The organism is Thalassovita taeanensis (genome assembly GCF_900110775.1).
In the GTDB taxonomy this organism is placed as follows: domain Bacteria; phylum Pseudomonadota; class Alphaproteobacteria; order Rhodobacterales; family Rhodobacteraceae; genus Litorimicrobium; species Litorimicrobium taeanense.
Map to the genome: position 1 here is coordinate 231412 of NZ_FOEP01000004.1, position 56855 is coordinate 288266.

At 61.5% G+C, this 56855-nt stretch carries 55 protein-coding genes, 1 tRNA gene, 1 pseudogene and 1 riboswitch (1 of these 58 running past the window's edge); of the genes and pseudogenes, 27 read left to right on the top strand and 30 right to left on the bottom strand.

The window, feature by feature from the left end:
* Together BSF79_RS07905 and BSF79_RS07910 are read right to left on the bottom strand one after the other, a co-directional pair.
* Window positions 1–506, bottom strand: partial view of a hypothetical protein gene (locus BSF79_RS07905; protein ID WP_139246401.1) — the 5' portion only. 274 nt of this gene lie to the left of the window's left edge; only the first 506 of its 780 coding nucleotides appear in the window; its start codon is at window positions 504–506; its stop codon lies beyond the left edge, outside the window.
* Complete coding sequence (locus BSF79_RS07910; protein WP_090269318.1) at window positions 487–885, bottom strand: hypothetical protein; 399 nt, start codon at window positions 883–885, stop codon at window positions 487–489. Before BSF79_RS07910 ends, BSF79_RS07905 begins: the two co-directional genes overlap by 20 nt.
* Window positions 886–1045: 160 nt before the next feature.
* Here BSF79_RS07910 and BSF79_RS07915 point away from each other — a divergent pair, with 160 nt between their 5' ends.
* The 4 genes from BSF79_RS07915 (at window position 1046) to BSF79_RS07930 (ending at window position 5151) form a co-directional block, all read left to right on the top strand.
* The gene (locus BSF79_RS07915; RefSeq protein WP_090269319.1) at window positions 1046–1939 is read left to right on the top strand and encodes a CPBP family intramembrane glutamic endopeptidase; all 894 of its coding nucleotides are present in this window, start codon (window positions 1046–1048) and stop codon (window positions 1937–1939) included.
* A 10-nt stretch (window positions 1940–1949) separates the two neighbouring features.
* On the top strand, window positions 1950–2846 hold the full coding sequence (locus tag BSF79_RS07920; protein WP_090269320.1) for a CPBP family intramembrane glutamic endopeptidase: 897 nt from the start codon (window positions 1950–1952) through the stop codon (window positions 2844–2846).
* A 65-nt stretch (window positions 2847–2911) separates the two neighbouring features.
* Window positions 2912–3880, top strand: coding sequence for an acetyl-CoA carboxylase, carboxyltransferase subunit beta (gene accD, locus BSF79_RS07925; RefSeq protein WP_245776346.1), 969 nt, complete (start codon window positions 2912–2914; stop codon window positions 3878–3880).
* Window positions 3877–5151 (top strand): bifunctional folylpolyglutamate synthase/dihydrofolate synthase, encoded by a 1275-nt coding sequence (locus BSF79_RS07930; protein ID WP_090269321.1) that lies wholly within the window; start codon window positions 3877–3879, stop codon window positions 5149–5151. The genes accD and BSF79_RS07930 overlap by 4 nt, the downstream gene beginning before the upstream one ends.
* 274 nt (window positions 5152–5425) lie before the next feature.
* On the opposite strand, the gene zapE is transcribed toward BSF79_RS07930, so the two are convergent.
* Window positions 5426–6487: a cell division protein ZapE gene (gene zapE, locus BSF79_RS07935; RefSeq protein WP_090269322.1), complete on the bottom strand. Its 1062-nt coding sequence runs from the start codon at window positions 6485–6487 to the stop codon at window positions 5426–5428.
* A 36-nt stretch (window positions 6488–6523) separates the two neighbouring features.
* Here zapE and BSF79_RS07940 point away from each other — a divergent pair, with 36 nt between their 5' ends.
* Window positions 6524–7504, top strand: coding sequence for a DUF1269 domain-containing protein (locus BSF79_RS07940; protein WP_139246402.1), 981 nt, complete (start codon window positions 6524–6526; stop codon window positions 7502–7504).
* Window positions 7505–7615: 111 nt separating this feature from the next.
* Complete coding sequence (locus BSF79_RS07945; protein ID WP_090269324.1) at window positions 7616–8854, top strand: MFS transporter; 1239 nt, start codon at window positions 7616–7618, stop codon at window positions 8852–8854.
* Here the strand turns inward: BSF79_RS07945 and BSF79_RS07950 are convergent.
* The 9 genes from BSF79_RS07950 to BSF79_RS07990 all read right to left on the bottom strand — a co-directional run bounded on the left by BSF79_RS07950 (window position 8851) and on the right by BSF79_RS07990 (window position 16824).
* On the bottom strand, window positions 8851–9771 hold the full coding sequence (locus BSF79_RS07950; protein ID WP_090269325.1) for an alpha/beta fold hydrolase: 921 nt from the start codon (window positions 9769–9771) through the stop codon (window positions 8851–8853). The two genes, BSF79_RS07945 and BSF79_RS07950, sit on opposite strands and share 4 nt — an antisense overlap.
* Window positions 9768–10685 carry an ornithine cyclodeaminase family protein gene (locus BSF79_RS07955; protein WP_090269326.1) on the bottom strand — a complete coding sequence of 306 codons (918 nt, stop codon included), beginning with the start codon at window positions 10683–10685 and terminating at the stop codon, window positions 9768–9770. The genes BSF79_RS07950 and BSF79_RS07955 overlap by 4 nt, the downstream gene beginning before the upstream one ends.
* Window positions 10682–11302: an HAD family hydrolase gene (locus BSF79_RS07960; RefSeq protein ID WP_090269327.1), complete on the bottom strand. Its 621-nt coding sequence runs from the start codon at window positions 11300–11302 to the stop codon at window positions 10682–10684. Before BSF79_RS07960 ends, BSF79_RS07955 begins: the two co-directional genes overlap by 4 nt.
* Window positions 11303–11337: 35 nt before the next feature.
* The gene (locus BSF79_RS07965) at window positions 11338–11793 is read right to left on the bottom strand and encodes a YaiI/YqxD family protein (RefSeq protein WP_090269328.1); all 456 of its coding nucleotides are present in this window, start codon (window positions 11791–11793) and stop codon (window positions 11338–11340) included.
* Complete coding sequence (gene fghA / locus BSF79_RS07970; protein WP_090269329.1) at window positions 11790–12620, bottom strand: S-formylglutathione hydrolase; 831 nt, start codon at window positions 12618–12620, stop codon at window positions 11790–11792. Before fghA ends, BSF79_RS07965 begins: the two co-directional genes overlap by 4 nt.
* Before the next feature lie 56 nt (window positions 12621–12676).
* Complete coding sequence (locus BSF79_RS07975) at window positions 12677–13606, bottom strand: AEC family transporter (RefSeq protein ID WP_090269330.1); 930 nt, start codon at window positions 13604–13606, stop codon at window positions 12677–12679.
* A 156-nt stretch (window positions 13607–13762) separates the two neighbouring features.
* Window positions 13763–14737, bottom strand: a complete 975-nt coding sequence (gene mbfA / locus BSF79_RS07980; protein ID WP_090269331.1) for an iron exporter MbfA — start codon at window positions 14735–14737, stop codon at window positions 13763–13765.
* Window positions 14738–14913: 176 nt separating this feature from the next.
* Window positions 14914–15636, bottom strand: coding sequence for an NYN domain-containing protein (locus BSF79_RS07985; RefSeq protein WP_090269332.1), 723 nt, complete (start codon window positions 15634–15636; stop codon window positions 14914–14916).
* Between the two features lie 75 nt (window positions 15637–15711).
* A complete protein-coding gene (locus BSF79_RS07990) occupies window positions 15712–16824 on the bottom strand; it encodes an S-(hydroxymethyl)glutathione dehydrogenase/class III alcohol dehydrogenase (RefSeq protein ID WP_090269478.1) in 1113 nt (370 codons plus the stop codon).
* Window positions 16825–17126: 302 nt separating this feature from the next.
* On the opposite strand from BSF79_RS07990, the gene BSF79_RS07995 reads away from it, so the two are divergent.
* A complete protein-coding gene (locus BSF79_RS07995; RefSeq protein WP_090269333.1) occupies window positions 17127–17471 on the top strand; it encodes a DUF2794 domain-containing protein in 345 nt (114 codons plus the stop codon).
* Between the two features lie 80 nt (window positions 17472–17551).
* Here BSF79_RS07995 and speB read toward each other — a convergent pair whose 3' ends face one another.
* The 4 genes from speB to BSF79_RS08015 form a co-directional block, all read right to left on the bottom strand.
* Window positions 17552–18499 (bottom strand): agmatinase, encoded by a 948-nt coding sequence (gene speB, locus BSF79_RS08000; protein ID WP_090269334.1) that lies wholly within the window; start codon window positions 18497–18499, stop codon window positions 17552–17554.
* Complete coding sequence (locus BSF79_RS08005; RefSeq protein WP_090269335.1) at window positions 18496–19344, bottom strand: C40 family peptidase; 849 nt, start codon at window positions 19342–19344, stop codon at window positions 18496–18498. The genes speB and BSF79_RS08005 overlap by 4 nt, the downstream gene beginning before the upstream one ends.
* A gap of 3 nt (window positions 19345–19347) precedes the next feature.
* A complete protein-coding gene (locus BSF79_RS08010) occupies window positions 19348–20733 on the bottom strand; it encodes a leucyl aminopeptidase family protein (protein ID WP_090269336.1) in 1386 nt (461 codons plus the stop codon).
* Window positions 20734–20800: 67 nt separating this feature from the next.
* Window positions 20801–21181 (bottom strand): hypothetical protein, encoded by a 381-nt coding sequence (locus BSF79_RS08015; protein ID WP_090269479.1) that lies wholly within the window; start codon window positions 21179–21181, stop codon window positions 20801–20803.
* A 163-nt stretch (window positions 21182–21344) separates the two neighbouring features.
* Here BSF79_RS08015 and BSF79_RS08020 point away from each other — a divergent pair, with 163 nt between their 5' ends.
* Window positions 21345–21995, top strand: a complete 651-nt coding sequence (locus tag BSF79_RS08020) for a carbonic anhydrase (protein ID WP_090269337.1) — start codon at window positions 21345–21347, stop codon at window positions 21993–21995.
* Window positions 21996–22119: 124 nt separating this feature from the next.
* Here BSF79_RS08020 and BSF79_RS08025 read toward each other — a convergent pair.
* The 4 genes from BSF79_RS08025 to BSF79_RS08040 all read right to left on the bottom strand — a co-directional run bounded on the left by BSF79_RS08025 (window position 22120) and on the right by BSF79_RS08040 (window position 25434).
* Window positions 22120–22196, bottom strand: a tRNA-Pro gene (locus tag BSF79_RS08025).
* Between the two features lie 62 nt (window positions 22197–22258).
* A complete protein-coding gene (locus BSF79_RS08030; protein WP_090269338.1) occupies window positions 22259–23221 on the bottom strand; it encodes a DMT family transporter in 963 nt (320 codons plus the stop codon).
* 153 nt (window positions 23222–23374) lie between these two features.
* A complete protein-coding gene (gene leuB, locus BSF79_RS08035) occupies window positions 23375–24481 on the bottom strand; it encodes a 3-isopropylmalate dehydrogenase (protein ID WP_090269339.1) in 1107 nt (368 codons plus the stop codon).
* Between the two features lie 59 nt (window positions 24482–24540).
* Window positions 24541–25434, bottom strand: coding sequence for a LysR family transcriptional regulator (locus BSF79_RS08040; RefSeq protein ID WP_090269340.1), 894 nt, complete (start codon window positions 25432–25434; stop codon window positions 24541–24543).
* Between the two features lie 95 nt (window positions 25435–25529).
* Between BSF79_RS08040 and BSF79_RS08045 the strand changes: the two genes are divergently transcribed.
* Window positions 25530–26432: a Rossmann-fold NAD(P)-binding domain-containing protein gene (locus BSF79_RS08045; RefSeq protein WP_090269341.1), complete on the top strand. Its 903-nt coding sequence runs from the start codon at window positions 25530–25532 to the stop codon at window positions 26430–26432.
* A gap of 5 nt (window positions 26433–26437) precedes the next feature.
* Here the strand turns inward: BSF79_RS08045 and BSF79_RS08050 are convergent, their stop codons facing one another.
* The 4 genes from BSF79_RS08050 to leuC form a co-directional block, all read right to left on the bottom strand.
* Window positions 26438–27487: an endonuclease/exonuclease/phosphatase family protein gene (locus BSF79_RS08050; RefSeq protein ID WP_342741858.1), complete on the bottom strand. Its 1050-nt coding sequence runs from the start codon at window positions 27485–27487 to the stop codon at window positions 26438–26440.
* A gap of 14 nt (window positions 27488–27501) precedes the next feature.
* The gene (locus BSF79_RS08055; protein ID WP_245776347.1) at window positions 27502–28338 is read right to left on the bottom strand and encodes a hypothetical protein; all 837 of its coding nucleotides are present in this window, start codon (window positions 28336–28338) and stop codon (window positions 27502–27504) included.
* Window positions 28339–28641: 303 nt separating this feature from the next.
* Complete coding sequence (gene leuD / locus BSF79_RS08060; protein WP_090269343.1) at window positions 28642–29247, bottom strand: 3-isopropylmalate dehydratase small subunit; 606 nt, start codon at window positions 29245–29247, stop codon at window positions 28642–28644.
* A gap of 86 nt (window positions 29248–29333) precedes the next feature.
* Complete coding sequence (leuC, locus tag BSF79_RS08065) at window positions 29334–30743, bottom strand: 3-isopropylmalate dehydratase large subunit (RefSeq protein WP_090269344.1); 1410 nt, start codon at window positions 30741–30743, stop codon at window positions 29334–29336.
* A 245-nt stretch (window positions 30744–30988) separates the two neighbouring features.
* Here leuC and BSF79_RS08075 point away from each other — a divergent pair, with 245 nt between their 5' ends.
* The 8 genes from BSF79_RS08075 to BSF79_RS08110 all read left to right on the top strand — a co-directional run bounded on the left by BSF79_RS08075 (window position 30989) and on the right by BSF79_RS08110 (window position 39712).
* Entirely contained in the window at window positions 30989–32329 is a 1341-nt protein-coding gene (locus BSF79_RS08075) for a mechanosensitive ion channel family protein (protein ID WP_090269346.1), read from the top strand.
* 353 nt (window positions 32330–32682) lie between these two features.
* The gene (locus BSF79_RS08080) at window positions 32683–33723 is read left to right on the top strand and encodes a fatty acid desaturase (RefSeq protein WP_090269347.1); all 1041 of its coding nucleotides are present in this window, start codon (window positions 32683–32685) and stop codon (window positions 33721–33723) included.
* A 241-nt stretch (window positions 33724–33964) separates the two neighbouring features.
* Window positions 33965–34336: a ribosome silencing factor gene (rsfS, locus tag BSF79_RS08085; RefSeq protein WP_342741859.1), complete on the top strand. Its 372-nt coding sequence runs from the start codon at window positions 33965–33967 to the stop codon at window positions 34334–34336.
* The gene (rlmH, locus tag BSF79_RS08090) at window positions 34336–34806 is read left to right on the top strand and encodes a 23S rRNA (pseudouridine(1915)-N(3))-methyltransferase RlmH (protein WP_090269349.1); all 471 of its coding nucleotides are present in this window, start codon (window positions 34336–34338) and stop codon (window positions 34804–34806) included. The genes rsfS and rlmH overlap by 1 nt, the downstream gene beginning before the upstream one ends.
* 171 nt (window positions 34807–34977) lie before the next feature.
* Window positions 34978–36495, top strand: coding sequence for a 2,3-bisphosphoglycerate-independent phosphoglycerate mutase (gpmI, locus tag BSF79_RS08095; RefSeq protein WP_090269350.1), 1518 nt, complete (start codon window positions 34978–34980; stop codon window positions 36493–36495).
* Complete coding sequence (locus BSF79_RS08100; RefSeq protein ID WP_090269351.1) at window positions 36492–37622, top strand: murein hydrolase activator EnvC family protein; 1131 nt, start codon at window positions 36492–36494, stop codon at window positions 37620–37622. The genes gpmI and BSF79_RS08100 overlap by 4 nt, the downstream gene beginning before the upstream one ends.
* Window positions 37623–37625: 3 nt before the next feature.
* Complete coding sequence (locus BSF79_RS08105) at window positions 37626–38960, top strand: S41 family peptidase (RefSeq protein ID WP_090269352.1); 1335 nt, start codon at window positions 37626–37628, stop codon at window positions 38958–38960.
* A 269-nt stretch (window positions 38961–39229) separates the two neighbouring features.
* Complete coding sequence (locus BSF79_RS08110) at window positions 39230–39712, top strand: RNA pyrophosphohydrolase (protein ID WP_090269353.1); 483 nt, start codon at window positions 39230–39232, stop codon at window positions 39710–39712.
* Between the two features lie 114 nt (window positions 39713–39826).
* Here the strand turns inward: BSF79_RS08110 and BSF79_RS08115 are convergent, their stop codons facing one another.
* On the bottom strand, window positions 39827–40822 hold the full coding sequence (locus tag BSF79_RS08115) for an asparaginase (protein ID WP_090269354.1): 996 nt from the start codon (window positions 40820–40822) through the stop codon (window positions 39827–39829).
* Window positions 40823–41051: 229 nt separating this feature from the next.
* Here BSF79_RS08115 and BSF79_RS08120 point away from each other — a divergent pair, with 229 nt between their 5' ends.
* From BSF79_RS08120 to BSF79_RS08130, 3 genes are all read left to right on the top strand, one after another.
* On the top strand, window positions 41052–41540 hold the full coding sequence (locus BSF79_RS08120; RefSeq protein ID WP_245776348.1) for an invasion associated locus B family protein: 489 nt from the start codon (window positions 41052–41054) through the stop codon (window positions 41538–41540).
* Window positions 41541–41660: 120 nt separating this feature from the next.
* The gene (gene rlmN, locus BSF79_RS08125; RefSeq protein ID WP_090269356.1) at window positions 41661–42842 is read left to right on the top strand and encodes a dual-specificity RNA methyltransferase RlmN; all 1182 of its coding nucleotides are present in this window, start codon (window positions 41661–41663) and stop codon (window positions 42840–42842) included.
* A 109-nt stretch (window positions 42843–42951) separates the two neighbouring features.
* On the top strand, window positions 42952–43149 hold the full coding sequence (locus BSF79_RS08130) for an RNA-binding protein (RefSeq protein ID WP_090269357.1): 198 nt from the start codon (window positions 42952–42954) through the stop codon (window positions 43147–43149).
* A 21-nt stretch (window positions 43150–43170) separates the two neighbouring features.
* Here the strand turns inward: BSF79_RS08130 and BSF79_RS08135 are convergent, their stop codons facing one another.
* A complete protein-coding gene (locus BSF79_RS08135; RefSeq protein ID WP_090269358.1) occupies window positions 43171–44016 on the bottom strand; it encodes an LOG family protein in 846 nt (281 codons plus the stop codon).
* Window positions 44017–44169: 153 nt separating this feature from the next.
* On the opposite strand from BSF79_RS08135, the gene dapD reads away from it, so the two are divergent.
* Complete coding sequence (gene dapD / locus BSF79_RS08140) at window positions 44170–44997, top strand: 2,3,4,5-tetrahydropyridine-2,6-dicarboxylate N-succinyltransferase (protein ID WP_090269359.1); 828 nt, start codon at window positions 44170–44172, stop codon at window positions 44995–44997.
* Window positions 44998–45092: 95 nt separating this feature from the next.
* A complete protein-coding gene (locus tag BSF79_RS08145; RefSeq protein WP_090269360.1) occupies window positions 45093–45446 on the top strand; it encodes a hypothetical protein in 354 nt (117 codons plus the stop codon).
* 3 nt (window positions 45447–45449) lie between these two features.
* Here BSF79_RS08145 and BSF79_RS08150 read toward each other — a convergent pair whose 3' ends face one another.
* From BSF79_RS08150 to BSF79_RS08160, 3 genes are read right to left on the bottom strand one after another with little or no spacing between them, the layout of a single operon-like run.
* On the bottom strand, window positions 45450–46514 hold the full coding sequence (locus tag BSF79_RS08150) for a transporter substrate-binding domain-containing protein (protein WP_090269361.1): 1065 nt from the start codon (window positions 46512–46514) through the stop codon (window positions 45450–45452).
* A 54-nt stretch (window positions 46515–46568) separates the two neighbouring features.
* The gene (locus tag BSF79_RS08155) at window positions 46569–47669 is read right to left on the bottom strand and encodes a Hint domain-containing protein (protein ID WP_090269362.1); all 1101 of its coding nucleotides are present in this window, start codon (window positions 47667–47669) and stop codon (window positions 46569–46571) included.
* The gene (locus BSF79_RS08160; RefSeq protein WP_090269363.1) at window positions 47670–49298 is read right to left on the bottom strand and encodes a Hint domain-containing protein; all 1629 of its coding nucleotides are present in this window, start codon (window positions 49296–49298) and stop codon (window positions 47670–47672) included.
* A 286-nt stretch (window positions 49299–49584) separates the two neighbouring features.
* Between BSF79_RS08160 and dapE the strand changes: the two genes are divergently transcribed.
* The 5 genes and pseudogenes from dapE to BSF79_RS08185 form a co-directional block, all read left to right on the top strand.
* Window positions 49585–50745, top strand: a complete 1161-nt coding sequence (gene dapE / locus BSF79_RS08165; protein ID WP_090269364.1) for a succinyl-diaminopimelate desuccinylase — start codon at window positions 49585–49587, stop codon at window positions 50743–50745.
* On the top strand, window positions 50729–51352 hold the full coding sequence (locus BSF79_RS08170; protein ID WP_245776349.1) for a TIGR04282 family arsenosugar biosynthesis glycosyltransferase: 624 nt from the start codon (window positions 50729–50731) through the stop codon (window positions 51350–51352). The genes dapE and BSF79_RS08170 overlap by 17 nt, the downstream gene beginning before the upstream one ends.
* A 31-nt stretch (window positions 51353–51383) precedes the next feature.
* Window positions 51384–53639: a ribonuclease R gene (gene rnr / locus BSF79_RS08175; protein ID WP_090269366.1), complete on the top strand. Its 2256-nt coding sequence runs from the start codon at window positions 51384–51386 to the stop codon at window positions 53637–53639.
* Window positions 53640–53748: 109 nt separating this feature from the next.
* A complete protein-coding gene (locus BSF79_RS08180) occupies window positions 53749–55026 on the top strand; it encodes a lytic murein transglycosylase (protein WP_090269367.1) in 1278 nt (425 codons plus the stop codon).
* Window positions 55027–55080: 54 nt separating this feature from the next.
* A riboswitch (FMN riboswitch) is annotated at window positions 55081–55233 on the top strand.
* A gap of 73 nt (window positions 55234–55306) precedes the next feature.
* A pseudogene (locus BSF79_RS08185) lies at window positions 55307–55747 on the top strand (6,7-dimethyl-8-ribityllumazine synthase); the annotation flags it as partial.
* Window positions 55748–55859: 112 nt separating this feature from the next.
* Here the strand turns inward: BSF79_RS08185 and serB are convergent.
* Window positions 55860–56738 (bottom strand): phosphoserine phosphatase SerB, encoded by an 879-nt coding sequence (serB, locus tag BSF79_RS08190; protein ID WP_090269369.1) that lies wholly within the window; start codon window positions 56736–56738, stop codon window positions 55860–55862.
* Between the last annotated feature and the right edge of the window lie 117 nt (window positions 56739–56855).

Sequence of the window (56855 nt, forward strand, 5' to 3'; positions counted from 1 at the left end):
CCATTGATGATCATCATCCCTCGCCAATGTCGAGGATCCCCTGTTTGCGACAGCGCCTCGGTGGCCACGACCTGTACCACCGCCAGGCCATCGCCATTGATCCGCTGCAAGACCTTTCGATCCCCCAATGCCGCTGCAATCTCCTCTACATTCGGCTGAGAGGTCGTGCTGGCGCGGTCCACTACGGCAACGGTCAGGATCGCAGGCTCGACCAGAACTCCGCTAACCTGGCCAGTCAATTCAGCGCAAGCAGCCATCAGCGCGAACCCACCGCCCGGCTTTTCGCGCAGGCTTTTCTTCTCGATGCAATAGCCCGTCGGCGGCACCACCACCACCGCGCCGCTGGCCAGCGGCGCGCGATGCAGCACCGTCAACTCGTCTGGGTGCTGAGCGAACGACATCCCGTCCTCGTTGGCCAGACATCCAGACAGCGCAGCGGAAAATGCCACGCCTAGAACCAGACGTGAAACCCGCTGGGTTAAGGCCTTACAGATCGATGCAAACATACAGCTCGGCCTCGCCACCCCGGTAAGTCACCGCACCTTTGCGAGGCGAGACAACCAACGGCACGTCTTTCCAAAAGGCACCACAGGCACGTTGCGCCTGACGTTGATCATCCTGATTGCGATCTTGCCCCATCGCGCGTTCGTCAGTCACGGTGATTGTGGTAAATTCGCGCGGCGCACCGAGAGCCTGCGGGGTCAGCGCAACGCTGCATGGCGTGACTTCGTTCGGGCAGGTGGCCACACCAACCAAAGACTGGCCCCCTTCGTGGCGCGCGCCCTTCATTGCGTACATACAGGACCAATGCCGCTCGCGCTTCATACCATTGATCACAAAACGGCCGCCCAGCTTGGACCTGTCGAAATGCCAGTTCGTGATCATGACCGCCTCCCGGAAATACTCAAAAACGGAATAAACAAGCCCCCGCAGTGGCACAAGCCTGTTTGCCCCCGCCCGCCGCCCCTGTCCCTCGTGCCAAAAGCGCACTAAAAGCCAACCAGACGCCTCGCTTTCACATTTTCCAAATATCCCTGCCCGAGACATGCCCCTGCCCTACGCCGCTCATCTCCGTTTTGTCGCCCCAGCCCGCAGCCGGTCCGAACCCTGGCGGCTGGCGCTTGGCATCGTGATGGTCGTGGTGATCTATATCGGGCTACTTTGGGCGGTGCAGGCCATTGTCATGACGGTGCTGTCACCTGACGCCTACCTGATGTTTCGGCAAAGCACAGCACGGGGCGCGACCGCGGGCGGAGCGCTGTTCATCCTCGGCTCTTTCGCATGTCTAGCGGTTGCGATCATGGCCGTCGCGCATCAGTTGCATGGGCGCGGACCGGCCACACTGGTCGGACCGCCGCGCCTTGCTTTGCGGCAGGGCGTGACCGTCCTGCTGGGATTGACCATGCTGTTTACCGCGATCTGGCTGCTGCCCCCGTCGGAGGTCGGCCCGAGCGCGGAACAGACGCTTCCAGTACTGGATTGGGCGGTACTGCTACCGCTTTCGATCCCGGCATTGCTGATACAGACCACAGCCGAGGAACTGGCCTTTCGGGGCTATATTCAACAGCAACTGGCGGCGCGGTTCCGATCGCCGCTCATCTGGATGGGGTTGCCAGCCTGCTTGTTTGGCCTGATGCATTACCGCCCTGAGGCCGGGGGCAATGCACCGCTGTTGATGGCATGGGCGGCACTATTCTCTCTGGCGGCGGCCGATCTGACCGCGCGGGCAGGCACACTCGGCCCAGCCATTGTACTGCATTTCGCCTCGAATGCCACGGCAATCTTGTTTGTGTCATACGACTCAAGCCTTTCAGGCCTGGCTCTGCATCAGCAGCCGCTGGATTTGGCCGATACCGACGCCCTACGCCCGATGTTTCTGGCGGATTGCGCAACGCTTTTGCTGTGCTGGCTGACCGCTCGCCTGATTCTGCGGCGCTAGGAAGCTACGCATGTCTTACCTGCCTCATCGCGCATTCATCTCTCCGGCGTTGCCAACTGCCGATCTACCGCGGTTGATCATTGGCGTGGTTGCAATCGAGTTGATCTATGGCCTTTGTCTTGACGTGATCGCGATCGGCCTGACGGCCCTGCCCACAGACCTGTCCAACAGCTATTACTATGGCACCACGCCCGCTGGCCTTCTGGCGCAGCTATTGAGCTTTGGCTTTCTGGCGGGGGCCATCGCATTCGTTGCAAGGTTTCTGAACCGGCGGACGTTTCGTTCGCTGATCGGCGCGATTGGCCCTGCAGTGCATCAATTCCGGGTGACGCTTGTTGTCTGTCTGACGCTGTTTGCTGCAATTGAGTTGCTGCCGCCCTATTGGTCCACAGCCGGAGCGGAGCCCCGTTCGCCCGTGTTGTGGCTGATGCTCCTGCCACTGTCATTTGTTGCGCTGACGGTGCAGACGGCCGCCGAAGAGCTACTCTATCGCGGGTATGTGCAGCAGCAGTTGGCGGCACGGTTCAATACCCCGTGGATCTGGCTAACGCTGCCCAATCTGCTTTTCGCGACCGCTCATTGGGACAGCACTGCGGCCATGTCTGACGCCGTGCAATATATGGTCTGGGCCTTTTGTTTCGGGCTTGCCGCGTCAGACCTGACGGCGCGTACCGGTACGTTGGGGGCTGCGGTCGGCTTTCACTTAGCCAACAATCTCTATGCCTTTTTGTTTTTCGGCGAGGCCGGAAGCCCTGATTCCGGATTGGCCCTGTTGCTTTTTCCGCCCGAAGAACCACTCCTGATCCCGATCGCAGGCGATGCGCCCATTCTGTCGCTCTCACTGCTGGTCGAACTGTCAATTGTCGCCCTGATGTGGCTTGTTGCCCGCGTGGCGCTGCGCCGCTGATTGCATTTCGCTTGCGACCGGCTTATCTGACTGACCAACAACGGTCTAACGGGGGCATATCGCCAATGAACTGGATCACCAATTACGTCCGCCCGCGGATCAACTCGATTTTTTCGCGCCGCGAGGTGCCCGAGAACCTGTGGACGAAATGTGACGAATGCGGAACGATGCTGTTCCACCGCGAACTGACGGACAACCTGAACGTTTGCACCACTTGCGGCCATCACATGTCGATCACGCCACGTGCCCGGTTCGAGGCGCTGTTTGACGCCGGTATTTTCTCGGAAATTTCGGTACCCGAACCGCTGACCGACCCGCTGCATTTCCGCGATCAGAAGAAATATCCCGACCGGATGAAGGCTGCGCAGAAATCCACCGGCGAGAAAGAGGCGATGCTGGTCGCCACCGGGGACATCGGCCGAACGCCAATTGTGGCCGCCGCGCAGGATTTCAGCTTCATGGGCGGATCCATGGGCATGTATGTCGGCAACGCGATCATTGCGGCCGCCGAAGAAGCCGTGAAGCTGCAACGCCCGCTGATCCTGTTTTCCGCCGCGGGCGGCGCGCGGATGCAGGAGGGTATTTTGTCTCTGATGCAGATGCCGCGAACCACCGTGGCGGTGCAGATGCTGAAAGAGGCCGGACTGCCATATATCGTTGTGCTGACCCATCCCACGACAGGCGGCGTAACCGCTTCCTATGCGATGCTGGGCGATGTGCACATTTCCGAGCCGAACGCGCTGATCTGCTTTGCCGGGCCGCGCGTGATCGAGCAGACTATTCGTGAAAAGCTGCCCGAAGGGTTCCAGCGGGCCGAGTATCTGCTGGATCACGGGATGCTGGACCGGGTCACTCCGCGCCCCAATATGCGCGCCGAATTGATCGGGATTGTGCGGATGCTTTTGCGGCTGCCGCCCGCAGTCATGGGCGATCTACCCGCGCCTGCAGCGGAAACGGAAGTCGCTGGCGCGCCGCTGACTGATACGGAGATGCCCAAGGCGCCCCCCGCGACCGCACCTGCCACGAAAAAATGAACACGCCCACATCCGACGCCATTCTTGCCCGGATGATGGCGCTGCATCCCAAAATCATTGATCTGACGCTGGACCGAATGTGGCGGCTTCTGGCGGCACTGGGCGATCCGCAGGACCATTTGCCACCGGTGATCCATATTGCGGGTACCAATGGCAAAGGCAGTACGCAGGCTATGATCCGTGCCGGGCTTGAGGCCGCAGGCAAGAACGTGCACGCTTATACCTCGCCGCATCTGGCGCGGTTTCACGAGCGTATCCGGCTGGCTGGCGCATTAATTGACGAGGCCCACCTGACCGCGCTGCTGGATGAATGTTACGCCGCCAACAAGGGCGAGACGATCACCTATTTCGAGATCACGACTTGCGCCGCGCTGCTGGGGTTTGCGCGGGTTCCGGCGGATTACACGTTGCTTGAGGTTGGCCTTGGCGGACGGTTGGATGCGACCAACGTGATTGCCCGCCCAGCATTAACGATCATCACCCCGGTCTCGATTGATCATGAAGCATTTCTTGGAGATACGCTGAGCAAGATTGCCGGGGAAAAGGCAGGAATCCTCAAGCGCGGCGTGCCCTGTGTTGTCGGCCCACAGCCCGACGAGGCCATGGATGTGATCGAGGCCAAAGCGTCGCGACTGGGAGCCCCTTTGTTGGCCCATGGGCAGCACTGGCACTGTTTTGAAGAACGTGGACGGATGGTGTTTCAGGATGAGGCTGGCTTGCTGGACCTGCCGCTGCCCAACCTGCCCGGTGCTCATCAGATCCAGAATGCCGGGGCGGCCATTGCAGCGCTGCGCCAGCTCGGCCAGACCGAACAGGCAGCTGAGGCTGCGGTAAGCCGCGCGTTCTGGCCCGCGCGAATGCAGCGATTGCGGCAAGGGCCTTTGGTAGAAGCTGCGCCGGAGGCCGAACTGTGGCTGGATGGCGGGCACAATCCCGCTGCCGGGCTGGCGCTGGCGGCGCATCTGGCGACATTGCCGAAACGGCCGACCTATCTGATTTGCGGAATGCTGAACACAAAGGACATTACCGGATATCTGTCGCCGATGGCACCGCATGTGGCCGGTTTGACCGCTGTGTCGATTCCCGGTGAGTCCAATACCCTGCCCGCCGAAACGACTGCCAAGGCCGCCACCCGCGCCGGAATAAGCGCAAGCACCGCCGACAGCGTAACGCGGGCGCTGATGGCGATTACCACGCGGGAGCCGAGGGCGCGTATTCTGATTTGCGGCTCGCTGTACCTGGCGGGCCACGTGCTGAGGGAAAACGGCTAAACCTGTACCCGGCTGAATTTGGTGCCACGCTCGTCTGACAGGCACCCGCGCGGGCTTCGCAAGGTCATGCAGCCGATTCGAAGAAAAACGAATCACCGCTGTTGACTGATTCGCAGCGATTCGCCTATGGTCGAAACAAGATGTTTTGTGGCGATATGGTCGCCCTTCCGCAGGCACAAGCGATCAAGCAGTGCCACAGGAAAACAAGGTTGGCAGGCAGGCAAATCAGAGGGGCCGATTCAACGGCCCCCTTTTTTCCGACTACTTATTCAGCCTAGGCGTCGGTCGCCCATTCTTCGGACTGCATCTCACGTAGGCGGCTGGCCGTGCGCTCAAATTCGAACACGCCTTCACCTTCGAGATAAAGGCTTTCTGGATCCGCTGCGGCAGAACAGATCAAACGAACTTTGGCCTCATAGAGCGCGTCGATCAGAGTGACGAAGCGTTTGGCCTCGTTGAAATTGTTGCGGCCCAGGCAAGGGATGTTTTCCAGCACCAGCACTTTGATAGCATCTGCGAGAGCCAGATAATCCGCGGCACCCAGCATCCGGCCGCACAGGTCATAGAATGAAGCACGCGCAACGCCGTTGCGGAAGGCGGGGATTTCTACCTCGCGGCCTTTGACTTTCAGCACCAGTGGCGCGGCGTCGCCACCGCTGAGGTGTTCCCAAACTTGCTGGATGGAGTGGCGTGCGCTATCGTCAATGGGCGTGAAATAAACCGGGGCGCCGCTCAGGCGATCTTGGCGATAATCGCGCGGGCTGATCAATTCCCATACCACCATCTGCTGCTTCAATATCTCGATGAAGGGCAGGAACAGCTGCCGGTTCAGACCGTTTTTGTACAGATCATCAGGCAGGCGGTTACTGGTGGTGACCACCACCACGCCCGCTTTGAACAAAGCCTCAAACAGCCGCCCGACGATCATCGCATCGGTGATATCGGTGATCTGCATCTCATCAAAAGCCAAGACTTTGACCTCGGCCGCAACTTTGGCGGCGACCGGGGCCAGAGAATCCTCGATGCCGGATTGTCGGGCGGCGTGCATTGCGGTGTGGATTTCCTGCATGAAGGCGTGAAAATGTACGCGCCGTGCGGGCACATCGAGATGCTCGATGAACAGATCCATCAGCATGGATTTTCCGCGCCCCACGCCCCCCCAGAGGTACAGCCCCTGTGGCGGGGGCGGTGCCTTCCGGAACAGCCCCTTTTTCACCGGCGTATTCACCGCCGCGTGAATACGTTCGAACTCTGGCAGAACGGCCTCTTGGGCGGGGTCTGCGTGGTACTCGCCGCGAGCCACACGGGCCGCGTATGTTTCCTGGATGCGCGTCATGCCCACGGCATACCGCGCTGCCGCGACCAAGGAAAGGTGGGCTGTTCACTTGGCACCGCTTCGGGACGGATTGCGGCATCTGGTCACTTGAAAGGGCATTCTGACATCACGATGTGTTCAACAAGTGCTACGCCCGACGCCAAAGCGGTTGGCCCGGATGTGAGTGAACCGCCTAATTTTTGCAGCGCCACCACCATTTTGGAGAAAACCATGAACAAGTTCGTAGTCACAATTTTTCCCGACGAGAAAACCGCATATGAAGGGTTCCGCGCACTGCAGGAGCTGAGCGAAGAAGGTAGCATTTCGCTGTTCAGCAATGCCGTGGTGCTAAAAGACGCCGAAGGCGCAATCGAGGTCAAGAACGTGCAGACCGAAGGCCCGCTTGGGACGGCCATTGGCGCCGTTCTGGGCGGGCTTGTTGGACTGCTGGCCGGACCGATTGGGGCGGTGGCTGGTCTGGCAGGCGGGGTCATGGCAGGTGGTTTGTACGACCTATATAATGTTGGCGTGTCGAACACTTTCGTCAAATCTATCACCGATGAGCTAAGCCCAGGCAAGGCTGCGGTTATTGCCGAGGTGGCTGAAACATGGATGACCCCACTCGATACCCGGATGGAGGCGTTGGGCGGCATTGTCGTACGGAGCTTTCGTCACGATGTCGAAGACCAGCAGATCACGCGTGAAATTGACGTACAAAGCGCCGAATATCATCGGTTGAAATCTGCCGTCAGCCATAAAGCAATCGAAACCGAGGGGAACCTGCAGGTGCGCTTGGACGCGACCAAGAAGACGCTGAAAAACCTTGCTCACAAGGCCGAAGAAAAGATCGGAACCCTGAAAGAAGAGTTAGAGGTTCGCGCCGAGATCATGGAAAAACAGGCCAAGAAAACCTCGGGCGATGTTCAAAAACGCGTGGGTGAGCAACTCGCGGAGTTGAAAGATGATTACGAGAGCCGTCGTGACAAACTTGAAGCGACGGCGAAAAAGGCACGTGACGCGCTGAAAAGGGACGACTGAGAGTAACACCCAGCATCCCGGATACAGTTCTTGGCGCTGGGTGTTACTGATTTCACGAATTGACGTTATGGGTGTTTGGCCTACTGTGCCCCTTCGCACAGGAGTTTCCCAATGGATCGCAAAATCCCGCTTTTCACCCCCGTACTGATCGTGGGCTGCATCATCATTCTGGTCAATTTTGCGATCAGGGCCAGCTTTGGCATGTTCCAGATTCCAATTGCGCAGGAATTTGGCTGGCTACGTGCCGAATTTTCGCTCGCAATCGCGATTCAGAACCTGGCGTGGGGGTTTGGGCAGCCGCTGTTCGCCGCCCTGGCCGAGAAGATCGGGGACCGCAAGGCAATCGTTTTAGGGGCGATGACCTATGCGGCGGGGCTGGTGCTATCTTCGTTTGCCGTCACGCCGCAGGCCCATCAGCTCTATGAGGTGCTGGTCGGATTTGGCATTGCGGGCACCGGTTTTGGCGTCATTCTGGCGGTTGTTGGCCGGGCATCGTCGAACGAAAATCGCTCGATGTCTCTGGCGATCGCGACGGCTGCGGGATCTGCGGGGCAGATTTTCGGCGCGCCAGTGGCCGAGTGGCTGCTTGGGTTCCTCAGCTGGCAAAACGTATTCTTGATCTTTGCCGCTGCGATCATCCTTGTGATGGCGTTTTTGCCCCTGATGCGTAGCCCGAAACCCACCGCGTCGCGGTCTGAGGTCGAAGAAAGCATGGGGCGTATTGTGTCGCGCACGCTGCGGGACCCGTCCTACGCGATGATCTTTCTTGGCTTTTTCTCTTGCGGGTATCAGTTGGCGTTTATCACCGCGCATTTCCCGGCATTCGTGACCGAGATGTGCGGCCCTATTCTTCCAGGTGGGGCGCTGCACTCGCTGGGGATCACAAGCACCTCAGCGCTGGGGGCGGTGTCGATTGCGGTGATCGGATCGGCCAATATTGCGGGCACATTGCTAGCCGGGTGGCTAGGAAATCGATATTCGAAGAAGTACCTGCTGGCGACGATATATGCGTTGCGCACGGTGGTTGGCGCCGCGTTCATCCTAACCCCGATAACCCCGGTGACGGTGCTGATATTCTCAGTCGCGATGGGCTCGCTATGGTTGGCGACGGTGCCGCTGACCTCGGCTTTGATCGCGCAACTGTATGGGCTGCGGTATATGGGCACGCTATATGGCATCGTGTTTTTCAGCCATCAGCTGGGCAGCTTCATGGGCGTCTGGTTGGGGGGGCGGATGTATGACCTCTATGGCAACTACACCACAGTTTGGTGGATTGGGGTCGGTGTCGGGGCGTTTTCGGCCCTCGTGCATTTGCCAGTTCAAGAAAAACGGTCGCCGCTGGCGGCTTAGGCTTCTGCCACATCTGCAGCGATGGCATCCACGACCTGATCCGTATGCGTATAGGTCAGGCCATGGCCAGCGCCGTCAATAACCTCGTGCCGGGCGGCGTGGTTCCATTGCGCCAGAACGCCCATGGCGCGGATCGGAATTGCGCTGTCATCACGCCCCCAGACCGCAAGCACCGGCACGCCTGCCGCACCAATGGCGCGATGCTCGGCCTCCAGCGGGGTGCTGAGCATGCCGCGCAGCGAGGACAGGATCGCAGGCACGAAACCGCAATAAGTCAGTTCGTTTTGCTGCTTGTCCACGATCCGCTCGACCGAGCTGGGCAGGGCGCGTTCCGCCTCGGTGCCTTTGCGGTGATTGCGCGCAAAGAATGTCAGCATTAACCAGTCGCCAAGGATCGGAACATTGCGGGTGATCTTGGCAAGCAGCCCAAGATCATGCCCCATGCCCGCAGGCGCCAGCAGGATCAGACGGCGGATCCGACCGGGGTGTTCGGCAGCAAAGGCCGTGGAAATCGCGCCGCCCATCGAATACCCCAACAACGTGATGTCATCTGCCACGCCTTCGGTCGCCAGTAGGTCTTCGAGTTGACGCAGGAAAAATGCGCGGTCCTGAAGCCCTTTGGGCCGGTCCGAAAAGCCCCGACCGTAGAGGTCATAGATCAGCACCTGAAAACCCATCGCAGCCAGTCCTTTGGCAACCCCCTCCCACACGAACGAGGGAGTTGTCAGACCGTGCACACAGACCGCCACCGGACCGCGTTCCGGCCCGATCCAGCGAAAGTGCGTGATCCCCTGCGACAGGTTGACGAACTCGCCGGGCGCCTGTTCGCGGGCGCGGGCATTCATCGGTTGTTTCAGCGCTTCGCGCACGAAAGGCGCTACCAGAATAAGCGCAAGAACGCCAAGGGTCCATGTCATCGAGCAGCTCTCCAGCGGTCCAGGATATAGCGGCTGGTCATCAGGTCCAGATGCGCACCGCCGCCGTTTTTGAACAGGGTGATTTCTTCGGCGGTTTGGCGGAGGAACTGAGCAGGCTGATAGTAGTCAGCCACGAGGTGATCGCGAGAGATCACGCCCCGATCCAGAGGAATTTTGACCTCGCCGATATGACCAACTGTGGTGTCAAAACTGTCAACGAAAACGCGGGCACGGGCGATGGCATCGTCATCGGCCTCGCGCATATCGGGGCGGTAGGCGCCGATCAGGTCGATATGCTGACCGGGACGCAGCCACGCGCCTTTCAGCAACGGCTCCGTGCTCATGGTGGCCGAGGTGACGATGTCAGCGGCACGCACGGCAGTTTCCAGATCGTCGGCCACGGCCATCCCCGGATACTCTGCGGCCATCGCTTCGGCATTGGCGCGGGTGCGGTTCCAGACGGTAAAATGCGCCTGCGGGAAGGCCGCGCCATAAGCGTCACGCAGCGAACGGCCAACGGTCCCCGCGCCGACAATCAAGATCTCGCGGCTGTCAGGGCGTGCCAGACGGGTCGCGGCCAGCAGGCTGTCGCCCGCAGTTTTCCATTTGGTGACAAGGTGGAAATCCACCAACGCCTCAAGCATGCCATCGCTGTCGGAATACAGACTGACCGCCCCGTTGACCATCGGCTTGCCCTGTGCGGGATTGCCGGGAAACACAGTGGCAGATTTGACCGCCAACCCCAACCCATCGATCCACGCAGCGCGGTTGAGCAACGTGTCGGGTGTGCGGTACAAGAAAGTATCAGCAATTTCGGCCTTGGGCAGCGTATGCCCAACCGCAAGCGCCTGTGTCAGGCCGATCCAGTCGAGCAGGGCTTCGCCCTCTGCAAAGGGAATGATGGGAAAACTCATGCGGCCTCGCTTTCAGAGAGAACGCCGTGGGCGATCAGACAGTCGGCCCAGCCTTGCGCGCCCTCGAACAGGTGTGTGTACCAGCCGCGTGCACCAGCGGCTGCTATATTTTCGGACCGGTCATCAGTGAACAGCAACGTATCCGGGGCAAAGCCGCTGGCCTGCTCAAGCGCCTCGTAAATGGCGGGATCAGGCTTGATCAGCCCCATATGGCCCGAGATGAATTTCTGGTCGAACTCTTCGAGGAAAGGATAGTGGCGCCGGGCAATCTCGAACGTTTCGATCCCGAAGTTTGACAGCGCCAGAACCGGAACACCCTTGCCGCGCAGCGCCCTCAGCAGGCGAATGGAGTGCGGGATTTCGGGACTCGCCATTTCAATCCAGCGATCATGCCACAGGTGGATTTCGTCACGGAAAGCCGGATATTGATCCGCAGCGCCAAGGATCGTGTCAGTAAAGTTCTGGCCCCGGTCCACCTCGTCGTTGAGCACGTGCAGGGGCACGGTTGCGAACAGGTCCTGCCTGCGGGATGGCCCCACTTGGCGGTCAAAGAAGCGTTCTGGCTGCCACTCGATCAGCACATTTCCGATATCAAACACGATGGCTTGCAGTGTCATCCCCTGCTCCGGTTTCGGGGCGCACGCGCCCGGTGTCAGGCGGGCCGTTGCGCCGCGCGCAGTTCCCGTTCCAATGCTTCAAGAAAGCGGGAACGGTCGGCTTTTGTAAACCCCTTGCCGCCACCTTGGCGAAACGGATCGGCGGCCCGCAGATCTGCCATCAGATCGCGCGTGGCCAGAACATTGCCGATATTGGCCTGCGTCAGCGCCTCGCCGTTGTGCTTCAGCACACGTGCACCGGCCTCGACGCATTTCGCCGCCAAGGGGATGTCGCCCGTGACCACCACATCGCCCGGCCCCGCGCGATCGGCGATCCACATATCGGCCACGTCGGGACCATCGGGCACGATCACCGTTTCGACCAGTGGGTTTTGCGAGGGGCGCAACCCACCGTTGCTGACCACATACATCGGCACGCGGTGGCGCGTGGCCACACGCTCTGCCTCGTCCTTGACCGGGCAAGCATCGGCGTCGATGTAGAGTTTGCTCATGCGTACAGCGCCTCGGCATGGAAGGCGATGTGATCCTCAATAAACGTCGAGACGAAGAAATAGCTGTGATCATAGCCCTTCTGAAGCCTGAGCGTTGCAGGCACCCGGCGTTTTGCTACGGCCTCAGCCAAGGCCTCGGGCATCAGCAAGTCAATGAACTGATCGTCGCTGCCCTGATCAACCAGAAGCGGGATCTCCAGCCCGACCTCGCGCAGCATCAACGTCGCGTCATGGCGGGCCCACGTTGTCTCATCCGCCCCCAAATAGGCGGACAGTTGTTTGCGCCCCCAATCGCCCGCTGTCGGATGGCAGATCGGCGCGAACGCCGAGACCGACCGGAACCGCCCCGGCAAGCCCATTGCCAACGTCAGCGCGCCATGGCCGCCCATCGAATGGCCGGTGATCGACTGGCGTTCTTCATCGACGGCGAAATTGCGGGTGATAAGCTTGGGCAGTTCGTCAGCCACATAATCCCACATCCGAAAGTGCGGCGCCCATGGGGTTTGAGTGGCGTTGACATAGAACCCAGCCCCCTGCCCCAAATCATAGGCGTCGTCATCTGCCACACCCGGCCCGCGCGGGCTGGTGTCGGGAAACGCCAGCGCAATGCCCTGTTCGGCGGCCCAAGCCTGTGCCCCCGCCTTTACCATAGCGTTTTCGTGGGTGCAGGTCAGACCCGACAGATACCACAGCAGCGGTACGGGGGTCTCTTCGGCCTCTTCCGGCAGAAACAGACCAAAGGTCATCTCCCCTCCCGTCGCGGCCGAGCTGTGCTTGTAAACGCCCTGAACGCCACCAAAGCATTTGTTTTCCGAAACCGTTTCCATCACACGCTCCTGTCTGTTTCCATATGGCTATCGCAGGGCGGCCAGCGCAGCAAGGATCAGAGCCGCGTAATCCAGGCAATCACCGCTGAAACCGTGAAGATACTAAGCCCGGTCGAAATCAGGATCGAGGCCGACACCCGCTGCGGAGCAACACCATAGTGCTGCGCCAGAATATAGACATTGCCAGCGACGGGCAGCGATGCCGCGGCGATCATAACCCCGGCGGCATAGGGCTCAACCGGGAAAAGCACTAGCGCGGCAACCGCTACAAACGCCGGGTGCAACACCAGTTTGCAGAATGACAACCAGCCCGCCACTGCCATCTTCTCGGCTGATTTCGTCGCCAGCGATGCGCCGATGGCAAACAGCGCGCCGGGCGTCGCCGCCGCCCCAAGGATCGAAACAAATTCGTTCAGCGGATCGGGGATCGGGATCTGCAACGCCGACCATGTCAGCCCTGCAGTGATCGACATGATCATCGGGTTTTTCAACAATCCCAACCCTACGGTGCGCAATATGCGGATCGACATCCGCCCATCGCGCGCGCCGGTGATCAGGATCACGATCAGACTGCCAAACACGATCAGATCGACGGCCAGAACCAACATCACCGGACCGATCGCGGCCTCGCCCAGCAACATCACCAGCATCGGCACACCCAGAAAACCAACATTGCCGATCACCGCGCATTGGGCCTCGACCGCCGCCTCTTCAATCCCGCGTCGGCGCAGAAAGGACACCAGCGTGGCGATGCCATACACAAACGCCGTGCCCCAGAGATAGGCCATCACGAACGGCAAATCGAACACCTCGCGCAGCGACAGATTGGCCGAAAACCGGAACAACATCGCCGAAAGCGCAAAGTAAAACACGAATTTCGTCAGCCACGCCGTCGCCTCTTCGGGGAAAAAGCGCGTGCGACCGGCACCATATCCCAGCCCGATCAATGCAAAGAATGGCAAGGTTTTGAAAAATATCTCAAGCATTCACCATGCCTAGCAGGACAATTTCCCGCGTCAATCACCAAGCGCTTCGCCGAGACTAAGGGCGCACCAGCCCGGCCAATCGGTCACACCCGTGGCTCCTTCACCTCGCCCAGCTTCTTTCTGATCCAAATACTCACGACCCGGCCCGCCACAGGCTCAGCCACTACCGATCAGCACACCAGCAGCAAAGACCAGCGCCCCTCCCAGAACCACCTGGAACGCCGCGCGGAAAAATGGCGTTTCCATATACCGGTTCTGAATCCAGGCAATCGCCCAAAGCTCCAGAAACACCACAACAAAGGCAGTGATTGTGGCGGTCCAGAAATCCGGGATCAGATAAGGAAGCGCATGGCCCAACCCACCAAGTGTCGTCATCACACCCGCCGCGATGCCGCGTTTGATCGGCGACCCACGCCCCGACAGTTCACCGTCATCCGAGGCGGCCTCGGTAAAGCCCATCGAAATACCTGCCCCGATCGACGCGGCAAGGCCGACAAGAAAGGTCGTCCATGTGCTCTGCGTCGCAAAGGCGGTGGCAAAGATTGGCGCCAGAGTACTGACCGAACCATCCATCAGCCCCGCCAGCCCCGGCTGCACCCAGGTCAGTACAAACTGTCGATGTGCACTGCGATCTTCCGATGCGCGACTATCGAGATCAAGGTGGTCTTGCTCCAATTCGCCTGCGCGGTCTTGATGCCCGGCCTCGGCGGCGGCCAGATCGCCCAACAGTTTGCGGGTGTCGGCATCTGTGCTGTGCTTGGCGGCGGTCAGATAGAAATGTTCGGCATCTCGCTCCATCGCCTCGGCCTCGGTGCGAATGCGTTCGATCCCGAGGTTCTCGATCAGCCAGACCGGACGGCGCGCATAATACCCGGCCACATGCTCGCGCCGGATCAGCGGAATTGTCTCACCAAAGCGTTTGGTGTGCTGATCGATCAGCATTTGGCGATGGCCGTCTTCTTCAAGCGCCATGCCGTCGAAAACCTGTGCGGTATCTGGATATTCGTCCCGCAGCCGCTGAGCATAGCTTCGGTAAATCTGGGCGTCATCCTCTTCCGAAGAAATTGCGAGCGCCAGAACCTCCTGTTCGCTCAGATCCTTGAAATGGCGGCGCTGAGTCAAAAAACGCATATCAAACCCCTGTTTAGAACAATTCTAATTTTAGCGCTCTGCTTGAAAACAGGCAAGGGGCAAGCGATGCCCCGAGAGGAGAGTAATGTCCCCGGCCGAGTATTTGCAACGCAACCGAAGGACGCAGCCCGGAACGAGCGCACGACCTTCTGCTGCCAAGAGTGTCGCGTGACGGCTCAGTCGATGCGCCGAACCAAAAGCTGGTTTCCCGGCCCACGTTTGGTTTCGAAAATCTTCAGATCCGCGACCAGATCGCTGAGCTTTTTCTTACCATAACTGCGCGTGTCAAAATCGGGATTGGCAGCGGTAATGAACTGCCCCAACGGCCCAAGCGCGTACCAGTCATCCTCCTGATCAATCGAATCCATCGCCTTCAGAATCAGATCGCGGGCCTCTGTCAGGTTGGCCGTGGGGGCAGGCACGCTGCCCGGCACGGCTGTCTTTTCCTTGACCTCGGGTGCGGCCAGGTTTTCCAGAAAGATGAAGCGCTTGCAGGCCTTGCGAAACGCCTCGGGGGTTTTCTTGGCACCGATGCCAAACACATCCAACCCCTGTTCGCGGATACGGCTGGCAAGGCGGGTGAAATCGCTATCGGAGGAAATCAGCACAAATCCGTCAAACCGCCCCGAGTGCATCAGGTCCATTGCATCGATCACAAGCGCGATGTCGCTGGCGTTTTTACCGACCGTGTTGGCTGGCTGGTGATGCGGGACAAGGCCGAATTCGGCCTGCACCTTGTTCCAACCGCTCATCTGGGTGCTGGAAAAATCGCCATAACAGCGCCTAACGCTGGCCTCGCCCATACCCGCGATTTCGTCAAAAATCGCTTTGGTCCAGCGCGGCGACGTGTTGTCAGCGTCAATCAGGACCGCCAGAAGAGGGGGTTTTTCGGTTGGCATAATGACTCTTTCTTGCTGTTGGGGTCCGCCACGAAAGCGCGCCGGACCCAATGACAATCCCCATGGGGGCAGGCGTTAGTAAACCACCACGCTGCGAATGCTTTCCCCTGCATGCATCAGGTCGAAGCCTTTGTTGATGTCCTCCAGCGGCATCGTGTGAGTGATCATCGGATCGATCTCGATCTTGCCGTCCATGTACCAATCGACGATTTTGGGCACATCAGTGCGCCCGCGCGCACCGCCGAAGGCCGTGCCACGCCAGCTACGCCCGGTGACCAATTGAAACGGCCGCGTACTGATTTCTGCACCCGCTGGCGCCACGCCGATGATGATGCTTTCACCCCATCCTTTATGCGCAGCCTCAAGTGCTGTGCGCATAACGTTCACGTTGCCAGTGGCGTCAAATGTGTAATCCGCGCCGCCCTTGGTCAGCTCGACCAGATGCGCCACCAGATCACCTTTGACCTCAGCGGGATTGACGAAATCGGTCATGCCAAACCGCGTGGCCATTTCGACCTTCGAGGGGTTTAGATCCACACCGACAATCTGATCCGCCCCCGCCAGCCGCAGCCCCTGAAGCACGTTCAGACCAATGCCGCCCAGACCGAACACAATCGCCCGGCTGCCGATTTCCACCTTGGCCGTGTTAATCACCGCGCCGATGCCCGTGGTCACGCCACACCCAATATAGCAAATCTTGTCGAAGGGCGCATCAGGCCGCACCTTGGCCAGTGCGATTTCCGGCAGAACCGTGTGATTGGCAAAGGTCGAGCAGCCCATATAGTGCAGGATCGGCGTGCCATCCAGCATCGAAAAACGGCTGGTCCCGTCCGGCATCAGCCCCGCACCCTGCGTCGTGCGGATCTTCTGACACAGGTTGGTTTTCGGGTTCAAACAGTATTCGCACTCGCGACATTCCGGCGTGTAAAGCGGAATAACATGATCGCCGGGCTTCAGGCTGGTTACGCCTGGCCCAACCTCCAACACCACGCCCGCGCCTTCGTGACCCAAGATCGCCGGGAACAGCCCCTCGGGATCGGCCCCGGACAGTGTAAATTCGTCAGTGTGGCAAATGCCAGTGGCCTTGATTTCCACCAGAACCTCGCCCGCCTTCGGGCCTTCAAGGTTCACTTCCATGATTTCAAGTGGTTTTCCGGCCTCGATGGCGACGGCAGCCCTTGTACGCATCTTTCGCGTCCTCTCTGTTTTCCGAACTGGACCCTGAGCCAATCCGGGCAGGTTTTCAACCTCGCTCTTGCGAAAGACGTGGCACAAGTGCCGTCGAAAGGCCGCGAAAGCCACCCAGAGCAAGATCGTCAGCCAGCGGCCATAGAGGATCCGGTCCATACTATCGCACGACTGCGGGACAGTGGCGCGACGGCCCCACCGGCGACATATCCGCGATGGCCGCAGCCCACTACCTGCAGACGTATATACTTCTCCCCTCGCAAGACCCTTGATTTGCCCGAAATTTAGCGCAACTCTGAGGCATGACGCTCCAACCGCCTACACCCTTTCCACAATCGCGCCCACCCGAACAGGTGGCCTTTGATCGGCACGAACTGGGGGAAATCCTTGGCCTCTATGGCCGCATGGTGGCCGCCGGTGAATGGCGCGACTATGGAATTTCGTGCCTGCGCGAGGTGGCAGTGTTTTCCGTCTTCCGCCGCACCGCCGAAAACCCGCTCTACCGGATTGAAAAACGCCCGCGCCTGCGCATGCGGCAGGGCATGTATGCCGTGATCGGCATTGATGGTCAGACACTCAAACGCGGGCATGATCTGAAAACCGTCCTGCGGGTACTGGAACGCAAGCTCATCCGGGCCGTGGAATAACTATCAATTGCCTTTGCCGGCCCAAACACGGTGCCCAGCATTCACATTTTCCAAATATCCCCGCCGGAGGCCTTCAGGCCTCACACCATCTGACACAGCAGTTCAAACATGATCGACACGGCCAAAAACGCTGTAGCCCCCGAAGGGTCAAACGGCGGCGATACCTCGACCATATCAGCCCCGACGATCTTGATGCCGCTCAGCCCGCGCACGACCTGCAGCGCCTGATAGGAGTTTGGACCACCCACCTCGGGCGTGCCCGTACCAGGGGCAAAAGTCGGGTCCACGAAGTCAATGTCATATGACACATAGGTGTCACCCGCGCCAACAATCTCGCGCGCTTCGGCCATCACGTCCTCAACCCCGCGGGCGTGAAACTCCTCAATAGGGATGATCCTGATCCCGACGCTCGCGGCGAAATCCTGATCCTCGCGATCATATTGCGTGCCGCGAATACCAATCTGCACAACGCGTTTGGGATCCAGAAGCCCCTCTTCCACCGCGCGGCGGAACGGTGTGCCGTGCGTATACATCGTGCCGCCAAAATAGGAATGGTACAGGTCGGTGTGGCTGTCGAAATGCACCATCCCCACAGGTCCGGTTTTGGCCACGGCCCGCAGGATCGGCAGCGATGACAGGTGATCCCCTCCTGCCGTCAGGGGCACAATCCCCGCGCCCATGACCTGATCGTAAAAGGCCGTGATCCGCGCCATGCTGTCCTGAATATCCGCCGGGTTCGGCCCGACATCGCCCAGATCGGCGCAGGCCCGTGCCTCGAACGGGCGCACCCTGCTGACTGCATGCTCCGCCCGGATCATGGTCGACGCATCGCGCAGCTGCCGCGGGCCGTGCCGTGGACCGGGGCGGTTGGTGGTGCCACTGTCCCACGGCACGCCGATCACCCCTATCTGCACATCATTGAACCGCTCGTGGCCCGGCGGCACATAGGGCAGACGCATGAATGTCGGAATCCCCGCAAACCGCGGCAAATCAAAGCCCGAGACCGGGTGAAAATAGGCGTCGCTCATTTTTCGGCTCCTTTTGTTGGCACAGGCAGGCGGCGGTGCGATGTCACCGGCCCACCACCTTGCGCACTGATCCGGTCAATTGCGCCCTGCTTATCCTCATAGCTGACGGCCATATGGAACGCATTGGCGTGCAATATCCGCGCCTTGTCAGCCACCAGCGCAACATGACCTTTCCAAAACAGCAGGTCACCCCGACGCGCTGCTGCGCCGTGCTCCAGCGCTTGACCCAAGGCGGCCTCCTGCAAGTCGCTGTCACCGGGGCAATCGATGCCGCAAGCCAGACATGCCGCCTGTACCAATCCCGAGCAATCGATTCCCCAGATGCTGTTTCCACCCCAAAGATATGGCACGCCGAGATACTGCTCGGCCACCTCCAGCGGATCGGTGGCGCGCTGTTCGATCGGTTCCAGATGTGGCACCGGCACATAGCCATCCAGCGTGACATAGAACGGCCCGACCTGCCCGGTCACTCGCAACTGTGCCCCAAGGCTCAGCGCCATCCGTTCGGGTGATTTGAAATTCGGCTCAGAATAAAGGTGGCTGGAGCGCGCCGAAACTCGATGTGTCGCCGGGCGCCGGTCCTCAAGCTGATTGACCGTCAGATACCCGACATAGCCATCGCGCTCCGCCTGCACAAAGGACCATCCAGCCCGCACCTCATATTGCGTCACCACCTCGCCCAGCAGCAGCTGCCGCTCGCGCCGCCCGTGCGGGGCAGACAGCAGATCCACCAGCGGCTGGCAGACGGAACGCCGTTCGCCTTCTGCAAACAACGGGGCTTCGATCTGCCCACGCAAATGCGCGGCGGCAACACGGGCATTGGCGGGGATCAGACGGCGGTCCATCGCTTAGATCCCTAGCAAGCCGGGCAACGCCTGCAACAGCGCCCTTGCGCCCATACCTACCCCGCCCTTGGGTCTGGCCGGGGCCGCCACGGGTTGCCAGCCGTAAATGTCGAAATGGGTATAGCGCACCCCCTCGCCCGCAAAGCGCCGCAGGAACAACGCGGCCGTAATCGCGCCACCAAAGCCACCCTTGGGCGCATTGTCCAAATCGGCGATGCCCGGTTCGATATCCGCCTCGTATGGTTCCCAAAAAGGCATCCGCCAGACCGGATCCGCCACAGCGGTGGCGGCATCACTCAGCTCAGCCGCGACCGTATCGTCATCGGTGAAGAATGGTGCCAGATCCGGCCCCATGGCCACCCGCGCGGCGCCCGTCAATGTTGCCATCGACAGCATCAGATTGGGGGCCGCCTCGGCACCATACGCCAAGGCATCGGCCAGCACCAACCGCCCCTCTGCATCGGTGTTGTTGACCTCGACCGTCAACCCTTTGCGCGACGTCAGAATATCCTGCGGCCGGAACGCGTTGCCCGCCACCGCGTTTTCCACCGCCGGGATCAGCACCCGCAGACGCAGCTTCAGGCCCAGCGCCATGATCATATGCGCCAGCCCAAGAACCGTCGCCGCGCCGCCCATATCCTTTTTCATCAACCCCATACCGGCGGCGGGTTTCAGGTCCAGCCCACCGGTATCGAAACACACGCCCTTGCCCACAAGCGTCAAGGTTGGCCCGCTGTCCCCCCATCGCAGATCAATCAGCCGTGGCGCTTGATCACTGGCACGCCCCACCGCATGAATCATCGGGAAATTTTGTGCCAGAAGCGCTTCGCCCCGGATCACCTCAATATGCGCGCCATGCTGACCCGCCAAGGCCGCACATGCCGCCTCCAATGCCACAGGCCCCATATCACTGGCCGGGGTGTTGATCAGATCGCGGGTCAGAAACTCTCCTGCCGCAATCACCTCCAGCTTTGCGGCATCGACACCCTCAGGGGCAACAAGCCGCGCGGCGGGCGCAGTTTGCACCCGGTAGCGATCAAACACATATCCCGCCATCAGCCATCCAAGCGCCTCTTCCTCGGCCCTGTCGGCAGGCAAGCCCGACGCGATCCGGTACGCGCCCCCCGGCAGGCCTGAAACGGCCGCCGCCAGATGGAACCGGGCGCGCTTGCGCTGCGCGGCAGTGCCATAGCCCACCAGCACCGCCTCCGGCGCGCCATCGGCGCCGGGGATCAGCAAACTGCGCCCGATCGCAGCCTTGAACCCCGCAGCCTGCACCCATGTCTGGACAGGTGCGGGTTGCGACGCGACCCATCCCTCAAGTGCATCTGCCTCGATGATGTGCACAGGCAGGGCGGTTTCGTCCGTGGTAGCAAATCCGGGGGTCATACAGGCACGCCTTTCTGGGAACTCGGTCCCGCCAGCCTACGCCTCCCATCTGCGCCTGCAAGGGGGGTCAGATCGAAAGGTCCTGCAAATCCCAAACAGCGGAAAGGGACTGTTCCCCGATCCTCAGCAACCGCGCCAAGGTCGCGGCCAGCGCCACCCGGTCAGCGGCATCGATACAATTGATCACATTCTGCGCCGCGCGCGCCAGCGACCACATCCCGATCTGTTCGGAAATCCCCACAAGCGAACGGACGTTCTTGCGCATCTCTGCCTGCTCTTCACTGCGATACAAACGCTCTGCATGAGTCAGGCGCGCCGCCAGTTCCTCCATCGCGCGACAGACGACATCTTCTGCCCCAGCCTCGCCCAATTGATCGTAAAGCTCCCCCAGTTGATCGGAGTCCAGCCGAACAGCCTCATCCGGCCGCAGCAATGTGATATGGTCCACGTCTCTCACCCCTTCTTATTCTTGGTCTGCCCCCACGGCGCACCAGATGTGCGCTCCAAGAGGTTCCCAAAAGGTTGAGGCCGCCGATTGTTTTTCCTCGAAAACTATATAAATCCGGGGTATCTGATTTCGCCAGTGCCCAACAAATCGCAAGGACAACGACATGAAGCATGCCAAACCCCTGCCCGGCTATCTGGTCCAGCGCTATCACGGCTGGAAGGCAACGGCCTATCAAGAGAACCAAAGTTGGTATCGCCGTCTGGCGGACGAGGGACAGCGCCCCCGCGCCATGGTGATTTCATGTTGCGATTCCCGCGTGCACGTGACTGCGATATTTGGTGCCGATCAGGGCGAATTCTTCATCCACCGCAATATCGCCAACCTTGTCCCGTCCTATGAACCTGACGGCAATCAGCACGGCACATCCGCCGCCGTGGAATATGCTGTAACCGCTCTGAAGGTCGCACATATCGTCGTGCTGGGTCACTCCAATTGTGGCGGTGTACAGGGATGCCTTGATATGTGCTCGGGCCATGCGCCGGAACTGGACGAGAAATCCTCGTTTGTTGGTCGCTGGATGGATATCCTGCGCCCCGGCTATGAAAAAATTAAAGACATCCCCGATGCGCAAGGCCAGTTGCGCGCCCTGGAAAAACAGGCCGTCCTTACATCTCTGGACAACCTGATGACCTTTCCTTTTGTCTCTGCGGCCGTGGAAAAAGGACAGCTTTCGATCCACGGGCTTTGGAACGACATCGGCGAAGGCGGGCTGGAGCAGTATATTCCGGCGACAGAAAAATTCGAGGCTATCTGAACTGACATGATCTGGGGAAACTCGGGGCGTCCTTGGTTTCCCAGATAGCGAAGAAACGATGCCGCGAACGGAATTTCGCTAGAGATGACTGCTCGTGCCTTGGCAATCGACAGCAGGCAAATATTGGTCGGGCTGAGAGGATTCGAACCTCCGACCCCCTGCTCCCGAAGCAGGTGCGCTACCAGGCTGCGCTACAGCCCGACCGTGGGATTGGCGATTATACCGCGCAGGCGAGTTTGGCAAGCCCCGGCGAAAGAGGAAAGTCAGGATTTGCGCCAGAGCTTTTGCACGGCGCCGACACGCGGCATTGTGCCCACGGCGAACCTGCTGCGGGTGCTAAGAACGGGCGTGTTGACGGATACTGCGGATTTGTCTTCGCGAAACACAATATAAAGCCCGCTGCAGATCACAACGCAGGCCCCAATGATTGTACTGCGATCAGGGTATTCATCAAAGAACAGCACACCAAAAACCACCGCCCAGATGATTTGCGAGTATTGCATCGGGGCGACAACAAAGGCGCTGCCAACGCGGTAGGCGGCGATTTGAAGCAGCGTCGCGCAGAAGACCAGCACCGCCATCAATCCGAACCCGCCCAGATGCGGCAGCGACACCGGCACATAGACGAAAGGCATTAGGCAGGCCATGACGACAAAGTTTGTCAGCATCGGATAAAGCAGCAAAACAACGCTGCGTTCATCACTGCCGATCTTGCGCACGATGACGGCGGCCAGCGCCGAAAACACCGCTGCCGACAGCGCCGACAGATGCGCCAGCGTCAGCGGCGTGCTGCCGGGGCGCAGCACGATCATCACTCCGATCAGGCCGACAAGAATGGCCGCGCCACGATGCCAGCCAACCTTTTCGCCCAGCAGCGGAATCGCCAACAATGTGATCAGCAACGGGGCGGCAAACAAAATGGCATAGGTCTGCGCCAGCGGCAGCTTGGAAAAGGCATAGAATACAGAAAGCGATGCGATCACGGCAGACACCGTGCGCAGGGCGGTCCACCACGGATGGCGCGGACGCAGGTTGCCGTCGGTGCGGTCCCGGATCAGCATCAGTGTCACCACCGGAAAGCCAAACAGCACCGAAAAGAACACAATCTGAAATGGCGCATAGCTGCCGCCAAGCTGCTTCACCACCACGTCGTGGCCGGAAAAAACCGCGAAAGCGCAAAGGGCTGTCAGAGCGGCGCGAAGGTTTGACCTGGAGTGCGAGTGCATGGAAAGCCAATCATTTCTGGTCTTTCATGCTAGGGCGGTCCTCCCCCTGCGCAAGGGCACAGCCGGAAATCGACAGGCGGAAACAGCAAAGGCGGCGCGGAATTCCCCGCGCCGCCTTTGTGTCGCCTGTGTTTTGATCACCTACCGTCGCGCTTACAGCGACGCGTCAAGCGCTGCGACGATGGCATCGCCCATCTCGCCGGTGGAAACGGGCGTCACACCCTCTTCACCCAGCAGGTCAGCAGTGCGCAGCCCGTCGGCCAGCACTTTTTCAACGGCTTTTTCCACCCGATCGGCCTCGGCCCCCATATCGAAGCTATAGCGCAGGGCCATCGCAAAGCTAAGCACACAGGCAATCGGGTTTGCTTTGCCCTGACCTGCAATGTCAGGGGCCGAACCGTGTACGGGCTCATACAGCGCCTTGGGGCGACCGCTGGCCATCGGTGCACCAAGCGAGGCAGAGGGCAGCATGCCCAACGAGCCAGTCAACATCGCGGCGGCATCAGACAGCAGATCGCCGAACAGGTTGTCAGTGACGATCACGTCAAACTGCTTGGGCCAGCGGCAGAGCTGCATCGCGCCGGCATCGGCATACATATGCGACAGTTCGACATCGGCATAATCCTTGGCGTGGACCTCGGTCACGACCTCGCGCCACAGAATACCGGACTCCATCACGTTGGCCTTCTCCATCGAGCAGACCTTGTTGCCGCGTTTGCGGGCCAGCTCAAAAGCGGCGCGCGCAACGCGTTCGATTTCCGATTCGGTATACCGCTGGGTGTTGATGCCCACACGCTCGTTGCCCTCTTTGAAGATGCCGCGCGGCTCACCAAAGTAAATGCCGCTGGTCAGTTCCCGCACGATCATGATGTCGAGCCCGGCCACGACGTCCTTTTTCAACGACGAGAAATCCGCCAGCGCATCAAAGCACTGCGCCGGGCGCAGGTTGGCAAACAGGTCCATTTCCTTGCGCAAACGCAGCAAACCGCGTTCCGGTTTGACGCTGAAATCAAGGTTGTCATATTTCGGACCACCCACGGCACCCAGCAGAACGGCATCGACCGCTTGCGCCTTGGCCATCGTGTCATCGTGCAGCGGCGTGCCGTATTTGTCATAGGCGCAGCCGCCAACCAGATCCTCGGTCACGTCAAAAGTCACGCCGCGCTTGGTGCCATACCAGTCGATGATCTTGCGCACTTCGGCCATGACTTCGGGGCCGATCCCGTCGCCGGGCAGGATGAGAAGCGAGAGGTTGGTCATTGTGATCTGTCCTTGGTGTGAATTCGTCGGAAAACGCCTAGCGGCTGGGGGACGCAGGGTCAAGAAACGAAGGGCTTCAACCCGGCCTCCAGCATGCCCCACACGGCGGCAATCCGCGGCGTTTGCCGCACGGCCAGCGGCGCGGCCAGCCATACCGGCAGCGGCGGAATGTCGATCCCCATATCCAGAAGTTCAATGTCCGGGTCGGCCTCGATCAGGGGAAGCTGGCCAAAGCCGATCCCACAGCCCGCCCGCAGTAATTGCCAATACACCGTCTGGCTGTCGCAGCGGGTGGTGAACCAGTCGCGCGTCGCCGACCAACCCATCTGCCGCATCCCGCGCAGGATCAGCTCGCTCTGATCATAGCCGATCAACTCATGCTGCAGCATCTCGTCGGGGCTTTGCGGGCGTCCGTGCAGATCCAGATAAGAGCGCGCCGCACAAATACCGATGCCCAGGTCGCCCAAGTGCCGGGTGACAATTTCCAGCTGGCGCGGGCGGTACATGCGCACAGCAATGTCAGCCTCGCGAAACAGCAGGTTTTCACTGCTGTCGTTGGCGTCCAGAACAACCGTGATACCGGGGTGCGTGCGGCGAATATCGGCCACGATCGGGGGCAGGATGAAATGCGCCACAACCTCGCTGGCGGTGATGCGAACCGGGCCGCGCGCCTCGGTTTCCTGCCCGGCGACCGTCAGGCCGATATCGTGCATCGCCTGCTGCATCTGCAAGGCGGAAGGCAGGATCGCGCGGCCAATTTCGGTCAAGTCAAAACCGCGCGGCTGACGTGTGAACAGGGTCACATCCAGATCGGACTCGATCTGCCGTATCTGACGGCCAAGCGTGGGCTGGCTGGCCCCCATCCGCCGCGCCGCCGCCGAAAGCGAGCCGGCTTCTGCCACTGCCAGAAAGGACTGGATCAGGGTCCAGTCGGTTTTGCTAAGATCCGCCATTCACATATGAATACATGATCTGCAAACTGCGGCAATTCCTATTCACGTGCGACGGTATATTTTTATGCCATCAACATCGAAAGGACCTGACACACATGGGAAAAACAGTATTGATTCTGGGCGCGCATGGCCGGTTTGGCCATCATGCCACCGTGGCGTTCAACTCCGCAGGCTGGACCGTACGGAGCTTTGATCGCAGCCGCGACAACCTGATGCAGGCGGCACAGGGGGTTCAGGTGATCGTTGCGGGCTGGAACCCGGCCTATCCCGATTGGGCCAGTCAGCTACCGGGTCTGCACAAGCAAATCCGACAGGCGGCGCTGGCGGCGGATGCCACGGTTATCCTGCCCGGCAACCTCTATGTATTTGGCGCCGAAACACCCGCCCCCTGGGGCGAAGACAGCCCGCACCGGGCGCAAAACCCGCTGGGCCGTATCCGGGTCGAGCTGGAAGCCGCGTATCGCCGCGACGGTGTCCGCACGATCCTGCTGCGGGCTGGTGACTTTCTCGACACCCGGGCCTCGGGCAACTGGTTCGACCGGATGATGGCACCCAGTCTGGCCAAGGACAAGCTGACCTATCCGGGGCGAACGGATGCGGATCACGCTTGGGCCTATCTGCCAGATCTGACCCGCGCGGCGGTGCAACTGGCCGAAGCGCGCCAAGGTCTGGCCCGGTTCGAGGATATCCCCTTTCCCGGTTATACCCTGACCGGGGCGCAGATGGCCGGGCACCTGTCGGCTGCGCTGGGTCGCGCAATCAGCGTCAAGCAAATGGCGTGGTGGCCGCTGTCCTTCGCCCGTCTGGTCATGCCGGTGGCCAAGCATCTGCTGGAAATGCGGTATCTGTGGAACGTGCCGCACCAACTTGATGGATCAAAATTCGAACGGTTGCTGCCGAACTTCCAGCACACGCCCGTTGCCCACGCTTTGGCCACGGCCGCAAGCCCGGTTCTGGCGGGAAAGGCGAAACCTTCAGGGATGACTGCCGAGGCCTGAGCCGCTCACGGCAGGGCCACGTCGACCCAAACCAGCCGATGACGGCTGGCCGTCTGCACCGCCGTCGCAAGCGGGTCATCCGGCGCGGGCCACATCACACCTGCGCCCGTGACGGCCAGATCAGCCGAGGGCAGCACGTAATCCACCCGCAGATTGCCCGGCGCTGGATCCGGCCAATCCACCGTATCCAGCGCCGGATCGCCGCGATGCTCGGCATTCGCCATCAGATCCCCCCGCCCTTTGGGAACCGGGTCCCGAAGCCGTGGATCATTCAATATCGACGTCAGCGCCGCAGGCTGCCCCGCACCGTCGTGCACATCCAGATTGGCATCGCCCAGCAACACAAACGCCCCCTTGGGCGACGCACCCAGCTTTCCATCCAACAGCGCCGACCAAAGCCGCGCCTCATCCGCGTTGCGAAACCCGTTTCGATCCTCCGGCCCGTCAAAGACCGGCGGCGTCGCGTGGAATGTCAGTAATGTCAGCCGCGTCTCATTCGGCAGGCGCAAAGGCACGACCCAATGCCCAACCGAACTGAGCCGCTGCACCCGCGCGGCATCCAGCGGCAACACAACCCTGTCGCCAGGCCCACGCGCCCCCGGCACATCCCGCCATAGCAACATGGACAGGTCTCTGACATTTTCGACATCAATCGGAAACCGCGACAGGATCGCCATCCCACCCTGCCCGGAAAATTCGCCATATCCCTGCGCGTCGCGCGCTCTGCCCCGGCGCCCGTCTCCATCCAGATCCAGCCCGCTTTGCAGGCCCGCATTGGGCCGCAACGCAAAGACATGCGCAAAGCCAAGCCCCTTGCGCGCAATGGCATCACGCAGCGCGCTCAGCGCGACCAGCCCGCGATCATAATCAAACCCCTGAATTACAACCACATCCGGCGCGACATGCGACAACACCTTGACCACCGCCATGACCTGCGGATCGCCGCGCAGAATATCGCGAAGCAAAAGCCCCGGCCCCTTACGTGACAATTCGGTGTTGAAGGTGGCAATGCGCAGCACATCCGCCCGCGCGGGGTGATACGCCCCAAGGATCAAAACGATCCCCAGGATCAGATGGCTTGCAGCCCCTGCGCCTCGGCCTCGGCATAGGCGCGACGGCGCTTTTCGCCGATCATCTCGGCGATGCGGGCAAGGGCGATGCCGCGCATGATCATGCTTGCCGGAAGAAAGGCCCATATTGTCATCGCCCAGATCAGGGTTTGCGGGTTGGCCATCACCGTCGGATCGATCCAGGCGGATCCAGCCTTCACCAATGCCGGGATCATGAATGGCAGCAGAAAGCCTAATATAATGTTAACACGCGCATCACGGGTAAGGCGCGACAGCACATCGCCCGCAGTTGGGTCGAACATCGGCAGATTGACCCAGACATTGAAGGCCCCGTTTCGCGCGGGCCAGCCAAAGAACTTGACCAGACCCAGAAACAGAAGAACCGCCGACACTGAGATGCAATAGGATACACCAGCCGCAGTCCGCACGCTGTCGATCAGCACGGGCGAGGTGTTCGAAGGCATCATCAGAACCATCAGCCGAACCGGGGAATAGGGGAAATCCACAGCAGTCCCCACCAAACGCCCCAAAGCGGTCAACACCAACGACAGATCCGTCGGATACACACCGCCCCGACTGATCATCGTCAGCATGAACACCACAAGAAACAGCGTCCCGACCCGCAGACGGTTGAACGGCGGAGCATAGCGGAATTCGACAACCGACGGGAATTCACTGTTATATTCCACAAAGGTCATCATCGCGGCCAATAAGGCCAGAAGCACAACCATCGCAGTGGCGTCCGACACGACGCCGGGCAACAAAAGTGACGGCATTGCAACAAGCAACGCGATAATAAATGCGCGAAAAATCGCGCCTGCCATACGTTCGATCACTGCTCGATCCCTTCAAACTGGCCGGGCGCAATACGTTGCCGCACCCTGTTTCCAACTTGATCCCGCTCATTGTGGCGGTTTGCCTCATTATTGCCTAAATGTTGCCTTCTTTCAGGCTGCGGCTCAAGCAACGAGTGGGCAACGCTTTAATAATACGGGCGTTTCGATGGCAGGTGGTGCGAGATTACATCAACTTTCATCCCGCATCTGAAATCAAGCCCCAAACTGGCGCAACATATGATTTGGGTCATTTTAACGTAAAAAGCCGCCCCGACGGGCGGCTTCTACTGCGCTCAGACGCAATCAGACCCAGGGGCGCTGCGCGTTCATGTCTGCCTCATACGTCTTGATCGAGGCCACTTTTTCCAAAGTCAGGCCGATGTCGTCCAAACCATTCAGAAGGCAATGCTTCTTGAAGGCGTCAACCTCGAACGCGAAGCTTTGGCCATCCGAGGTGGTCACGGTCTGATTTTCCAGATCGATGGTCATCCGCGCGTTTGCGCCTTTGTTCGCGTCGGACATCAGAACGTCCACCACCTCTTGCGGCATCACGATCGGCAAAATGCCGTTCTTGAAGCAGTTGTTGAAGAAGATGTCAGCAAAAGAGGTCGAGATCACGCAGCGAATGCCAAAATCCAGCAGCGCCCAAGGGGCGTGCTCGCGCGATGACCCGCAGCCGAAATTCTCGCCTGCGACGATAATTTCGGCGTTGCGGTAAGCAGGCTTGTTCAGCACGAAGCTTTCGATCTCGCTGCCGTCCTGATTGTAACGCATCTCGTCAAACAGGTTCACGCCCAGACCGGACCGCTTGATGGTCTTCAGGAACTGCTTGGGGATGATCATATCGGTGTCGATATTGACCAGCGGCATCGGCGCGGCGATGCCTGTGAGTTTTTCAAACTTGTCCATCTGTTGTCTCCTTGAAACGGGCGGCGGGGAGACCCCCGCCCTACGGGTGTGGTAGGGCGGGGTCTCCCCGCCGCACCGTCTACGCCTTACATCATCTCGCGCACATCGGTCAGATGACCGGTGATTGCGGCTGCAGCGGCCATGGCCGGGCTCATCAGATGAGTGCGGCCCCCGCGCCCCTGACGCCCCTCGAAGTTACGGTTCGAGGTCGCGGCGCACCGCTCTCCCGGAGCCAACTGATCGGGGTTCATCGCCAGACACATCGAACATCCCGCAAGGCGCCATTCGAACCCGGCGTCGATGAAGATCTGCGCCAGCCCCTCTTCTTCGGCCTGCGCCCGGACAAGACCCGAACCGGGCACAACCATGGCCCGCATCCCGTCCTTGATCTTCTTGCCTTTGAGGATCGCCGCGGCGGCGCGGAAATCTTCGATCCGACCGTTGGTGCAGGACCCGATGAACACCGTGTCGATCTTGATGTCGGTCAGCTTCTGACCGGCCTCAAGCCCCATATAGTCAAGCGCGCGTTGCGCCGCCTCGACCTTACCGCCCTTAAAGCTTCCGGGGGCGGGCACCACCTCGGTGATTGGCAGCACGTCTTCGGGCGACGTGCCCCAAGTGACCACCGGCGCGATGTCTTCGCCCTTCAGCGTCAGAACCTTGTCGAAATGCGCGCCTTCATCGGTGAACAGCGTCTTCCAATAGGCAACAGCCGCCTCCCACTGGGCACCTTTCGGAGCGTGCGGGCGCCCCATGCAGTACGCGAAGGTTTTCTCGTCCGGTGCGATCAGGCCTGCGCGCGCGCCGCCCTCAATCGCCATGTTGCAGACGGTCATGCGGCCTTCCATCGACAGATCGCGGATCGCTTCGCCGCAATATTCGATGACATAGCCGGTGCCACCCGCAGTGCCGGTGGCACCGATCACGGACAGGGTGATATCCTTGGCAGTGACGCCGGGGCGCAGCTTGCCGGTGATTTCCACCTTCATGTTCTTGCCCTTGCGCTGAATCAGCGTCTGAGTCGCCAGAACATGTTCCACCTCAGAGGTACCGATACCGTGGGCCAGCGCACCAAATGCGCCGTGGGTTGCTGTGTGGCTATCGCCGCACACAACAGTCATTCCCGGAAGGGTCCAACCCTGCTCGGGGCCAACGATATGCACGATACCCTGACGCACGTCGGACACGGGATAGTAATTGATCCCGAAATCCTTGGCATTCTTGTCCAGCGCCTCGACCTGAATGCGGCTGTCCTCGGTCATCGTGGCGGCATTGGCGCGGTCCAGCGTGGTCGGCACGTTGTGATCCGGCACGGCGATGGTTTTATCCGGCGCGTGTACCGGACGGTGCGCCATACGCAGCCCTTCAAAGGCCTGCGGGCTGGTGACTTCGTGCACCAGATGGCGATCGATATACAGAAGGCAGGTGCCGTCCTCGGCCTCATGGGCAACGTGGGCGTCCCAGATTTTGTCATAGAGTGTCTTCGGGGCGGTCATTGTGGTCCTCTCCCGTGGATTGTCTGAAATTTTGGGCGTGACAGGGGTGGGCGCGGCTTATAGCCGGGCCAGTATCGTCAGCGATGCGCCGAAGAAACGCCAAGGCAGGCGTGCGCGATCATCCATGTCAAAAACGCGTGTCATGCAGCGGCAGATATAGTGAAGCGCCGAGTCTATCAAGGGGGCAGGTGCTTGTGCACGGCGCACTGCCTATGTCAGCATGACAAAAAACAGGGGCAGCAGGCATGGAAACCGAGATTCAATCTTTTCTGGCAGCATTCGAAAGCTTTCTGTCTACGATGCTGCAATTCGGGCGCAACATGCTGCTGCCATCACGGCTGTATCAGGTGGCGGTGGTGCTTGGGTGTTTCGTGCTGGCTTGGCTGCTTCGGATGTGGCTGGGCCCGAAATACGAAAGCTGGATGCGCGGGTTGGACAACCGGCCGAAATGGCAATTGCGCTGGCTTCTGGTCCTGCACAAGCGGCTGACACTGATCATTTTTGCCACCAGCCTGTGGGCGGCGGTGGGGGTGTTTGCCGCGACCTATCAGTTCCCATCGCGGCGGTATGTGCTGGTTCTGGTGGCGACCATTGCCACCGCGTGGCTGTTTATCCGCATTGCGGCGCAGATCATCCGCAACCGGTTCCTGCGGCGCGTGGTGATCTGGGGGCTGTCGATTTACGCGGTGCTCTACTACACCGCGCTGCTGCAGGCGGCGACCAGCTTTCTCGACGGTCTGGCGATCGAGTTTGGTGATTTCCGCCTGTCGGCGCTGGCGATCCTGAAGGCTCTGGTGGTGACGGGCCTGCTGCTTGCCGCAGCGCGGGCGGTGTCGTCGACCAGCGCGCGGCGGATCCGCACGAACGAAGACATTTCACCGTCTATGCAAGAGCTGTCGATCAAGTTCATGCAGGTGGTTCTGTACGGCGCGGCATTTTTCATTGGGCTGAAAGCGGTCGGATTTGACCTGACCGGGCTGGCGGTTCTGTCCGGCGCGATCGGTGTCGGGCTTGGCTTTGGCCTGCAAAAGGTCGTCTCGAACCTTGTCAGCGGCATCATCATCCTGATGGATAAGTCGGTAAAACCCGGCGATGTAATCAGCTTGGGCGAAACCTTTGGGTGGATCAACAGCCTTGGCGCCCGGTACGTCAGCGTGGTCACGCGGGACGGCAAAGAATACCTGATCCCGAACGAGGATCTGATCACCGGGCAGGTGGTGAACTGGTCGCATTCCAACGACTATGTCCGGCTGGATATCTTCTTTGGCACCGCCTATGGCGACGACCCGCATCTGGTGCGCAAAATCGCGGTCGAGGCGGCGCAGGGGGTCAACCGGGTGTTGGGCTTCAAGGCGCCAGTTTGCCATATCGTGGGCTTTGGCGACAGCAGCGTGGATTACATCCTGCGGTTCTGGATCAAGGACCCGACCGAGGGGCTGACCAATATTCGCGGCAACGTCTATCTGGCGCTGTGGGATGCGTTCCACGCACACGGCATTTCGATCCCCTTCCCGCAGCGCGAGGTCAAGGTCTTGCCGGGCTCAGAATTGCAAACCAGCGCGCCCCTCGCCACGGACGAAGGCTGATATCCGGGGCCGTGTGTCACGCGCCCGCATGTCGGGCAAATCGCACGCAACAACAGGATCAGCCTCTCCGCCACCCGCCGTTGAAAGCCCCCAAACGCAAGCCACCCTGTGTGACCTCTCGTGCAACCCCGCACTGTCAGGACGGTCGGCAAAAAGGCGCGGCAGAAGCGCCGGGGCTAGTCTGAACGCTCGACAATTCCTATATAGCCGATTACAGGTTTGCCCTGATTGACTGAGCGAGGTGCGCCCTGAGACAGCGGCCCGCAGGATCACCGAACATCCGGATTGGTCCGGGCACGACGCCGCCCTGCTTTTCACTCCCTTTTTCCAACGATGAAAGACGACGCTACCAGATGACAGACGCTGTGCCGCCAAAGGCGACCGCCCCGAAAAGGACACCACAGGACTGGGTTCGTGTACTCGCCAACTACCGTGAGCCGCACCTAGGACGCAGCCTGTATGAACTGGGCGTCAGCCTGATCCCGTTTCTGGCGCTTTGGGCGCTGGCCTTCTGGGCGCTGTCGATCAGTGGCTGGCTGGCGCTGGGAATTGCCGTGCTGAATGCCGGATTCTTGGTGCGGCTGTTCGTAATCCAGCATGATTGCGGCCACGGCAGCTATTTCCGCAACCGCCATGTCAGCGACTGGGTGGGGCGGGCGTTGGGCGTTCTGACGCTGACGCCCTATGATGTCTGGCGGCGGTCGCATGCGATCCACCATTCATCAGCTGGCAATCTGGACAAGCGTGGGATGGGCGACGTTCACACGCTGACGGTCGAAGAATACCGCGCGCTGTCCGTGCGCGGGCGGCTGGGGTACCGTCTGTACCGCAGCCCGTTCGTGATGTTCCTGCTGGGACCGACCTACCTGTTTCTGTTGCAGAACCGTCTGCCGTTCGGCCTGATGCGGGCAGGGGCGAAATACTGGACCAATGCGATGGCCACCAACGCGGCAATCGCGATTGCGCTTGGGCTGATTTTCTATTTTGGCGGCGTGATGCCGATCCTGTTGATCTTTTTGCCGACGGTTCTGATTGCGGCCACGATCGGGGTCTGGCTGTTCTATGTGCAGCACCAGTTCGAAGAAACAGTGTGGCATAAGGCCGAAGATTGGCAGTTGCATGATGCCGCGCTGATGGGCAGCTCGCACTATGTTCTGCCGGGCGTGTTGCAGTGGATGACCGCAAACATCGGCATTCACCACGTGCACCATCTGTACAGCCGCATCCCGTTTTACCGCCTGACCGAGGTCCTGCGCGACCACCCGGTTCTGGCCGGCGCCCAGCGCCTGACGATACGCGAAAGCCTGTCCTGCGCACGGCTGCACCTGTGGGACGAACACGGCCAGCGCCTGCTGTCCTTCGCCCAGGCCCGGCAGTTGCCCGTACAGGCATAAAGCGAAAAAAGCGGCGGGCCAGGGCCCGCTGCCCCCCTCAACAGCCGCTCCGCCCGACCGCCTATTTTGGGCGGAAATTGGCAATACGGCAATCGGCTCTTGCGCCGACATTGAGATTTAACATATCCGGTGCTACTTTATAGAGGTCCAGCGTCGGGACTCAGGCGGCGCACTTTCTCAGGAGGACAATGTCCTGTCTCTTAACTTTGACGCGGCTGTTGCCGCTGAACAGGGGGCACCGGTGACGGGCACCCCTATGGATGTGACCAGCGAAGAACTGCTGGCACGCATCATTTCTTCTCTGGAAGACGACAAAGCCGAAGACATCGTGCAGATTGATCTGCGCGGCAAAACGGCGATTGGCGACTATATGGTGATCTGCTCGGGGCGCTCCTCTCGGCAGGTGTCGGCGATTGCCGACAAACTGTCAGAGCGGCTCAAGCAAGACTTCGGCCGGATGAGCCGGATCGAGGGCAAGGGCACCGGCGACTGGGTGCTGATCGACACAGGCGATGTGATTGTGCATGTGTTCCGTCCCGAAGTGCGCGAGTTCTACCAGCTCGAGAAGATGTGGCTGCCTGCGGGTGCCGTGGCTGCTGCCAGCCCGGTCTGATGCGCGTTCATATCTGCGCGGTGGGCCGATTGCGGTCTGGCCCGGAACGCGCGCTGATTGACGACTATACCACCCGGTTTGACCGGACCGGGCGGGCGCTGGGACTCGGCCCGCTGACCCTGCACGAGGTCGAAGACAAGAAAGGCGGCGGCATGAGCGCCGAGGCCACCTTGTTGGACCGCGCCATCCCCGCGGGCGCCCTGCTGTGCGTTCTGGACGAGCGGGGGCGACTGATGTCCTCGCCCGCATTTGCCGAACAGCTGGGCGGATGGCGCGATGCCGGGCGCAGCGACGTGGCGTTTGTGATTGGCGGGGCTGACGGGATTGACCCCGCCTTGCGCGCGCGCGCCGACTTTGCCCTGTCCTTTGGTAAAATGGTCTGGCCGCACATGCTGGCGCGCGCGATGCTCAGCGAACAACTGTACCGCGCCGCGTCCATTCTGGCCAAAAGCCCCTACCACCGGGTGTGACCACCGTTTCTTTCTGACTGAAATACTCGAATCGCCACGCCTGCCTTGCAGGCCGGATGTCGCGTATTTTTGGCAAGATGAAGCCGCAGTGCAGCAAACGGGTCGTAAAGACGGTTCACCCCCGGACGCGAAGGCGTTAGAAGCGACACAAACCGCTGGAGCCTTTTAACGATGAGCATTCCCAAACCCGTTGTTCTTTGCATTCTCGATGGCTGGGGCCTGCGCGCCGACACCCGAGCAAACGCCCCCGCGCTGGCACATACGCCGACCTTCGACCGACTGATGGCAGAATGCCCGCACAATCAACTGATCACCCACGGCCCCGACGTCGGCCTGCCAACCGGGCAGATGGGCAATTCCGAAGTGGGCCACACCAACATCGGCGCCGGGCGTGTGGTGGCGATGGATCTGGGGCAGATTGACCTCTCGATCGAGGACGGATCGTTCTTTCAGATGGACGCCCTACAGGCCTTCATCGCCACGCTGAAGAAAACCGGTGGCACCGCACATCTGATGGGTCTGGTGTCAGACGGCGGGGTGCACGGCCACCTGACCCACATCCTTGCGGCGGTGAAAGCCCTGACCGACGCAGGCGTCCCCGTGGCGCTGCACGCGATCACCGACGGGCGCGACGTGGCGCCGAAATCGGCGTTTGGCTATATCGACGACCTGCAGGCGGCCCTGCCACCGCTGGCCAGGATTGCCACACTCACCGGTCGCTATTTCGCCATGGACCGCGACAACCGCTGGGAACGGGTCAGCGAAGCCTACGAGGCGATGATCCACGCCAAAGGTGGCAAAAGCGCCAGCGCGCACGCTGCGGTGGATGCGGCCTACAGCCGGTCGGAAACCGATGAATTCATCACCGCCACGGTGATCGCCGGCTATCAGGGCGCAAAGGACGGCGACGGGTTTTTCTGTCTGAACTTCCGTTCGGACCGCGCCCGCGAGATTCTGCGCGCCATCGGCGAACCGGGGTTTGACGATTTTGATGTTGGATCGCGGCCCGCATGGGCCGCCTTGCTTGGCATGGTGGAATACTCCGACGCGCATAACACCTATATGACCACGGTCTTCCCCCCGCGTAATATCGTCAACACACTGGGCGAATGGGTGGCCAGCCACGGCAAGCGGCAGTTTCACTTGGCCGAGACCGAGAAATACCCGCATGTGACGTTTTTCCTCAACGGCGGCAAGGAAGCCCCCGAAGTCGGCGAAGACCGCTATATGGCGCCCTCGCCGAAGGTCGCGACCTACGATTTGCAGCCCGAGATGTCAGCAGAAGAAGTCACTGATGCCTTCGTCAAGGCAATCGAAGACGGCTATGACCTGATCGTGACCAACTACGCCAACCCCGACATGGTCGGCCATACCGGCGATCTGAAGGCCGCGATCAAGGCCTGCGAAGCCGTCGATCGCGGGCTGGCGCGGGTTGTGGACGCGCTGGAAAAAGCAGGCGGCGCAATGATCGTGACCGCGGATCACGGCAATTGCGAAATGATGATCGACCCCGACACTGGCGGGCCGCACACGGCGCACACGCTGAACCCGGTGCCCGTCATTCTGACCGGCGGCCCCGAAGGCGCGCAGTTGCACGCGGGGCGACTGGCCGATCTGGCACCGACCTTGCTGGCCCTGATGGGCCTGCCAAAGCCGGATGAGATGACCGGGGAAAGCCTGCTGGAATGATCCGGGCCGCACTGATCGCTTTGTTCTTGCTGCCTCTGCCCGCTTGGGCCGAAAGCGATCCGGCCACGGCCGCGCGCGAGGCCGCCAAACGGCTGGACGAGGCCGCAATATCTTTGTCCAAGGCCGACTCAGCCCGCGACCGGATCAAAGCGCTGTCAGAAACCCTGCGCGCCTATGAAGACGGATTGGAAGCCATGCGCGAGGGATTGCGCCGGGCGACATTGCGCGAGGCGCGGCTGACCCGCGAGGTACAAGCCCGCGAGGCCGAAATTGCCCAGCTTCTGGGCGTGCTGCAATCGCTGGGCGCGACCCCGGCCCCGGTCATGGCGCTGCATCCCGATGGCCCCACCGGCACCGCGCGGGCGGGCATGCTGCTGGCAGATGTAACCCCCGCGCTGACCGCGCGCGCCGATGCGCTGCGCAGCAACCTGCAAGAGGTGGCCACGCTGCGCATCCTGCAGGAAACCGCGGCGGATACCCTGCGCAAGGGCCTGAACGGCGTACAACAGGCACGCACAGAGCTGTCCAAGGCACTGGCCGACCGCACAGCCCTGCCCCGCCGCTTTACCGAAGACCCGGTGCGCACCGCGATCCTGATCGCCTCGACCGAAACGCTCGAGGGCTTCGCCAGCGGCCTGTCGGATATCACAGTGGACGAGGCCGAAGGCAGCCTGCCCGATATCGCCCACCGCAAGGGCGCGCTGACCCTGCCAGTGCAGGGCCGCATCCTGCGCCACGCAAACGAGGCCGACGCCGCAGGCATTGCCCGCCCCGGTCTGGTGCTGGCCACGCGTCCGCGCGCCTTGGTCACCACACCTGCCGCCGCCACGATCCGCTATCGCGGACCGCTGCTGAATTACGGCAATGTGATGATCCTTGAACCACAAGCGGGCCTGCTGTTCGTGTTCGCCGGGCTGGATGTGGTGTATGGCAATGCCGGAGAGGTCCTTCCCTCGGGCAGCCCCGTCGGGCTGATGGGCGGGCAGGACGCGGAAATTGGCACAATTCTGTCACAGGCCGGTGATGGGGCTGGAACTGAGGCAACAGAAACGCTCTATATAGAGATCAGAGAGAACAACACGCCGGTCGACCCGGAGCTGTGGTTCAAAACCGTGAAGGATAACTGACCGATGAAGAAATTCGTCATGGCCGCGATTGGCGGCACTCTGGCTGGGGTGATCATGACCACCCAGGTGGCCGGGCCGCTTCTGGCGCAGGAAAGCCTGCAAAAGGCGAATGTCTATGAGCAGTTGGACCTGTTTGGCGATATCTTCGAGCGTATCCGCGCGCAATATGTCGAAGAAGTCGACGAGAAGAAGCTGATCGAGGCGGCGATCAACGGCATGTTGACCTCGCTTGACCCGCACTCCAGCTACCTGTCGCCCGACGATGCCGCCGATATGCGCGTGCAGACACGCGGCGAATTCGGCGGTCTGGGCATCGAGGTCACGCAAGAAGAAGGCTTCGTCAAGGTCGTCTCGCCGATCGACGGCACCCCTGCACAGATTGCAGGCATCGAATCGGGCGACTTCATCACCCACGTCGATGGCGAAAGCCTGCTGGGTCTGGGCCTGGACGACGCGGTTGAACTGATGCGTGGGCCGGTTGGCAGCGAAATCATCATCACCATCGTGCGCGAAGGCGAACCCGAACCGTTCGATGTCTCGCTGATCCGTGACACGATCAAGCTGACAGCCGTGCGCACCCGCACGCAGGGCGACACAGTCGTGCTGCGGATCACCACCTTCAACGATCAGACCTATCCCAACCTCGAGGCCGGCCTGAAAAAGGCGGTCGAGGATCTGGGCGGAATGGACAAGGTCAACGGCATCGTGCTGGATCTGCGCAACAACCCCGGCGGGTTGCTGACGCAGGCGATTCAGGTGTCCGACGCGTTCCTGGAAAGCGGCGAGATCGTCTCAACCCGTGGCCGCAACCCGGCCGATGGGGATCGCTATAACGCGGTCGCGGGCGATCTTGCGATGGCCAAACCGATTGTGGTGCTGATCAATGGCGGCTCGGCCTCGGCATCGGAAATCGTGGCAGGGGCGTTGCAGGACCATCGCCGCGCCATCGTCGTGGGCACCAAAAGCTTCGGAAAAGGCTCGGTTCAGACGGTGATGCCGCTGCGCGGCGACGGCGCGATGCGCCTGACCACGGCACGGTACTACACACCCTCGGGCCGCTCGATCCAGAACCTCGGCGTCTCGCCCGATATCGTGGTCGAACAACCCCGCCGCGCCCCCGCCACCGAGGAAGAGGCAACACCCGCACGCCGCAACCGCTCCGAGGCCGATCTGCGCGGCAGCCTGTCAAACGACAGCCTGACCGAGGACGAGGTCAAACAGATCGAAGCCGACCGCGCCAAGGCCGACGAAGCCGCCAAACTGCGCGAGGATGACTATCAGCTGGCCTATGCCATCGACATCCTCAAGGGCCTGTCGGCGCTGGGTCCCAAAGAGTAACCCGTCGGGCCACCCCCGACATCGCACAACCAAAGGCCGCGGTCGGAACATTCCACCGCGGCCTTTGCATGTCCACCTGCGCCCGCCAGATCGCCAATCGCCGATCAGATCACAACGCCGCCCCTTCACGCCTGCCCCCATCCTTCGCCACAATCACGCGCAACATTCACGCCCAATCGCCCGCCCACATTCCCGCCTGATCTGCTTTCCCTTCACCATCACAGGCGCTATTCTACAGCCAACACCCCCGCCAACCCGAAAGGCCGCCCATGCACGCCGAAGACATCGCCAAACTGCCATATCGCCCCTGCGTCGGGCTGATGGTGTTGAACCCGCAAGGGCTGGTCTTCGTCGGCCAGCGCATCGACAACCCCGGCCCGGCTTGGCAAATGCCCCAAGGCGGCGTGGACAAGGGCGAAAACCCGCGTGACGCCGCCCTGCGCGAACTATGGGAAGAAACCGGCCTGACCCCCGATCTGATCACGGTCGAAGCCGAGACCGAAGGCTGGATTCCCTACGACCTGCCGCACGACCTGGTGCCGCGAATCTGGAAAGGCCGCTTTCGCGGTCAGGAACAAAAATGGTTCCTGCTCCGCTTTCATGGCGATGACGCTCAGGTGAACATCGAAACACAACACCCCGAATTTTCGACCTGGCGCTGGCTCTCGCCCAGCGATCTGGTGGAAAACATCGTGCCCTTCAAACGCGCCGTCTATGAACAGGTGCTCAGCGCCTTCCGGTCACACCTCTGACCAGACGCCCAGCTTCTTTCTGATCCAAATACTCAAACCCACACGCACCCCGCCTGCCGACCGGCACGCGCGCAACAGGGCAGCGCGCGCCACGGCTGACGCGCCGCCCCACTGTCAAAGCAGCGCCGAGGCCGGACGCAGAGCACCCGTCTCGATCCCGTTCCAGTTTCGGATCGGCGTGTTCATCCGCTTCAGCGTCGCAGGGTGATCCGCTTCCAGCAAACCCAGCTTGACCAGAATCGCGGCAATCGCGCATTCCGCGCCGCGCGTGGTGCCATCCGTGATCTTCAGCGCCACGCCCAGCTTGCGCTCGGGGATGATGGCGATGAAAAACGCCTCCGCCCCGGTTTTCAGCGCCACACGACCGTTCATCGCCCGCATCAGCTCGGTGCAGGCGCGGCCTTCGCCGGCCACCAGCTCAGGATAGGCCACCATCGCATTGCGCAACCGCGCGGCGGCACTGGCGCGCGCGCCCTGCCCTTCCTCGGCGGCAGCGAAAAACGCCATCGCGCGCGCCATCCCATGCAGCGTGGTGGCGTGGTTCGGGGCCGAACAACCGTCGATGCCAAAACCGGGGCTTGTCGCGCCTGTCACATCCTCGAATGCCTCAAGGCAGGCGGCCTGCACCGGGTGCGACGGGTCCACATACTCCGGCCCCGCCCCCAAATGCCGCGTCAGCGTCAGAAACCCCGAATGCTTGCCAGAACAGTTGTTGTGATACTGGCAGGGCTGCTCGAAACCCCGGATCAGCGCCTCGCGCGCATCCTTGTCCGAGGGCTCTTGCGCGCCGCAGCGGAAATCATCGTCGCTCTTGCCGATATGATCCAACCAGGCGCGCACCCGGTCGGTGTGGATCGCCGCACCCTGATGGCTGGCACAGGCCAGCGCCAGCTGTTCCTGCCCCAAACCGAAGGCATCGGCCGCACCGCTTTCGACCAGCGGCAGCGCCTGCAACATCTTCGAGGACGAGCGCGGCAGCACCACCGCATGCGGGTCGCCCCAGGCCTGCACGATCTGCCCACTCTCGTCACAGATCACCGCATGACCGTGATGCACGCTTTCCAAAAACGCGCCGCGCCAGATTTCAGCCATTGGAACCGGATTTGCCATTCTCGTGATCCTCTTCACTTGTGTTCAAGCCGTGTGCGAAATTCCGCCAATTGCTCTTTCGCCGGTAGCGGATTTCAGGCTATTGTAGCATTGTCGAGTAGGAAATGCCCCGTTTCGCGAAGAAACGCCAGTGTAAGGCGTGCGGTGGGGGGATCGGAATTGAGGCAAGGACAGCTGGAGGCTGGATCAGATGGTATCACGTTTTATACGCGGCATTGCCGGAGTCATGATGACACTGGCGGCTACAGGCGTATGGGCACAGCAGACAAGCAACAATCAGGTCGCCGCCAAGACCGATTGGAGCGTCTTTGAAGAAAGCGACCCCAAGGAATGCTGGGCGGTCTCGTCCCCCAAGGAAACCGTCAACAGCAAGGATGGCCGCGTTGTGGCCGTGCGCCGTGGCGATATTCTGTTCATGACGTTCTTCCGGCCCGGCGCCGGGGTGACCGGGCAGGTGACATTCACCGGCGGCTATCCTTTCGCCAGCGGCTCGAACGTCACCCTGGATGTGGATGGCAACCAGTTCGAGCTGTTCACCGAGGGCGAATGGGCCTGGCCCGCATCGGCGGCGGATGATGCAAAAATCATCTCGGCGATGAAGCGCGGCACAAGCGCGGTGATGACTGCCCGTTCGGGTCGTGGCACTCAGACCAAGGACACGTTCTCGCTGCTGGGCTTCACCGCTGCGGTCGAAGAGGCCGAAAAGCGCTGTAAGTAATCTGCGTCCCGGATACGGCGACAAGCGGCCCTTGGGCCGCTTTCAGCGTTTGCATATTAAGTTTTGGCATTGGCCGCAGAATCCTGTATGTAGCCGCTTCATCCCAAAGGAAATAACACCATGACGGCCACGGCTCCGATCACGCAGGACGTAATGACCCTCCCCCGCAAGCTGCCGGAGGGACCGATCAATCTTGTCGGCCTGACCCGCGATCAGCTGCGCGAGGTGCTGATTGCCAACGGCACGCCGGAAAAGCAGGCCAAGATGCGGGTCGGGCAGATCTGGCAGTGGATCTATCAATGGGGTGTGCGCGATTTCGACTCGATGACCAATCTCGCCAAAGCCTATCGCGCGGATCTGGCCGAAAAGTTCGTGGTCGAAATCCCCGAGGTCGTGACCCGGCAGGTCAGCGACGACGGCACCCGCAAATACCTGGTGCGGATCGCAGGCGGCCACGAGGTCGAGGTGGTCTATATCCCCGAAGAGGGCCGTGGCACGCTGTGCATTTCCTCGCAGGTCGGCTGCACACTGACCTGCTCGTTCTGCCATACTGGCACGCAGAAATTGGTGCGCAACCTGACCGCCGCCGAGATTGTCGGACAGATCATGGTCGCGCGCGACGATCTGGGCGAATGGCCCGAGCAAGGCGCCCCAAAGAACGAAACCCGGCTGCTGTCGAATATCGTGCTGATGGGCATGGGCGAGCCGCTGTATAATTTCGACAACGTCCGCGACGCGATGAAAATCGCGATGGACCCCGAAGGCATTCAGCTCAGCCGCCGCCGGATCACCCTGTCCACCAGCGGTGTCGTGCCGGAAATCGCCCGCACCGCGCAGGAAATCGGCTGCTTGCTGGCGGTATCGTTCCACGCCACCACCGACGAGGTGCGCGATAAACTGGTGCCGATCAACAAGCGCTGGAATATCGAAACCCTTCTGGCGGCCCTGCGCGACTATCCCAAAGTGTCGAATTCCGAACGGATCACCTTTGAATACGTGATGCTGGACGGCGTGAACGACAGCAAGGAAGACGCGCACCGGCTGGTCAAGCTTATCGAAGGCATCCCGGCCAAGATCAACCTGATCCCGTTCAACGAGTGGCCCGGCGCGCCCTACAAACGCTCCTCGGGCAACCGTATTCATGCCTTTGCCGACATCATCCACAACGCCGGTTACGCCAGCCCGATCCGCAAACCACGCGGCGAAGACATCATGGCCGCCTGCGGTCAGCTGAAATCCGCAACCGAACGCGCCCGCAAATCACGCAAGCAGATCGAAGCCGAGACGAACACCCGGCCCTGAACCGGCGCCAGAAACAATCCGCCTCAATTGTTTCTTATTTTGGCAAAATTGCTGCCGCATCCGATGGCTATCCCAAAGGAACAGAAAACTGTTTCTTTGGAGAGTACCCATGTTGAATTCGTATGAAACAAGCCAGGACGCCGCCGAACAGGCTCTGAGCATCGTAATGCACGAAAAGGCAATGTCCCTGTCGGACCGTGAATGGCGCCACCGCGTGCGCGGCTTTGGCTATGCGCTGGTGGATACGGCGCAAGGCTTGATCGTCGCCAGCCTGCGGCACAATCAGGAACTGTGCCGCCTCAGCTGATCGCCGTGTGGCAGGTCGCGGTCAGCGCCCCGGCACCCGAGACCGGGTTTCCCCCGCGCCTTCCCAATTATCAATTGCCGCCACCGCCTCATTTGCGGTTTCGACAAAGCGGAACAGCGACAGATCCTCCTGCGAGATCGTGCCGGCCTCTGCCAGCGCATCCCAGTTGATGATCTTGCGCCAGAACGCCTCGCCGAACAGCAGGAAGGGCACGCGCTTCATCCGGCCGGTCTGAATCAGCGTCAGCGCCTCGAACATCTCGTCCAGCGTGCCAAAGCCGCCGGGAAAGATTGCCATCGCATTGGCACGCATCAGGAAATGCATCTTGCGGATGCCGAAATAGTGGAAATTGAAACACAGGTCGGGCGTGACATATTCGTTGGGCGCCTGCTCGTGCGGCAGCACGATGTTCAGCCCGATCGAAATCCCGCCCGCATCCGCAGCACCGCGGTTGCCCGCCTCCATCACGCCGGGGCCACCGCCGGTGACGATGATATTCTCATGCCGACCGTTATTCATGTTTTTCAACGTAATCAGCCGGGCGAATTCGCGCGCTTCGTCATAGTATTTTGACAGATCCGCCAGCGTTTTCGTGCGCGCGGTGTCCTTGCGCGACGGTTCGGGAATGCGCGCGCCACCGAACAGCACAATCGTGCTGTCGATGCCGTATTCATCCTGTATCATCTGCGGCTTCAGCAGCTCCAGCTGCAACCGCACCGGGCGCAGCTCGTCCCGGCACAGGAATTCATCGTCCGCAAAAGCCAGCCGGTACGAGGGCGCACGGGTTTGCGGCGTATCCGGCACCTCATGCGCGATTTCAATATCCGTATGGGCGTCAGGGAAAGAGCTGCGGCGGTCGTCTTTCATCTTGGTGTCCTTGCTTGCGCGTTTGGTGTGAGCCTAGCGTGTTGCGCCCCCCGAGACCAGACACGCACATGCACGCTGGCGTGTGGATTGCACCGGGCGTCCCTTGCGCTTATAGCCCTTGGGCAACGCAATCCGCATGTCAGGAGCCCCAGAATGTCGAACGCCCAACTGGAACAAGCCATCGAAGCCGCGTGGGACGCGCGCGATACCATCACCCCCGCCACCACAGGTGCCGCGCGTGAGGCAATCGAAGATACGCTGGCAGCACTTGACGGCGGCACCCTGCGGGTGGCCGAACGTCAGGCCGACGGCGCTTGGCATGTGAACCAGTGGGCCAAAAAGGCCGTGCTGCTGGGCTTCCGCATCAAGGATATGGAACAGCAAGACGGCGGCCCGCAAGGCGGCGGCTGGTGGGATAAGGTCGACAGCAAGTTCAAAGGCTGGGGCGACAATCAGTGGAAGGCCGCAGGCTTCCGTGCCGTGCCCAACTGCATCGTGCGCAAAAGTGCCTTCATCGCACCGGGCGTGGTGCTGATGCCGTCCTTCGTGAACCTTGGCGCCTATGTCGACAGCGGCACCATGGTTGATACCTGGGCCACGGTCGGCAGCTGCGCCCAGATCGGCAAGAACGTGCACCTGTCCGGCGGCGTCGGCATCGGTGGCGTGCTGGAACCGATGCAGGCCGGTCCGACGATCATCGAAGACAACTGCTTCATCGGCGCGCGTTCCGAAGTCGTCGAAGGCGTGATCGTCCGCGAAGGCTCGGTTCTGGGCATGGGCGTGTTCATCGGCCAGTCGACCAAGATCCTTGACCGTGACACCGGCGAAGTCTTCTATGGCGAAGTCCCCGCAGGCTCGGTTGTCGTCGCAGGCTCGATGCCGTCGAAAAACGGCGTGCACCTCTACTGCGCCGTCATCGTCAAAAAGGTCGACGCGAAAACCCGCTCGAAAACCTCGATCAACGAGCTGCTGCGCGATTGATCCCACCGGGCGGCGGGCACATCGCCCCTCCTGCCCGCCATTGAATAAACTCGAGGTGGGCAAATTGCCCGCCTTTCCCGTTTCAGGAGCCCCCGATGTCTGAAGACAAACCCAAGAAGAAACCCTCGCGGCAACAGGTCTATACCCTGCTGGTCGAGGTCGGACGGCATGACGGCGACGGGCTGCCGGATGGCGCGACCGGGGCTGCGCTGATGTGCTACGCCAGCGGCATCGACGAAGCCGAAGCCGTGCGCGAAACCGTGGCCATTCTCAAGCAGGCCGAATTGGCTCCGCTGGATGTCTCAGGCTATGGCACATTGGAAGAACGCCTCGCCGAAGGCCACGACATTGGCGACGACGAGAAAGAGCTGATGGCGCGCGCGCTTGCGGAAAACTCGGTGATCGTGGCGCAAATGACGCCGTTCTACGATGACGCCAAGCCGCACTAAACCTTACCGCGGCTCGGTTCCGAACCAGGATTTATAGATCTCCGCATACGCCCCATCCTCGCGCAGCGCCAGCAGCGTGCGGTTGATCTCTTCGATCATCGGGCTGCCCGAGGGGGCCGCAACACCATAGGTTTCACGCAAGAACACCTGCCCGGTCATCACGGCTTGATCCTTGCCGCGGGTGTTGACGTAATAGGCCAGAATGGGCGCGTCGAACACCACGGCATCCAACGCCCCATCCTCGAAACTGACCAGCATTTCCTCAAGCCCGGCAAAGCCCACGAAATCCATCTCGCGGCCCTGCAGGAAACTGGCGGCAGTTGACCCCGAAATGGTCCCGACCTTCTTGCCGTACAGATCATTGATCGACTGCACATTGGTGGTGATCGCCTCGACCGTCATCGCCGCCGTGATATAGGCGACAAATACCGACACGAAGAACAACGACGCCAGCACCATCGTCACGCTCAGTATCCGGCCCAGAAACGTGCGCGGCACGCGCTCCTCAAAGCCGCCATTGACCACAAGGTTCAGCGCCCACCAAAAAGCCGGGAACATCGCCTGCTTGGCGGGATGGTCGAAATACGCCTGCGAGCGGCGCTCAAGCGACCACATCAGCATGCCAAGCCCCATCAGCGCGCCGAAGGCCAGCACGATCGCCAACAGCAGATCCCGCGACATCAACGCCATCAGCGGCGATGGCCGGTTATTGTCGATCTGCGTCATGATTTGCAGACCCGAGGCAAAAATCGGCTGACTGAAATCCATCACCTGTTCGCGCGACGCCGTGATCGAGATATTGGCAATCGCCAGATCGGCCTGCCCGGTTTCAACCGCCTTCAGCATCGCGCCGAAACTGTCGAACCTCTCGATCCGGTAGGACCGGTTCATTTTCTTGGCCAGCGCTTCCCACAGGTCGATGGAAAACCCCTGATCGGCCCCCGCCACCGGCATGGAAAACGGCGGGCGCGTTACCGTGGCCACCGTCAGCTCGGCCTGCTGCGCCATCGCACGGATCGGCCAGAGTGCCAGCAATGTTACAGCCAGCAGTGCAAAGCGCTTCGTCATACCTGTCCCCATCATTCCGACTGCGATTAGGCCAGTGCGGGCGGTTACGCCGCATTACGCCGCGCGCAGCTCGGCCAGCGTGATCGCTTCGAACGGTTTGAGTACAGGATAGGCAGAGCACGGATGCTCCGGCAACCGCGACCGGTCATACCCAGCCAGAAGGCTGGCAGCGACATGTGCGGGTTTGCGCCGCATCCGGCCAAGGAACAGCGTTTCCAGCGGCGCCCCGGCGGCAACGACCGGCTCGTTCCCCGGCAGCACGAACTGCGAATAGGTAACGGTATCACCGCCATCGCAATACATCGCCGACACCCCGTTGACCAGATGACCGGCGGGCACCAGAACGGCCTGCTGGCCAAACAGGTAATCCACATCCGACCCGTCAAGCCGCAAAAGCTGCCCCGGCGCCACAACGATATCCTGCTGAAGCCCAAAGTAGGGCGCACGAAGCCGCACCGGCCGGAACGCGCCGCGCGCGGGCACAGTCCGCCGCACCGTCGCCAACACCGGCGTGGTGCCCCCATCCGGGCCTCGCAGCAGATCCCCCCGCGTGATCTGATGCGCGGCTCGGTACCCCCAACTGGTCAGCACCGGAACCCGCGCAGTCAGGCTGGGCATCGGGCCAACCGGTTCAATCCGGGTCGAGACGGCGAAGTAATCAACCTCGCGGTCCATTTGCCGCTGCGCCGGGTCCAGCGCCATAATCCGAAGGTCCGACAGCAACAGCGGCTTGGGGTCACGGACCTCCGACAGGAACAGCTTGTCGGTGCCGATCCGTTCGACCGACAGCCGCCCCCAACGCGCGGGTGCATCCCAGCTATATGTAATGCGCAACCGGTCGGCCTGCCCGGCCGCGTCATGCTCCAATGCGGTGTGAAACACCTCTTTGCCCTGGGTGATCACCAGAACAACCGCGCCGCCCGGAATCGCCTGCAATGACAGACGACTGACCCAGGGGTGATCGCGGTTATAGCGGATCAATTGCTGCGGGCGCCCATCCTCGGGCAAGTTGGTTTCCACCACGATACTGCCCCGGATCAGCAGGCTGTCCGGTGTCAGTTCTTCGCCTGCCGTGGCGGCTTTTCCGGCATCCGCCCCGATTCCATTCAGGTTGAACACCTGCCGGTTGCGGTCGGAAAGGGCGATCCACCCCATCTAGGCCGCCCGATCCAAAGCGGTCAACAATCGAGCCTCGTACCTGCGCAGCGTGCGCCGTGCCGAGGGGCCATATCCCGCGCCGGTCTCGGGGTCGATTTCGGGGAACAGCGTACAGATCTCCTGCACGATGTCAGCCTCGAAACTTTGGGCGGTCTGCGGCCCCGGCAGAAAGCTTTCGGTTTCCAGCCCTGCGGACCACACCACCTGATGGCGGTCAAACAGCAGGTGAACATAGTGCACCATTCCCCCCTCGGCCCGCACAACCGAGTGGTCGTTGACCAGATCGCGCGCCGCGACCAGAACCTCAGAGTGGCCAAACAGCAGCTCGGCCACGCTATCGCGAATCAGAACCCGGTGCAGCGGCGACACATACAGATCGTCATGCGCGCCAAAGGTGTTTGCGCGAATGCGAATGGGGGCGAACTTGCCCAGCGCCGCAACCTGCCGCGCCCCGGTCCACCGCAGCGGCTGCGCCCCTTCGTCCCGCGTCATCACCAGATCGCCGGGTTCCAGCGTTTCCACCGGCACATCGCCCTCCGGCGTGCGGATCATCGTGCCCGCCACAAAGCAGGGCACCTGATTGACCGTCACAAAAGCCGTATCAGAGGTGCCGTTGCCGTTGCCGATGGCCGTTGTATAGGAAAAGTTAACGCTTTCCTCGTCATTGTCGGCAATGATGGTCAGCGTGCTGTCCGCATTGACCTGAATCTGCTGACCGGTGGACAGGGTGACCACGCTGCCCGCGCTCACCTCCTGCCCGTTAATATGGGTCAGGGTCAGCGTGCTGTTGCCCGGCCCATCGTCATTGGCCAGCACATCAACGGTCTTGCTGCCACCGGGGGCAACATTAACCGTATCATCATTGGCGATCAGCGCGGTCTGAACGCTGCCCCCCGCGATCATCAGGTTCGAATCATAGTTCGAATCCTGTACATCCGCGATCCCGATCTTCAGCGTGTTCACCTGCCCCACATTGACCGGCATTTTCAGCGTCATGGTGGCGGTGAAACCATCCATCTCGGTGTTGTACTGATCATTGGTGTTCGAAATGAACAGGCTTTCGTTGTTGCCACCGTTGATGTTGTTGGGGTCGATATCGCCATCGCCGATCGACAGATCAACCTGCTCGTCATTCACCCAGACGCCGATGAAATCCTGATACAGCCCGGTGACATATTCGGGATACTCCTCGGACGAGAAAACGAACTGAATCGTCATCATCTCGCCATCAGGGATAAAACTGACTTCCAGAAACGAGGCGTCATAGGTGGCAGTGCCCGCCGCCTTGTTGAACGCGTCGTCGTCGTTGATACCGCTGGTATTGGTCGAGGTATTGGTCGCCTGGTTGGCCTCCGCGCTACCGCCCCAGCCACCCCACCAACCGCCGCCGCCCCCGCCGCCGGCGCTGTTGGTATAATCCGCCGCGTGCCCGGTGGACAGGATCACGCCCGTATCGCCCGGCGTGGTCGCCGCCGACACACTGTCACCGTTGGAATAGATGCCCGAAGATCGGTTGTCACCAGAGTAGGTCGCGCTGACGACCTGCACCCCGTCGCCAAAGATTTCCTGTGCCATCTGGGTGGCATTCGCACCCGTATTGATCGGTAACTCCGACGCCGCAACCATATCCTGCCCCAAACCTGTTTGGAGACAACACATCACGACAGCCCGGCAGGTTTCCCCTGCCTGATACCCAACTTTTGCTCAACTGCTCGGTCCGGGCCATTTGCGGCCCGTCTGTTATGTGCCCTGCCTCGGGTCTATTTTAGGTAACTATATGCCGAAAAATCCTCTCGTGTTAAGCATTTGTTCGCCGATCGCGACAATTGCGTCCCAAAAGCGCTGCACTCTTGCCACATTTGCGATTTGCTGGAATCCGCGCTAGGCCATCCGCAAGACGAAGGAGCGCCAAATGCCGAACCCAACCCATCCCCCCGTTGACCCCGCCAAGCTGACCGCACAGCTGATCCGCTGCGCCTCGGTCACGCCAACCGAAGGCGGCGCTCTGGTGCTGCTGCAACAGCTGCTGGAGGGGGCCGGGTTCACCTGCACCCGCGTGGACCGTGGCGAGGTGGCGAACCTCTTTGCGCGCTGGGGCACCAAGGGCCACGCCCGCAGCTTCGGCTTCAATGGCCATACCGATGTGGTTCCCGTCGGTGATCAGGCCGCCTGGACCGTGCCGCCCTTTGGGGCCGTGGAAAAAGACGGAATGCTTTGGGGGCGCGGGGCGACCGACATGAAATCCGGCGTTGCCGCCTTTGCCGCCGCCGCCGTGGATTTCGTCCGCAACACGCCCCCCGATGGCGCGGTCATTCTGGCCATCACCGGCGATGAAGAAGGCGATGCCGTGGACGGCACCGTGGCGCTGCTGGATTGGATGCAGACCGAAGACGAGGCAATGTCGGCCTGCCTGGTGGGCGAACCCACCTGCCCCAACCACATGGGCGAGATGATGAAGATCGGGCGGCGCGGCTCGATGACCGCTTGGGTCACGGTGACCGGGGTTCAGGGCCATTCCGCCTATCCGCACCGCGCCAAAAACCCGCTGCCCGCGATTGCCCGGCTGATGGACCGCCTCTCCAGCCACGAACTCGACAGCGGCACCGATCACTTCGATCCCTCGACGCTGGCGGTGGTGACGATCGACACCGGCAACCCGGCGACGAACGTGATCCCCGCGCGCAGCACGGCAACGGTGAACATCCGCTTCAACGACGCCCATTCCAGCACCACCCTGACCGACTGGCTCAAGGCCGAGGCTGACCGCGTCGCCGCAGACTTCGGCGTCGAAATCACGATGAAGATCAAGGTCTCGGGCGAAAGCTTTCTCACCCCGCCCGGCGCGCTGTCGGATCTGGTCGCCAAATCGGTCGAGGCCGAAACCGGCGTCACCCCGGTGCTGTCCACGTCCGGCGGCACATCGGACGCACGGTTCGTTCAGCACCACTGCCCGGTGGTCGAATTCGGGCTGGTCGGCAAAACCATGCACCAGGTCGATGAACGGGTCGAGGTGGCACAGATCCATCAGCTCAAGGCGATCTACGCCCGCATCCTGCATGACTATTTCGCCTGATTTGGCCCACCGCCGCCGTTTGGTGGTGATGCTCAAACAGCCGCGCGCAGGCCGGGTGAAAACCCGGCTGGGCCGCGGCATCGGCATGGTGCCCGCCGCGTGGTGGTTCCGCCATCAGGTCGCGCGCCTGTTGCGGCGGCTCGACGATCCGCGCTGGCAACTGGTGCTGGCCGTCGCCCCGGACCCGGCGCTTGGCAGCAGCACTTGGCCCGCGCATCTGCCGCGCATCCCGCAGGGCCGCGGTGATCTGGGCGCGCGGATGGGGCGGATCATGCGGCACATGCCACCCGGCCCGATCTGCATCATCGGCGGCGATATTCCCGGCGTCACCCGCGCCCATGTTGCCCGTGCCTTCAATACGCTTGGCGGGCATGATGCCGTCTTCGGCCCCGCCCCCGATGGTGGGTTCTGGCTGGTCGGGTTGCACCGCACAGCGCCGCCGCCCGCCACGTTGTTTCAGGGCGTGCGCTGGTCCTCGGCCCACGCGCTGGCCGACAGCATGGCCAGCCTGAAACATCACCGGATCGCACTGGTGGATACCTTGCACGACGTCGACACTGTCGAAGATTTGCGCACCACCGGGGCCGCCATGCGTTTTCCCAAGTGACGCGCCTTTCAAGCCATGATACGCCACGAACATGAGCCAGATGCCCACCAAGGACGAAATCCTTCAATGGATTTCCGACAACCCGACCCTCACTGCGAAACGCGATATTGCCAAGGCCTTTGGCATCAAAGGCGCTGCGCGTATTGATCTCAAGCGCATCCTGAAAGAGCTCGAGGCCGACGGCCATCTGGAAAAGCGCAAGAAGACCTATCGCGACCCGGACCGGCTGCCGCCTGTCAGCGTGTTGCAGATCACCGGCCCCAGCCCCGATGGCGACCTGATGGCGCGACCGCTGGAATGGATGGGCGAAGGCGTTGAACCTGTCGTCCTGATGATCCCGCGCGCCAGCGATCCGGCCTTGGGCGAAGGCGACCGCATTCTCGCCCGCCTGACCGAGGTTCGCGGCGAAGCCCACCATTACGAAGCGCGGCTGATCCGCCGCATCGGTGCCAACCCGCACCGGGTGCTGGGCGTGTTCCGCAAAGGCGCCGAAGGCGGGCGGATTCTGCCCATCGACAAGGGCGACGGCAAGGAATGGCAGGTGCCCGAAGGCTCCACCGGCGGCGCCAAGGATGGCGAGTTGGTCGAGGCGGAACAAGCCGGGCCGATGGGTCGCATGGGCCTGCCCCGTGCCCGCATCATCACCCGGCTGGGCGATCCAAGCGCGCCCAAAGCCGTCAGCCTGATCGCCATTCATCAGCATGGCATCCCCGATGACTTCCCCGACGACGTGATCGCCGAAGCCGACAGCATGAAACCCGCAGGCCTCGACGCTCGGGTGGACATGCGCGAAATGCCCCTGATCACCATCGACCCCTTCGATGCCCGCGACCACGATGACGCCTGCTGGGCGCACGAGGATGACGACCCCAAGAACGAAGGCGGCTTTGTGCTCTGGGTCGCGATCGCCGACGTGGCGCATTACGTCCCCTCGGGCGGCGCAATCGACCGCGAGGCGCGCAAGCGCGGCAACTCCAGCTATTTCCCCGACCGGGTCGTGCCGATGCTGCCCGACCGGCTGTCCGGCGACCTGTGCTCGCTGCACGAAGGCGTGCCGCGTGCCTGTATCGCGCTGCGCATGCAAATCAACGCCGTCGGCGAAAAGATCGCCCACCGGTTTCAGCGCGGCTTGATGCGCTCGGTCGCCTCGCTGAACTATCAAGAGGTCCAGCAAGCCCGCGATGGCGCGCCAAACGAAAAATGCGCCCCCCTGATGGACGAGGTCATCACCCCGCTTTACGCCGCCTACGAGGCGCTGGTGAAAGCCCGCCACCGGCGGCAACCGCTGGATCTGGACCTGCCCGAACGCAAGGTGATCCTCAGCGACGAAGGGCTCGTCACCAGCGTCAACTTCACCGACCGGCTGGATGCGCATAAGCTGATCGAGGAATTCATGATCCTCGCCAATGTCGCCGCCGCCGAAACCCTCGTGGCAAAGAAATCGCCGCTGCTGTTCCGCGTCCACGAAGAACCCTCGCCCGAAAAGCTCGAATCGCTGCGCGACACCGCACAGGCGGCCGGGCTGGTGCTGGCCAAGGGGCAGGTGCTGAAAACCAGCCACCTGAACGCACTTCTGGCCGCCGCCGAAAACACCGACTTCGACGAGCTGATCAACATGTCCACCCTGCGCGCGATGACGCAGGCCTATTACAGCCCCGCCAACTTCGGCCACTTCGGCCTGGCGCTTCTGGCCTACGCGCATTTCACCTCGCCGATCCGGCGCTATTCCGACCTGATCGTGCACCGCGCCCTGATCACCGCGCATGGCTGGGGCGAAGACGGCCTGACCCGCGCCGATGCCGAACGCCTTGACGAAACCGCAACCCACATCAGCGAAACCGAACGTCGCTCGATGATGGCCGAACGTGACACCACCGACCGCTATCTGGCGGCGTTCCTGTCCGAACGGGTGGGGCAGGAATTCACCGGCAAGATCAGCGGCATCGCCAAGTTCGGCGCCTTCGTCAAACTGGATGAAACCGGCGCCGACGGGCTGATCCCGATCCGCACGCTGGGGCGCGAGTATTTCCACTTCGACCGGGAAGCAGGCACCCTGATGGGCTCTGACACCGGGCTGACCATCTCCATCGGTCAGCGGGTCCGCGTCAAACTGGTCGAAGCCGCCCCCGTCACCGGCGGCCTCGCGCTGGAGCTGATCAGCATCGAGGGCAAGGATATGCCCCGTGGCCCATCGCGTGGGCGCGGCAAGCCGATGAAGCGCAAGCTGTCCACCTCGCGGCGCAAAACCGCCAAGACCAAACGCAAGGTCGAACGCACACGGCGCTAACTCGGCAAGCTTTCGCAGGCTTTTGGGCGGCGGGCATTTGCCCGCTTCCGAAATCCGCGCAATCGCGATACCATTGTTGCCAAGTTCAGCAATAGAACGGGGCCGGGCAATGTTTTTCAAAGTACTCTTATCTGCGTTTGCAGGCGCTTGCCTGTTGTCGGGGGCCCTTGTGGCCGAACCCCTGCGCGAATCCCTGCGACCGCAAAAGCGCCCCAACGTGGCGCAGGATGTGGCCGATCAGGTCGCCCAGATCTCCAGCTCGAACCTCGGGTTTCAGCGCTGGATCGAAGGCTTCCGTCGCCGTGCCAGCGCCGCCGGGATCAGCACCAGCACCTTTAACCGCGCCTTCAAGGGCGTGCGCTATGACACCGACGTGATTCAGCGCGACCGCAACCAGTCGGAATTCACCAAAACCATCTGGGATTACCTCGACAGCGCCGCCTCGGACAGCCGCGTCAAAAATGGGAAACAGGCCCTGCGCCAGCACGGTCGCACCCTCAACGCCATCGAAGCCAAATACGGCGTCGACAAAGAGGTCGTGACCGCCGTCTGGGGTCTGGAAAGCGCCTATGGCAGCCATCGCGGCTCCACCGATGTGGTCGAGGCGCTGGCGACGCTGGCCTATGATGGTCGCCGTGGCGCGTTCTTCGAGGCACAGCTGATCGCCGCGCTGAAGATCCTTCAGGCCGGTGACACCAGCCCGCGCCAGATGACCGGCAGCTGGGCCGGCGCGATGGGTCACACGCAGTTCATTCCCACCTCCTACCTCGCCTATGCGGTCGATTTCACCGGTGATGGCAAGCGTGACATCTGGTCCGACAACCCCACCGATGCGCTGGCCTCGACCGCCGCCTATCTGGCACGCTTCGGCTGGGTCAAAGGCCAGCCCTGGGGCGTCGAGGTGAAACTGCCGCGTGGTTTCAACTATGCGCTGGCAAGCCGCAAGATCAAGAAAATGCCCTCCGACTGGGCCCGCTTGGGCGTCAAAGGCCTGAACGGTCAGCCGGTGCGCGACTACGGCAGCGCCTCGGTTCTGCTGCCTGCGGGCGCGCAGGGCGCCGCGTTCCTGATCTTCAAGAACTTCTCGGTGATCGAGCGTTACAATACCGCCGACGCCTATGTGATCGGCGTTGGCCACCTCAGCGACCGGCTCAAGGGCGGCAAACCGATTCAGTCAGAATGGCCGCGCGGCGATCGCGCCCTGACCTTCGCTGAGCGTAAGGAAATGCAAAGCCACCTGACCCGCAAGGGCTTCGACACCAAAGGCGTCGATGGCAAAATCGGCCCGCTGACGATCGAAGCGGTGCGCGGCTACCAACGCGCCATCGGCACCGAACCCGACGGCTATCCCTCGCTCTCCATCCTGACAAAATTGCGCAGGAACTGAGCGTCACAGCACCACTTCCCCGCTTGCCAAACCCGCCCCGGCTTGGCAAAGTCGCTCCGTTCTCAGGGCGGGGTGAAACTCCCCACCGGCGGTAAGGGGCCTCGGCCCCAAGCCCGCGAGCGCCTCGGCGGCCTTCCGCCCCGAGGGTCAGCAGATCTGGTGCAACTCCAGAGCCGACGGTCATAGTCCGGATGAAAGAGAACGGCAGGCAAAGCGCGGGGTCCCGTGCCCTTCCTTGTCGTTTCGACGCTCTGGGTGACGTGTCGATGAGGAAAGGAAACGCTACATGACACCCACCCGCTACGCCTTTATCAAGGCAAACTGGCACGCCGACATCGTCGACCGTGCGCTCGACGGCTTCGCCGAACTGATTCCCGCCGCCCAGATTGATGTCTTCGACGTCCCCGGCGCGTTTGAAATGCCCCTGCTCGCCCGCGATCTGGCCCAGACCGGCCGCTACGCCGCCGTCGCCTGCGCCGCCTTCGTCGTGGATGGCGGGATCTACCGACATGATTTCGTGGCGCAGGCCGTGGTCGACGGTCTCATGCGCGCAGGCCTCGATACCGGCATCCCGGTGCTCTCGGTCTCGCTGACCCCACACCACTATCAGGAAACCGACCACCACAACGAAATCTACCGCGCGCATTTCGTCGAAAAAGGCCGCGAGGCCGCCCGCGCCGCGCTCACAATCGGTAAAACCCGCGCCGCTCTGGCCGCCTGATACCCGAAAGACTGCCCCACACCTCAGGCTTCTTTCTGATGAAAATACTCAAATCCCGCCCCGTCCGCCTCAGCGCGGTCGGGGCCTGCCCGTCCCGCTTCAGCAAACGACCTCAGGCGCCAACAAATTCCTCACGCGCATAGCCCTGCAAATACAGCAGCGCCGTCAGATCGCCGTGATTGATCCGCACCTCGCATTGCGCCGCCACGCTGGGCTTGGCATGCAGCGCCACGCCGGTGCCCGCCCGGCCCAGCATCCCAAGGTCATTCGCCCCGTCGCCCACCGCCAGAACATCGGCCTCCTCGATGCCCAGATGCCGGGTGATCCGTTCCAACGCATCCACCTTGGCCTGCCGCCCCAGAATCGGCCGCGCCACATCACCGCTCAGCTTGCCATCCTCGATCAGCAGAATATTGGCGTGGTTCTCGTCAAACCCCAGCTCGCGCGCCACATGCCCGGTGAACGCCGTGAAGCCACCCGACACCAACGCGGCATAGCCCCCAACCGCCCGCATCGTCGCAACCAAAGCCTTGCCGCCCGGCATGAAACTGATCCGCTCGGCCAACACCTTGCCGATCACGGCTTCGTCCAGCCCCTTCAGCAGCCCGACCCGCTCCAGCAATGCGCCCTCGAAATCCAGCTCACCGTTCATCGCCCGCGCGGTGATATCCGCCACGCGCGCCCCAACGCCCGCCTCATCGGCCAGCTCGTCAATACACTCCTGCCGGATCATCGTGCTGTCCATATCGGCCAGCAACATCTTCTTCTTGCGCCCCGCAGCAGGCTGCACGATCAGATCCAACCCCAAACGCTGCATCTCTTCCCAAACGTCCCAGCGATTGTCCGGCAGAACCGACAGCTCGAATTCCGCGGCTTCGGCCTGCGCCAACCACACAACATCCCCCCCACCCCAGGCATCGCGCAGCGAATCAAGCAGCGCACGTTCCAGATGAGGCTCTTCGGGATTGGACAGGATCGTGGCGACATACATGGGGCAAAGCTCCGTTCACAGTTGGTCTGCGTCGCAAAAGCGCATTCAAGCGGCGCTATAGCTGCATTTTTACCATTGTGAAAGCATCGGAACCACACTATCTGCGTCGGTGGGACA

Coding starts and splice junctions, on each gene's coding strand:
- BSF79_RS07910 (WP_090269318.1), bottom strand. CDS start 885: ATGATCACGAACTGGCATTTCGACAGGTCCAAGCTGGGCGGCCGTTTT.
- BSF79_RS07915 (WP_090269319.1), top strand. CDS start 1,046: ATGCCCCTGCCCTACGCCGCTCATCTCCGTTTTGTCGCCCCAGCCCGC.
- BSF79_RS07920 (WP_090269320.1), top strand. CDS start 1,950: ATGTCTTACCTGCCTCATCGCGCATTCATCTCTCCGGCGTTGCCAACT.
- accD (WP_245776346.1), top strand. CDS start 2,912: ATGAACTGGATCACCAATTACGTCCGCCCGCGGATCAACTCGATTTTT.
- BSF79_RS07930 (WP_090269321.1), top strand. CDS start 3,877: ATGAACACGCCCACATCCGACGCCATTCTTGCCCGGATGATGGCGCTG.
- zapE (WP_090269322.1), bottom strand. CDS start 6,487: ATGACGCGCATCCAGGAAACATACGCGGCCCGTGTGGCTCGCGGCGAG.
- BSF79_RS07945 (WP_090269324.1), top strand. CDS start 7,616: ATGGATCGCAAAATCCCGCTTTTCACCCCCGTACTGATCGTGGGCTGC.
- BSF79_RS07950 (WP_090269325.1), bottom strand. CDS start 9,771: ATGACATGGACCCTTGGCGTTCTTGCGCTTATTCTGGTAGCGCCTTTC.
- BSF79_RS07955 (WP_090269326.1), bottom strand. CDS start 10,685: ATGAGTTTTCCCATCATTCCCTTTGCAGAGGGCGAAGCCCTGCTCGAC.
- BSF79_RS07960 (WP_090269327.1), bottom strand. CDS start 11,302: ATGACACTGCAAGCCATCGTGTTTGATATCGGAAATGTGCTGATCGAG.
- BSF79_RS07965 (WP_090269328.1), bottom strand. CDS start 11,793: ATGAGCAAACTCTACATCGACGCCGATGCTTGCCCGGTCAAGGACGAG.
- fghA (WP_090269329.1), bottom strand. CDS start 12,620: ATGGAAACGGTTTCGGAAAACAAATGCTTTGGTGGCGTTCAGGGCGTT.
- BSF79_RS07975 (WP_090269330.1), bottom strand. CDS start 13,606: ATGCTTGAGATATTTTTCAAAACCTTGCCATTCTTTGCATTGATCGGG.
- mbfA (WP_090269331.1), bottom strand. CDS start 14,737: ATGCGTTTTTTGACTCAGCGCCGCCATTTCAAGGATCTGAGCGAACAG.
- BSF79_RS07985 (WP_090269332.1), bottom strand. CDS start 15,636: ATGCCAACCGAAAAACCCCCTCTTCTGGCGGTCCTGATTGACGCTGAC.
- BSF79_RS07990 (WP_090269478.1), bottom strand. CDS start 16,824: ATGCGTACAAGGGCTGCCGTCGCCATCGAGGCCGGAAAACCACTTGAA.
- BSF79_RS07995 (WP_090269333.1), top strand. CDS start 17,127: ATGACGCTCCAACCGCCTACACCCTTTCCACAATCGCGCCCACCCGAA.
- speB (WP_090269334.1), bottom strand. CDS start 18,499: ATGAGCGACGCCTATTTTCACCCGGTCTCGGGCTTTGATTTGCCGCGG.
- BSF79_RS08005 (WP_090269335.1), bottom strand. CDS start 19,344: ATGGACCGCCGTCTGATCCCCGCCAATGCCCGTGTTGCCGCCGCGCAT.
- BSF79_RS08010 (WP_090269336.1), bottom strand. CDS start 20,733: ATGACCCCCGGATTTGCTACCACGGACGAAACCGCCCTGCCTGTGCAC.
- BSF79_RS08020 (WP_090269337.1), top strand. CDS start 21,345: ATGAAGCATGCCAAACCCCTGCCCGGCTATCTGGTCCAGCGCTATCAC.
- BSF79_RS08030 (WP_090269338.1), bottom strand. CDS start 23,221: ATGCACTCGCACTCCAGGTCAAACCTTCGCGCCGCTCTGACAGCCCTT.
- leuB (WP_090269339.1), bottom strand. CDS start 24,481: ATGACCAACCTCTCGCTTCTCATCCTGCCCGGCGACGGGATCGGCCCC.
- BSF79_RS08040 (WP_090269340.1), bottom strand. CDS start 25,434: ATGGCGGATCTTAGCAAAACCGACTGGACCCTGATCCAGTCCTTTCTG.
- BSF79_RS08045 (WP_090269341.1), top strand. CDS start 25,530: ATGGGAAAAACAGTATTGATTCTGGGCGCGCATGGCCGGTTTGGCCAT.
- leuD (WP_090269343.1), bottom strand. CDS start 29,247: ATGGACAAGTTTGAAAAACTCACAGGCATCGCCGCGCCGATGCCGCTG.
- leuC (WP_090269344.1), bottom strand. CDS start 30,743: ATGACCGCCCCGAAGACACTCTATGACAAAATCTGGGACGCCCACGTT.
- BSF79_RS08075 (WP_090269346.1), top strand. CDS start 30,989: ATGGAAACCGAGATTCAATCTTTTCTGGCAGCATTCGAAAGCTTTCTG.
- BSF79_RS08080 (WP_090269347.1), top strand. CDS start 32,683: ATGACAGACGCTGTGCCGCCAAAGGCGACCGCCCCGAAAAGGACACCA.
- rlmH (WP_090269349.1), top strand. CDS start 34,336: ATGCGCGTTCATATCTGCGCGGTGGGCCGATTGCGGTCTGGCCCGGAA.
- gpmI (WP_090269350.1), top strand. CDS start 34,978: ATGAGCATTCCCAAACCCGTTGTTCTTTGCATTCTCGATGGCTGGGGC.
- BSF79_RS08100 (WP_090269351.1), top strand. CDS start 36,492: ATGATCCGGGCCGCACTGATCGCTTTGTTCTTGCTGCCTCTGCCCGCT.
- BSF79_RS08105 (WP_090269352.1), top strand. CDS start 37,626: ATGAAGAAATTCGTCATGGCCGCGATTGGCGGCACTCTGGCTGGGGTG.
- BSF79_RS08110 (WP_090269353.1), top strand. CDS start 39,230: ATGCACGCCGAAGACATCGCCAAACTGCCATATCGCCCCTGCGTCGGG.
- BSF79_RS08115 (WP_090269354.1), bottom strand. CDS start 40,822: ATGGCAAATCCGGTTCCAATGGCTGAAATCTGGCGCGGCGCGTTTTTG.
- BSF79_RS08120 (WP_245776348.1), top strand. CDS start 41,052: ATGACACTGGCGGCTACAGGCGTATGGGCACAGCAGACAAGCAACAAT.
- rlmN (WP_090269356.1), top strand. CDS start 41,661: ATGACGGCCACGGCTCCGATCACGCAGGACGTAATGACCCTCCCCCGC.
- BSF79_RS08130 (WP_090269357.1), top strand. CDS start 42,952: ATGTTGAATTCGTATGAAACAAGCCAGGACGCCGCCGAACAGGCTCTG.
- BSF79_RS08135 (WP_090269358.1), bottom strand. CDS start 44,016: ATGAAAGACGACCGCCGCAGCTCTTTCCCTGACGCCCATACGGATATT.
- dapD (WP_090269359.1), top strand. CDS start 44,170: ATGTCGAACGCCCAACTGGAACAAGCCATCGAAGCCGCGTGGGACGCG.
- BSF79_RS08145 (WP_090269360.1), top strand. CDS start 45,093: ATGTCTGAAGACAAACCCAAGAAGAAACCCTCGCGGCAACAGGTCTAT.
- BSF79_RS08150 (WP_090269361.1), bottom strand. CDS start 46,514: ATGACGAAGCGCTTTGCACTGCTGGCTGTAACATTGCTGGCACTCTGG.
- BSF79_RS08155 (WP_090269362.1), bottom strand. CDS start 47,669: ATGGGGTGGATCGCCCTTTCCGACCGCAACCGGCAGGTGTTCAACCTG.
- BSF79_RS08160 (WP_090269363.1), bottom strand. CDS start 49,298: ATGGTTGCGGCGTCGGAGTTACCGATCAATACGGGTGCGAATGCCACC.
- dapE (WP_090269364.1), top strand. CDS start 49,585: ATGCCGAACCCAACCCATCCCCCCGTTGACCCCGCCAAGCTGACCGCA.
- BSF79_RS08170 (WP_245776349.1), top strand. CDS start 50,729: ATGACTATTTCGCCTGATTTGGCCCACCGCCGCCGTTTGGTGGTGATG.
- rnr (WP_090269366.1), top strand. CDS start 51,384: ATGAGCCAGATGCCCACCAAGGACGAAATCCTTCAATGGATTTCCGAC.
- BSF79_RS08180 (WP_090269367.1), top strand. CDS start 53,749: ATGTTTTTCAAAGTACTCTTATCTGCGTTTGCAGGCGCTTGCCTGTTG.
- serB (WP_090269369.1), bottom strand. CDS start 56,738: ATGTATGTCGCCACGATCCTGTCCAATCCCGAAGAGCCTCATCTGGAA.